The following is a 57,671-nucleotide window of genomic DNA, read 5'->3' as shown; positions in this document are numbered from 1 at the left end:
TCAAGTCGATTGCGCTGAACACCTTAAATCAAACCTCCAGTTGCCCCGGCATACCCGGAGCGTATACGCAGTTTGCCGGCCCGACTACGACACTGACGAAGGGCCAGTCCTATACCCTTGACTCGCGCACTTTTGCCGAATCAATTTCTGGCTCGACAAGCTTTCCGCAATATGGTGGTTGCAGCATTGGATACCTGGCGGCGTGGTTTGACTTTAACCACAATGGCAGCTTTGATGACGCCGGTGAGTTTTTTCCCCTGAGCCTGCAAACAACGGATAGTGACGAAGTGATGGGAGGAAATTGTGTCGGAAACCCACCATCGGTTTCGATCGCAATACCGGCCGGCGCCGTAACGGGCGCTACCCGTATGCGCGTGCGTGCGAGCTTTTACACGCCGTGGACTGCCGGCGATGCATGTACCGCAGTAGAGAAAGGGGAGACGGAAGACTATACCGTGACGATCCAACCGGCGGCGGCGTGTAGCAACCTTACCGCGTCGTTTACCAAACAAGACAATACGGCATCGTCGGGCGTTGCAAATGGCTCGATCATCGTGACGCCCACGGGGGGCACGGCACCCTATACTATCACCTGGGCCAGCAGCGCAAGTTCTGCCGTCGGTTTTCAACCCACTGGCCTGGAAGGGGGTGTTTATATACCGACGGTACGTGATCAGGCAGGATGTCTGTTCACCCTGGCGCCGATCTATGTACTGCAGGTGCCGCCGCTGGAAATAGCGGGTGTGGCATATACACATCCTGGATGTCAGGAGGGCGGTACTGTGCGCGTCGATGTACAGGGTGGGGTGGGGCCGTATTCCGTGCAGTGGAGTGGTAGCTTGCCGGGAAATTTATTTGTAGACAACCTAGCGGCCGGTACTTATCAGGCAACCATTACCGATAGCCGTGGTGCGACTGTTGTGTCGCCGGCCATGACGCTGGAGACGTTCAGCGTGACGCCGACGGTAACCGATGCCAGGTGTTCGCTCGGAGCCAGCGGCGAGATTTCACTCACCGTACACGGTGGACAAGCACCTTATGACTATGCCTGGAGAGACCTGAATACCGGATATCCCATCGAGTTCAACTATTGGATTATGCCGGCCGCACGGGGCGCATATGCGGTGACGGTAACGGATGCCGCAGGATGTAGCACAACGCTATCGAATATTCGCGTGAATGCGCCGTATATCTTTACCGCAACAGCTGCGGCGGTACCGCCGAATTGCAATGGCAACGGCAGCGATACCGGGGAGGTCTGGGTTACCGCACAGGGTAAATCACCCTACCGGTATGAGCTCTTTGTCGATAACAGTGGTGTTCCTGTTCCTGCCACCTTTGAAGAAGACGACCGCGGCTTTCGGTTTACGAACCTGGAACCCGGCTGGTATTCTGTCATTGCCTATGACGACGCGGGATGTCAAGCCGAATTCGTGTCTGTCGTGGTGGAACCGCTCCAGGAGTTAGACGCCGCGTGGGGCTATGAAGAACATTGTGGCGGTGCGCCGGTCGACGTACAGTATGGCGGCTACATACCCGGGATGAACTTCGTTTGGTATGCTGATGCCGTGGGGGAAGTGCCGTTGGATACCGCGGTTGTATTCCACACGCCCATACTGAACGAACCCACAACCTATTACCTGGCTAACTATAAGCAAGGATGCCGCAGTGCGCTGATACCGTATATCCTCAACATCACTCCCACGCCGCCGAAGCCCGTCATCGCCTATACCGGCAGTACCACATTTTGTGCTGATCAAAGTCTGGTACTGGAGGCTCCCACAGGGTATGCCGGGTATAAGTGGTCAGATGGCAGCACGACACGCATGCTGGCCGTACAGGGCAGTGGTGCCTTCACGGTGCAGGCATGGCACGCAGAGGGCTGTAAAAGCCCGGCGTCCGATGCCGTTGTTACGGCGGTCCGACCTAAACCTGCCCGCCCGGTCATTACTGTATCCGGGGAGACCTCCTTTTGTACAGGGCAGAGCATTACATTGACCGCGCCCGCGGGGTTTGATCATTACCGTTGGTCTGATGGCCCCACCCTGTCGCAACGAGTGGTAGGCACGTCAGGAGACTATCGGGTGCGGGTGCAGCGGGAGGGTGAGTGTGAGAGTGATGTTTCGGACGCGATACCGGTTCGTGTAGAGGCGTTGCCCGGGCGGCCGGTCGTTCAAGCCGATGGTGACCGTATGTTTTGTGAAGGCGGCGTCGTGCGTCTGTCGGCTCCCACGGGGTATAGCCGATATCAATGGTCGAATGGTGAAACAACCCAGTCGATCGATGTTATGGCAAGCGGTTCCTATACGGTGGTTGTCGGCGAGGCCTGCAAAAGCCCCGCGTCCATTCCGGTAGCGGTGGATGTATTGCCTGCACCGCCGTCGCCCGAAGCGATTGTCTGGATAGCACCTGACCGGTTGCAGGTGATCGGGGCATCGCCATATTATGCCTGGGAGCTGGACGGTGTGCCGCTGGAGATTCATGACGCTGAGATTCTGGTTACAACGGGTGGATTATACCGGGCGCGGGGTGTCACGGTGTATGGCTGTCTATCGCCGGAAGAGGTGTCGTACCAGCTCACTTTGAACGTGACGGGTATAGACGATCCGTCAGACCAGGCCTGGACGGTATACCCGGTTCCCAGCAACGGATTGGTTACGCTACAACGCGGTACAGCCGGCGTGGGTGCCGTGACGCTGCAGGTGACCGATGCCTGGGGTAGGAGGATACGGCAAGCGATTACAACTGTGGCAGGAGATCATCTGCTGGACCTGCGCGACATACCCGGTGGTGTATATTACGTGGCGCTGCAGCAAGGTACCCACAGCCTGGTACGCAAAATAATTATCACGAAAGGTACTCCCTGAAGCGATCGGATAAAAGACGGATCGCTTTCGACATGTGTTTCTCGATTGCCTTTTGCGACAGTTTCATCTCGGCAGCAATTTCTTTATATGTATATTCTTCCTGGCGGCTTAAGATAAAGATCGTGCGGGTCTTGACGTCAAGCACGTCGATGCTTTGTTGAATGATCCGTTCGAGGTCTTCGTTCAGCAAGGCCGTGTCGGCGGGCTCTGCGTGCGCGGAGGAGTAGGGTACATCAGGAAACTTATCGGTCGCCTGACGCCGTTGAAAGTTGATGGCATTGTTGCGTGCCGCGGTAGTGAGGTAACCTATGAGTGGTTTACGCAACGCAAGATGGTGACGCTTCTCCCAAAGGCTGAGAATGAGCTCGACCACAATATCGTTCGCGGTTTGCTCGTCGGCTACGCGGCGGCGGAGAACCTTTCGCAAGGGGGTATAGTAGGTGGCATACAGGAGTTGGATTACTTGCTGATCGTTCGCGCGGAGCATTTCCAAAATTCTGTCGTCAACGTGTTGTTGCATGATACATAACGGTTAAAACATGTGAAATCTAACGCTAAAGCCTGGTGGCTTGGCTTCTTAAAAATAAGCAGGGTTTTTTATTGGCGAAGTACTATTTGGAATAAAAACTTACGTCTTACCTTTACTGCTGTAAGTCATCAACGTGAGCATCCGTGGACGCAAGAGATAAGTTTACCCTGGGCCTGGAGCTACCCACAGACCCCCGCTGGGTAAATATTGCCGAGAAGAATATCCGGGCCATTCTGGTCGATCATGCCTATTGCGAGCAGAAGGCCGCCTCGTCGTGCATATCGTTGATCGTGGCATATCCCGAGAAGGATAAACTTGTCGAAGTATTAACGCCTGTGGTAGCCGAAGAATGGAGCCACTTCGAACGCGTGATGCAAGCGCTTCGAAAGCGTGGCTATAGCCTTGACCGTCCGCGCAAAGATGTCTATGTGGAGAGGCTCTTCCAGGTGTCGCGTAAGGGCGGCAGCCGTACGGAACAGCTGTTGGAAAAATTATTGATGAACGCCTTGATCGAAGCGCGGAGCTGCGAGCGGTTTAAGTTGTTGTGGAAGCATATACCAGACCCCGAGCTGTCCGAGTTTTATTACGAGCTGATGGTATCGGAAGCCGGACACTATCGAAACTTCCTGCAGCTTGCCAAAGAATATATACCAGCGGACGACGTGATGCAACGCTGGCGGGAATTGTTACAGGAAGAGGCCCTGATCATGCAACAGCTGGACGTGCGTGACGACCGCATGCACTGAAACAGTGTGAGTGTGAGCGCGGGTGCGAAATACTGCCACTGTTTTTATGTCTTTTGTTTTTTCTTCTTGGCTGCCGGGAAAAGTATGTTGTTCAGGATCAGGCGGTAGCCCGGTGAGTTGGGATGCTGGTTCAGGTCGGTAGGTTCTTCGCCCACCTGGTGTTGATAATCTTCTGGGTCGTGACCACCATAGAACGTCCAGAATCCCTTGCCCATGATACCGTGGATATACTTGGCCTCTTTAATCTCTTTGTTCTCGGCCATGACCACGACGTCGGGTTTGATCAGGTCGCGCTTAAAGCCCGTGGTCTGGCCAAAGAATCCCTGAATCACCTGCGTATGATTTTGTGTCAGCATGGTAGGGATGGGATCCCACTTGGCAGAGAATTCAAACAATGCGAAGTAGTCATTATCTTGCCGCAGTCCGCGCTCAGCCGGTTGGTTGTCAATGTCGGAGAACTCGTATTGATAGGGGTCGCGCACGAGTTTGAAGTCGGTAAAGGCCAGTGTGTTCTCGTAGTTCAGTTTGCTTTGCGCCTGCGGGTCGGCCGGGTCGCCGTCGTACATGCGTTCGCAGATGTCGATGCCGTCGGCGGCGAGAGCAATGTCATAGGTATCGGTAGCCGAGCACATAGCGAAGAGAAAGCCGCCGCCAGTGATAAACTCTTTGATCTTTTTTACGACAGCAAGCTTGAGCTGCGATACTTTGTGAAAGCCATGCTTGCGGGCGAGGTCTTCGGCTTCTTTTTGTTGCTCGATATACCAGGGGTAGTTGTTGAACTGCGCATAGAACTTACCGTACTGACCCGTAAAATCTTCGTGGTGCAGGTGGATCCAATCATACTTCGGTAGTGCGCCGTTCATGACCTCATCGTCGAAGATAACATCGTAGGGGATCTCGGCATAGGTCAGCACGAGCGTAACGGCATCGTCCCACGGCTGTTTGGACTTCGGTGAATACACCGCTATGCGCGGGTATTTTTCCAACTTCATGATGTCGTAATTGAGTGCCGGGCTGGCAATCTCCGTAATAAGCTGGTTGGCCTGTGCATCGGAAATGATCTCAAACGAGACACCGCGCACCACCAATTCGTTCTGGATGGCGGGGTGATACTGGCACATAAAGCTTCCGCCGCGGTAGTTCAACAACCAGTCAACTTCCCGTTCGCTTTTCAGCACCCAGTAGGCAATACCATAAGCCTTCAGGTGGTTGGCCTGTTTCCCGTCCATGGGAATAAAGATCGAGTTCGCGGCTGCCAGGGAGATGGTCAGCACAAAGAGGGCCAGCAACGTCGCACATTTCTTCATACACGGAGCCATTCATTAGAGTGCTCTAAAGTTACCAATACCGGCAGACTTTCGTGCTACCTTTGGTAGCATTTTGGCGCGCGGCAGGGCCGGGCGGATAAATTTTGTGGCGGACGGGTGTAACATTTTGGCCGCGGCATCAACATATCATTATCAGCAAACGTTGAAACAAGCATGAATCTCCTTGAAAACATACGGGAAGGGTTACGGTCGGTACGGGCCAACCTTTTGCGTTCCATTATCACCGCCATGATCGTGATGCTTGGCATTACCGCCCTGGTGGGGGTACTGACCGCCGTGGATGGCATCGAGCAGTCCATCCTGCAGAGCCTGTCGTCATTGGGCGCCAATACGTTTGATATCTCCTCGAAGACAAACCGCGGCAGCAGCGCCAATGGCCGGGCCGAAAAAGCCTATCCGGAAATACGTATGACAGAAGCGTTTGCGTTTATGGACGAATTCCGGGCATCATCGGCGATCAGTTTGTCGGCGTGGGCGACGCGCACTGCCGAGGTAAAGCGCCTGTCGAAGAAGACCAATCCGAACGTGACCGTCATGGGAACAAACGAGGAATATTATGCCGTCAAGAACCTGGAATTTGAGCAAGGGAGGTCCCTTTCCTCCCTGGAAGTGCGCACGGGTGCCCCCGTTGCCATCGTGGGACATAAGATCTACACGAGCCTGTACGATGCAAACGCCAACGAACAAGTAACGGGCACGTATGTGACTTTTAAGGGCACGCAGTTTCGTGTGATTGGCGCGCTGAAGGAAAAGGGTGGCTTTAGTGACCCGTCTTCCAATGTCGATAACATGGTGTTCATTTCCATCGTCAAAGCCAACCAGTTGGCCGGTGACCGGGTCCTCAACTACAACCTGACAGTGTCGGTACGCGACAAAAGCCAAATGGAATATGCCATGGGCGAGGCCACCGGCCTCATGCGCCAGATTCGCGGCGACCGGGTGGGGCGGGAGGATTCATTCGAACTGGAGCGCAGCGAAGCGCTGGATGAGCTCGGAGATCTAACGGCCATGGCGCAGGTGTTTGGGTTTATCGTCGGCACGGTAACGCTACTGGGGGCTTCCATTGCCCTGATGAATATCATGCTGGTGTCGGTGACTGAGCGCACACGCGAGATCGGAGTGCGGAAAGCGCTCGGCGCAACGCCGTTGCGCATTAAGCAACAGTTTGTAATCGAAGCCATTGTTGTTTGTATGTTGGGGGGTATAGCCGGGGTGATTCTGGGGATCGTTCTGGGAAACCTGGGCTCCAAGCTATTGGGTAATGATACATTCATCATTCCATGGCTTTGGATGATTGTGGGGTTTGTAGTCTGTGTGCTGGTGGGATTGGTATCGGGATACTATCCCGCCCGGAAAGCTTCGAGGCTGGATCCGATTGAGTCATTGAGATTTGAGTAGTTCTCCCTGTATGTTTAGACACCACAATATGGGGAATTGTGGTGCTGGAGCGGGCTTATCGCACAAAACAGGTCTGATATCAATCGTTTGTGGCCGAGGGCGTGATTTTTTACACGCGGGGTGGAATGTGGTTGAATGAGCGGAAACAAACCGAATCGAACGTGCACACTTTACCCCAAACACTAAAAAATCTGCCCGTTTCGCGTATATTTACCGCTTCTAAAAAAGCGACCTTTACGAATTATGCGGATATGGCTGTTATTGGGCGTGCTCCTGTTGACTTTTGGCGCCTGTGTTCCAAACAGAAAGATTGTTTATCTTCAAAAAGACGATTTAAAGCGGAGGAAAGAGATTCCTAAGGATACGGTCCTACGATCTCACCCGCTGAATATCCGGGAATACCATATCCAGCCCCTGGATGTGTTGAACATCAATTTTGAGACGCTGGAGAAAGATGATGATCATCAGAGCTTTATCTCGCGACTATCGACACGTAGCAGCGGTAGCGGTTCCTCCAGTGGATCCGGCACGATGTTGAACGGAGTGATAGTAGACGTCAACGGCGATATCGAATATGCGATACTCGGCAAGATTCATGTAGTGGGGATGACCCTTTTTCAGGCGCAGGACACCCTCCGCAAGATTACGTCTCAGTTCGTGCCCGACGTGGTCGTTCGCGTAAGAATGTTGAACTTCAGGTTTACTGTGTTGGGAGAAGTGAACGGTGAAGGCACGACCTCGTCGAGCAACACCCGGCTTACGATGATGGAGGCCATTGGCCTGGCGGGTGGTTTATCAGAACTGGCGGACCGTAGTCACGTAAAGATCGTGCGTCAGAACGGTGCTCAGGCGGATATTTTTTACGTCGACCTGTTAAAAGAGGAGTACATCGAGTCTCCTTACTATTACGTGCAACAAAACGACGTGATCATCGTACCTCCGCTGAAGCAACGTCCCTTCAGGAAGTACTTTGTGGGTAACCTGGGGGTTATTTCCGCAGCCCTCTCTTTTGTTTTGCTCATCGCTACCCTCAATAACCGCTAAACCTTGAATTCTCCAGTAATACCCGAATTTACGGAAGAACGTACCCCCCGGAACGCGGGCGGTGTGCAGATCAATTTTAAACGTGTCGCCGACCGTATTCTGCGATATTGGTACCTGGTGGTGATCTGCCTGGTGGCCGCGTTTACGGTGGCGTCGATTATTAACCGGTACAGCACCCGCATCTACCCGGTGAAGGCTGCCATCATCATCCGCGAAAGCGACGAGAATGCAGGCGCAAAATTCTTGTATAACAATGAGTTGCTATCGCCATACCGGAATTTCTTCAACGAGATCTATATCATGCGATCGTATCCACTACTGCAAGAAGTGGTGGAGAGCCTCGGATTTAATATTTCCTTTTATCGCGAGGGTGAGATCAAGACTTCAGAATATTACAGCCCTTCGTTACCGGTGGAGTTTAAGATCGCTCCCGAGTCAAAGAGCGCTTACGGCAGATCGGTATATTTCGAGGTGTTGGATAATAATACCTACTCGTTGCGTTATCCGGGCGAGAAGAGTGACGGCCCTACGACTTCGTCGCGCCTGTTGTTTAACGACACGGTAAAAGTATACGGTGCCAAGGTCGTGGTAAAACGCCGCGGCAATGTGGAGGATATTCGGAACAAGACGTTCGTGGTGCGTTTTAACGATCCGCTGCACCTGGCCAAGCAGTATTCAACCCGACTGAAAGTGAACTGGGCCACGCAGGGTGCATCGGTGGTGAACCTGGAGATAACCGGCCCGATTGTCCAGAAAGAGATAGATTTCCTGGCCAGGTTTATCGAGCGGTACCAGGATTACGACATTGAAAAGAAGAACAAGATGGCGTCACGGGCAATCAAATTCCTGGACGAACAACTGATTCGCATTGGCGACTCGCTGTCGCATTTTGAAGACCAGGTAGAAGACTTCAAACACCGTAACATCATTACAGGTCTGGACGAAGAGACCATGCGCCTGTATGAGAAAATGACAGGATTTGAAGATCAGAAATTTCAATACCGATTGCTGGAAAACTACTATGCCTACATAACGGAGAACTTAAAGAACGACCAATATGAAGGTATCTTTACTCCATCGAGTGTAGGCATCCAGGATCCGATCATTACGGAATTGGTGACCAAACTGATTGAGGAACGTACGGCGCTGAGTGTATTGGGCACGGCGGCTCAGCGTGGCGCTACGCGCTACCAGGAAACCCCTGATTATAAAGTAGCCGTTCGGAGGATCGATCAGATCAAGACGGACATTCTAAAGACGATCGAGAATACGCGGAAGACGCAGCAGATCAACATTCAATTTATCAACACGCAAATCAAAGTTGTGCAAGATCAACTCTCCAAGCTTCCCGGCTCCGAGCGTGAGCTGGTGGGTATTCAGCGTAACTATTCGCTGCGTGAAAACCTGTATGTGTTCCTGATGCAAAAGCGTACGGAAGCGGGGTTATCGATGGCGTCTACGACCTCTGACATCGTGGTAGTGAACCATCCCATGGCGGGTGGAGCGATCTCACCGAAGCCATCGGAAAATTTTATTTTCGCGATTGCCGGCGGCCTGATTATACCGCTGTTGATTTTCGTGTTGCTGGAACTGCTCAACAACCGCGTGCAATCAAAAGAAGATATTGAACGCATCACTACCGTGCCGGTTATTGGTGGCGTCGGGCATAACCCGCAGCAAGACCGTTTGATCGTGATCAATAAACCCCGGTCGGCCATGGCGGAGTCTTTCCGCGCGCTGCGTTCGAACTTGAATTACTTTACCGGCAACCGCGACCATCAGGTGTTTATGGTAACATCGTCTATACCTGGTGAGGGTAAGTCTTTTACGGCGCTGAACCTGGCGTCGGTCTATGCGCTGGCGGGAAAGAAAACCATTGTGATCGGCGCTGATTTACGCAAGCCTAAGCTATACGACGAGTTGGGAATGCACAACGCTATCGGCTTGAGCCAATACCTTTCGGGTATGGTGTCGATGGAAGAGGTGATTCAGAAGACCGCCATCGACCATCTGCACCTGATCTCAGGCGGCCCGATGCCACCCAACCCCAGTGAGCTGCTGTTACGGCCGCTGGTAGAAGACCTGATCCAAAAGCTTCGCCAGGAGTATGACTATATCATTGTCGACACACCGCCGCTGAGCTATGTCACGGATGCATTTGTACTGGCAAAGTACGCTGACCATACGATTTTCGTCGTACGCCAGAACTATACACCCAACGAGGCACTGCGTGCGCTGGATGAATTTTATGCTACTGGCAAGCTGGCCAACGTCAGTGTGCTGTTCAACGACTTACGCAAATCGGGTCTGGGTTACGGTTATGGTGGCTACGGGTATGGCTATGGCTACGGATACGGCTATGGGTACAGCTATGGCTACGGCTATGGAAACCGTAAGAAAAAGAACGGTGGCGGATATTATAGCGAAGACTAATTAAGCGACTACAACTAGAGGCACATGAATTTGGCGGGCGTAAAATCAGTCCTTAAACGTAACTTCAGTTCGTTTTTCTTCTTTTATCAATTCCTACGGTACAGGATATTTTTTGCGCTGCTCTTCAGCTTGCTGGTGGGGGTGCTTGATGGTTTTGGTCTGGCAATGTTTCTACCGCTGATGCAGAAGGTAGATGGAGGCGCTGCCGACGCAACATACGAGGCCGAGGGCATGGGGGGATTGTCCTTTATTGTCACCGGAATGGAAAAGATTGGCTTGCCGTTTACGCTCACCGGCGTATTGGTGATGATGCTGGTCTTCTTTATGTTAAAAGGTTTCTTTCGCTTTCTCGAGGGATACAACCGTGTGATGAACCAGCGGTATTTTATCAAGCGTTTGCGCTTTTCCAACATCGACCTCTTGTCAGGGTATAGTTACAAGGCTTTTGTGTTGGCGGACTCCGGTCGTATTCAGAATACCTTTAGCGCCGAGGTGGAACGGGTGGTGACGGCTTACCGGTCGTATTTTTCGTCCATACAATTTGGTGTGCTGGTGTTTGTATACATAGTCATGGCGTTTATGGCCAACCCGCAGTTTACCCTGATGGTAGCGGTCGGTGGAGGCCTGACAAACTTTATTTACAAACGCATTTACGCGACAACCAAAAAACTTTCGCGTGAGCTAACGAAAAAGAACCACGGCTTTCAGGGGCTGTTGATCCAGAAGGTGGCGTTCTTTAAATACCTGAAGGCGACCGGATACCTGCCGTTGTACGGCAAGAAACTGAAACTAACCATTCTGCAGATCGAGCAACACGCCCGCAAGATGGGAATGTTGTCATCAGCGCTCCAGTCACTGCGGGAACCCGTGGTCATCGCCGTCGTGATTTCCGTTATTATGCTGCAGGTAAATGTTATGCACCAACCTCTCGGTCAGATCGTGCTGAGCTTATTGTTCTTCTATCGCTCGCTTTCCTTCCTGATGGCCGTACAGAATCATTGGAATACATTCCTGGGTGTATCGGGATCGCTGGAAAATATGAACGAATTTGCTCGTGAGCTGAAACGGGACCAGGACAAACAAGGCAAAGATAAATTCGGCCGTTTTGCCAACAAGGTAAGCGTGCAGCATGTTGATTTCTACTATGGCAATACGCCGATTTTACGGGATGTGTCGTTCGAGATAAACCGAAACGAAACGGTGGCGCTCGTAGGAGAGAGCGGCTCGGGCAAAACCACGCTTATGAATTTGCTCGCAGGGCTGATGCTACCGGACGGCGGACAAATCAAGCTGGATGATCACATGATGGCATCGCTTGACCGGGGTACTTTTCAGCGGCGCATCGGCTATATTACGCAGGATCCTGTGATCTTTAACGACACTGTTTTCAATAACGTAACGTTGTGGGCTTCGCCCACGCCGGAGCATATCGCCCGTTTTTATGCCGTTCTCAAACAGGCCGCGATCTATGAGTTTGTGATGGAAATGCCGCAAAAGGAAGCGTCTTTGTTGGGCAACAACGGCATTATGGTAAGCGGTGGCCAGAAGCAACGCCTTTCGATCGCACGGGAACTATACAAACAGGTCGATTTTCTTTTCTTTGACGAGGCGACTTCAGCGCTCGACTCGGAAACGGAACGGGCCATTCAACAGAACATCGATCAGCTGAAAGGACAATATACCATGGTCATGATTGCGCACCGGTTGTCTACGGTGAAGAACGCCGACAAAGTAATTCTGCTGAGCAAAGGCCGTATCGAGGCTGTGGGCTCATTTGACGAATTGTCGGAGCGCTCGGGCACGTTCAAGCGTATGGTATCCCTGCAGGAATTTTAACAGAACAACATGTCTCAGCTCAGAAAGCACTTAACGTTTACCTGGCGACATCGCTGGCGGGCCTTCTGGCAGCGCCGCCGTCTGGGGCACCTTGGACGACGTGTGCATATCGACAAGTCCGTGGAGTTCATGCGGTATCCGCATAACATTTCCGTGGGCAACGATGTCGTGGTAAAGGAAGGCGCACGCATTTGCAGCTGCAATGCGAATGCCATCGTCAGCATTGGCGACCGGACGACGGTAGGATACCACACGTTTATATTTGCGTCAGCCAAAATTGTTATCGGCGATGACTGCCTCATCGCCCCATTTGTATACCTGGTTGACAGCAACCATCAGATGGCTCGTGGTAGCCGCATTAACGAGCAGCCCAACGAAACGGCTCCAATCACGATCGGACGGGATGTATGGATTGCCAGCAATGTGACGATTCTTAAGGGCGTGACTATCGGCGACGGTGCGGTGATTGCGGCAAATTCGGTAGTAAACGCGGACGTTGCACCATATGCAATTTACGGTGGAAGCCCTGCAAAAAAGATCGGCGAAAGAACCTGACAACACCAATCAATCATACGCACATAATGAGATTACACAACCTCGACTACCTGCGTGGCCTTGCCGCAATCGGAATCATGCTGTACCATTACATGTCCGGGGTGTTTGGTGACTATGAGTCGGAGTCCTTCACGGGTCGGCTGGGCGTTTACGGCGTCTCCATCTTCTATGTACTGAGCGGTCTGACGCTTTACTACGTCTATTTCAAGAAGATGCGACCCTCGCGGGATGACATTCAAGACTTTTATCTTAAACGTTTCTTCCGCATTTATCCCCTGCTATGGGTGGTGATCATTGCTACCATCGTGCTGAGCACGAAGGTTCCGGCGGTATCGAAAATCTTCCTGAATCTGACGGGCCTTTTCGGTTTCGTGAAATGGGACGCTGCTATCGGAAGAGGCGTATGGTCTATCGGCAACGAACTGGTGTTTTATGCGTTCTTTCCGTTTTTTATCTACTTCAGCAAACACCGGCCCGTGATCTTTTGGATCTTCTCCGCGGCGTTGCTGGCGGTGTATATATACTTTGCATTTTATACATTAACCCCAGATCAGTCGTTGACGAGCCAATGGTATGACTACACCAATCCGTTGAACCAGGTGTTTCTGTTCCTGGGAGGGTATCTGATTGGCTACCTGTTTTCCAACACCCCGGTGCCAAACATCGTCTGTGCACTGCTGGTTGTCGCGGGGCTGGCGCTCTTTTGTTTTTACCCCGTAGAGGGTGACCGTATCCAGCTGGTTACGGGATACAACCGGGTGGTGTTTACAGTGGCATGCTTCTTTATCTGTTTTGGCTTTTTTAAATTACAGGTAGAGGTTCCAGCCATCCTCGACAAGCCCCTCTCTGTCTTCGGAGAATCCAGCTATTCCATCTATCTGTTGCATCCGCTGGTATACAACGTTTGCGGAAAGGCATTGGGTAGGGTTATAGAACAGCCGAAAGGGATTGGGCTGATGGTGGGCTCGATCGTCATCACGCTGATCCTCAGTTATATTTCTTACGAGAAATTCGAGAAGTTTTTTATGAAGAAGGCACGTGCCTTCGCCAGACCTGCATAACCTATTTATACCATCGCTATACATATGCGTACAGGCATTGTTATTTTATCACGTTACAATTCCTCCCGCCTTCCGGGTAAGGCGCTGCGGCCCATGCTCGGAAAGGTGATCCTGACCTATATCCTGGAGCGCCTGCTGCAAGTAGTGCCGGCTGAAAATATTGTATTGGCGACGTCGGAAGAAGCATCTGATGATCCCATCGCGACCTTTGCAAAAGCGTCTGGCATGAAGTGTTATCGCGGCTCGCTTGAGAATGTGGCGCAGCGGTTTTACGAAGCCGCTGCCGCACTAGGGTGGGAGTATGCCACGCGCATAAACGGTGATAATATATTTGTTGACACGGAGGTGCTGCGCGAAATGATTGCGCTGGCGGAGACTGGTCAATACGACTTTGTCAGCAACGTCAAAGGAAGAACGTTTCCCAAGGGCATGAGTGTGGAGATCGTACGTGTGAAGCACTATGCATCGTTGTTGTCCACGATTTTTGCCTCGCCACAATACCGCGAGCACGTCACCCTGTATCTGTACGAGCACGATGTGGGCCGGACGTACTTTTATTACTTGAACGAGTCGCTGCCGGAGGCTTCCGGTATTCAGCTGGCGTTGGATACCCAGGAGGATTGGGACCGCACGCTACAGATCATGCAGCAGTTCACAGCGCCACACTGGACGTACAACATGAAAGATATCCTGACTATAATTAACGAGATCAAACATGCATAATCCATTCAAAGGAAAATACGGCCCGTTGCTGATTGCTGAAATCGGTGGCAATCATGAAGGTAACTTTGACTATGCCAAGCAACTGGCTCAGATGGCTATTGACTCGGGCGTAGACTACGTAAAGTTTCAGATCTATACCGGCGACACGCTGGTGTCGAGCCTGGAGAGCCCGGACCGCAACAAGCACTTTAAAAAATTCGAGCTGACCAAGGAGCAGCATATATACCTGGCCGAAATGGTGAAGGAGGCGGGTATACTCTACACGTCTTCGGTGTGGGATATCGATGCCATGGAATGGCTGGATAAATACATCACGCTGTACAAAATTGGCAGCGGCGACCTGACGGCATACCCCGTATTGGCGAAGACCGCGGAAAGGGGCAAGCCAATGATCGTATCGACCGGTCTTTCGACGGAACAAGAGGTCGTGGACACCGTTCGTTACATTCAGTCGATCAACCCTGTTTATACTTCAAAAGACATGCTGGCGGTATTGCAGTGTACCAGCATGTACCCCATTAACCCCAGCGATTCTAACCTGCACGTCATGAAGCGCCTGAAAGAGCTGACGGGCCTTACCGTAGGATATTCCGACCACACCGAGGGCAGCAAAGCCTTGTATTATGCTGTAGCCATGGGGGCGGAGGTGCTGGAATTTCACTTTACCGACAACCGGGAAGGCAAGGTGTTCCGCGACCATAAGGTCTCACTGACGCCCGCCGAGATCAAGGAATTGATTGCGGAGATCAAGCTGATCTACCAGTATCAAGGCGAAGCTGAAAAGCGTCCGGTACAAATTGAACTGGAACACAAACATGAAATCTCGTTCCGCAGGGCCGTGTATCCGCTACGCGATATTAAGGCAGGTGAGGTGATTACTCCGGACAATCTGACGGTATTAAGGCCCAACCACGGCATCGATGCCCGGGAATACGATCAGGTGATTGGCAAAAAGGCCAAGCACGACCTGAAAATGCATCAGAAGCTAAGCTGGAACGATTTTATACAGGAGTAATGCTTGTGTTTTCACAATATTATCTGCGCCATTTTGTTCCTAAATGGAACGCGCTGTTGACCCGCATCGTTTACGCGGGGGGACGTGTGTCTATTGGGAAAGGGTTTAGCACAGATTCTGTACCCCGCATCATTGTCGATAAAAATTGCCGTGTGCGAATTGGCGACAACGTCGAATTTCGCCGCAATGTCGAGATTCGCGCCCACGGTCAATCAGAGGTGCTGATTGGCGACAAGACCCGCATCGACCGGGGGGTACGCCTGCTGGCGGCCAACAAAGCCCGCATCGACATTCAGGCTGGTGCTCGCATCGGGTTGTACACCGTTCTGAACGGCGGTGACTCGATCACCGTCGGCAAAAAAGCCCTTATCTCGGGCTTTGTTTATCTCCAAACCAGCATGCATGGATATGCAGCCCGTGACCAGTCTGTACAAGATCAGGGCTATGAACATGCGCCCGTGCAGTTGGCCGACGATACCTGGCTGGGCACGCACGTGGTGGTGTTGCCCGGTGTGACGATTGCTCAGGGCGGTGTTGTGGGAAGCAACGCCGTGGTCACCAAAAATGTGGATGCCTACCAGGTAGTGGCAGGTATTCCTGCCAAACCGCTAAAAGAAAGACTATGAATACGCAACAGCCCCTGGTCAGTGTGTACATCACCAACTACAACTACGCGAAGTACATCCGTACGTCGATCGAAAGTGTGTTGAACCAGACCCTCCAAAATTTCGAGCTGCTGATTATCGACGATGGCTCGACCGACAACAGTAAAGATATCATTGAAGAGTACCGCGATCAGCCGGGGATCAGTATCATCTACCAGCAAAACAAAGGGCTGAACGTGACCAACAATATTGCCATGCGCGCCTCGCACGGTAAATATCTGATGCGGTTGGATGCAGACGACTTCCTGGAGCCGAACGCCCTGGAAACGATGAGCAACGTGCTGGAGAGCGACCCTGAGCTTGGCCTGGTTTTTCCCGACTATTACTATGTAGATGGCAACGGCGAAATTACCGGTGAGGAACGCCGTCACGACTTTGAAAAGGAAGTATCGTTGTACGATCAGCCGGCACACGGCGCCTGTACGATGATCAGACTGGAGTTCCTGCGCGACCTGGGTGGTTATAACGAAAGCTTTACCTGCCAGGATGGCTACGACCTGTGGATCAAGTTTATCATGCACCACAAGGTGACCAACGTCAAGCAACCGCTGTTCTCGTATCGTCGCCATGGACAAAACCTGACCACGAACGAGCTGCGCATCCTGACGACACGCAAACAGATCAAAGATCTATACGTCGAAACATACCAGTTGAAAACACCCCAGACAGTGGCGATCATTCCCGTGCGGAATACGATGATCGGCAAGACCAACTGGCCGCTGTTGGAGCACGACGGTAAGACCATGCTAGAGGCCACCATTGAGAAGGTAAGTGCTTCTGATCGCGTACAATGGGTGGTGGTGACTTCAGCCGACGACAACATATTGGAGTTTATCAAAACCCGTGCGAACCGGTACCCCAAGCTGCAGATCGTGCCGCGTCCGGAAGAGTTTGCGCGGGTAAACGAATCACTGACCAAAACATTTGGCCACGTACTGGACACGCTGGCAACGCAGGGTATAAAACCCGGCGCGGTCATGCAAGTGTCGGTGGAGTTTCCGTTCCTGACAAAGGATGTGATTGACGATGCCGTTAACACGCTGGCAATCTTCAAAGGCGACTCGCTGTTGAGTGTACGTCCAGACAACCGCATGTACTACCAGCACATCGGTCACGGTATGGTGCCGATCCTGGATCAGGAAAAGTTTACCAAGCTGGAGCGTGAAGCTCTCTACAAGGGCGCCGGTGGAGTGGTGATCGCCACGGTCGATAGCTTCCGCGCGCACGGCAAGATGGTGGCTGGCAAAGTGGGCCACATTGTAGTGGACCAGAAGACGGCGTTTTTTGTGCAGTCGGAGTTTGACTTGCTGCTGATAAGCAAGATCCTGGAACCCGCACCGAAGGCTGAAGTATGGTAACACAGAAATTTAATCCGGAAAGCATACTAGAGAAACTCAACGAGATCGAAGCGCTCTTTCCGGTAAACGCATGGCAGGTAAACGGCCTTAAGATATGGCCCGTGCTACGCACCTCGCTGGCGTATAGCCAAAATCAGAATCCGAACACCAGCAAAAAGAAAGACACAGCCCGGTCGCGCCGAAACAGGATCAAGAACTATCTGAAGATCGTGCTGAAGCTGCCGATGGAATATCTGTCACTGAAGAAGAAGCTGAAGAAGTCCAATCGTCTTTTCTTTGGTGCTTCCACGCACCGCGTAAAGCTGGACGGGATGTTCTTCAACAAGTTCTTCGACGTGGCCGTCGGTGACTTTGAGCAGCAACACGAGTCGTCGGTGATCTTTGATACCAGCACGAAGCTGGATAAGAAGAAGTATCCCCACAAAAACAGTGTATTCAGCTTGCCTTCCTTCTACATCTTGCAAGAGCTGAGCCGCAAGCTTAGACCCGGCAAAAAGAAGTACACGGTGGAGCTGCCCGGTTATGATGAGTTCTTCGACTATGCGTTGAAGACCTTTCAGCACACCGCGCCAATCAAGAAGACCTTCACTAAGAGAGATGTCACCAAACGGGGCATCACACTATATGAGCGGAAAGAGTTTGCGAAGCGATTCCTGAAGGGTTCGGGCATCAAGCAGGCCTATTTCATTTGTTATTACTCGTCGCTGATGTATCCCATGATTGCGGCCTGCAACGAGCTGGGCATCGGCACGGCCGATATTCAGCACGGCGGCCTGGGGCGTGGTCATTATTGCTACGACCGCTGGAGCAAAGCGCCGGCGGAGGGTTATTCCTTGCTACCGAAGTATTTCTGGAGCTGGGATGCCAACAGCGCCGCACTGGTAAACGAGTGGGGTGCGCAGACACGCTTTCACCGTGCGTTTGCCGTCGGCAACCCGTGGACGGATGCGAGCATACGACTGTATAAAACACCACCGGCGTATAAAGACTATTTGCTGGTGGGCATGACGGAAGTGTTGCTGGACGACTATCTCGTAGAGACCATTCAGTATTTCGGCAACCAGCGTAAATGGGTACTGCGCATGCACCCGCGCCAGTATCAGCACAAGGCAGGATTAGAGAAACAGCTTATCGAAAGAGGTATACAAGACTTTGCCATGATCGAAAATCCCAGCGAAGTGCCGCTGCCGGTATCGATGCGGTATTGCCGCGGCATGTTGTCTAAGCCGTCGGGTTCGGTGATCGAGGCTGTGGAGATGGGCATGAAGCCTGTGCTGCTGCGTGCGGCCAACCTGATGAGCTATTATGCGCACTATGTCGAAGAAGAAAAGGTGATTCTACCGGAGGAAGATACGAGTGAATGCCTGATCGCCATTCTGCACGATACATCCTGGCAGGATGGGGGGCAGGCCACGCGCGCCGGAAAGGATCAGGAAGATAAATTTCATACATTTGAACGCTTTACCGCAGGAAGTGTATAGCGGCCATTTCGTCGCACATACTTCCGCATTCCGAAATAGACTATGCTGCAACTGCTCCGAGAAAAATTTGCCGCCTTCCTTCAGAATACAAATTACCTGCACGCAGCGAAAGGGTCGCAGATACACAAATCCGTTAAATTCAAGGGCGTACGGCTCAAAGGGCCGGCGACCATCGGCGCGAACGCGCGGCTGACAGGTGTCACCATTGCCGGCACGATCAGCATTGGTCGCTATACGGTTATCAACGGCCCGGGTACGACCATGACGTCGAAAGTTCACGGCATCGAGATCGGCAGTTTCTGTTCTATTGCCAAAGACGTGTCGATCCAGGAATATAACCACGATGTAGGCCGCATGAGTACCTACTACATGCGCAGCAACATCTTTAAAACGGGCCGTTCGGGCGAGCATGTCAGTAAAGGTGCGGTGGTGATCGGCCACGACGTGTGGATCGGCACGAAAGCGACGATCTTGTCGGGGGTAAAGATCGGCAACGGCGCCATTATTGCGGCCAATGCCGTGGTGACCAAAGATGTGCCGCCATATGCCATTGTGGGCGGCGCCCCGGCCCGTGTCTTGAAGTACCGGTTTGATCAACCGACCATCGATAAGCTTGAAGCGTTGAAATGGTGGGAGTGGCCGGTAGAGAAAATTGTTCAGCATCGCGACCTGTTCTGGGATACGCTCGATGTAAACCAGTTACAAGCTATAGGATAGACGTGTATGAAGCTTTTTTTTGTTGTAGGATCTTTTAAGATGGGCGGTACGGAGCGGACAGCTTCCCGTATCGGTCTGGAACTGCTGAAACGCGGCCACGATGTCAAGTTTATTCTGATCAACCCGATCTTCGACTATAACGAGCCCGAGCTCGTGGCGAATTCCATTGTGCTGGTGCCCGATAAAAACAAGCGTAAGGCAGTGCGTCTGTTGCTGGCATTGTTTAAGCTTATGGGATTGCTGCGCCGTGAGAAACCAGATTTCCTGATCTCGTTTTCCATCGGCATCAACCTGTTTATCATCTTTACATTCTATCGCCGCATCATCTTCCGGATCGAGTCGAACATCTTTATCTATAAACGCAAGTTATACCGTCGATACCTCCAGAAGATTGCTTCGCTGGCGCCGAACGTCAAGAAGATTGTTATTCCGTCGAAAGGGTTGTACGACAAGTGTCGGGAATATTTCTATGCTCCAGAGAAGGTAGTGCTGGTTTCAAACCCTATCAATATCGGCGAAGTCAAAGCGCTGTCAGACGCAGACATCAGCGACGTGCCGGCGCTGCAGCCCGGGCGTTACATTGTAACGGCGGGGCGTCTGCATGCCAGCAAGGGTTTTGTACCGCTCATCAACGTCTTTGTGAAATCATCCTTGTACGGCACCTATAAGTTGGTGATCCTGGGAGAGGGACCGGAGCGTGGTGTGCTGGAAAAGCTCATTGCCGACAAGGGTTTGCAGCAGGATGTGCTGCTGCTGGGCTATCAGGCCAATCCATACCGCTTCTTTGCCAAATCGCGGTTCTTTATTCTGAACTCCAAGCACGAAAGCTTTGGCAACGTACTTATCGAAACGATGGCCTGCGATGTGCCCGTGGTCAGTAACGACTGCGATTTTGGTCCTCGGCACATCATCAAACAGAACGTCAACGGGGTGCTATACGATCGCAACAACGAGCCGGCATTCCTGGAGGTGTTGAATCGCGTGGCGTTCGACGAAGATTTTTACCGGCAGCTTCAGGCGGGCGTAGCCCGTGAGAAGGTGCTGTACGACATTTCGACGATTACACAATTCTGGACCGACTCGGTCATTACACGCTAGCGTATGGCCAAGACTCTCCATTTAACTAAATCTTCGCCGCTGCATATACCGTCCACACCGTTTCTGGACCTGGCGGGTGAGGCGGATGCGGCCCAACGACTGGCGCTGGGCGAGCACACCAAACAGGATTTTCTGGCGCTGGTTGAAAAAGCCGATCTGCTGTTGGATGAAATGATCCCGCGGCTGACAGCGTTTTACACGACAACGTTAGATCTGCACGTCACGGCGCGCGAAGCGGAGTTCCTCGTATACCGGTCGCTCACGTTCCTGGTGCGGCAGTTCCTGGGGAGCTATTACTTCCTGCAGCAGGCAGATCTGCAACAAGTAGAGTTTATCACACTGGCGGAGGAGGACTTCCTGGCGCCCAACAGCGATAACCAGATGACGGACGCGCTGAAGAACAGCGACTTCTTTTCACTGCAGATTTTTACCACGATTCTGGAAGCGCGCGGCATCGCGACCCGGCGCCTGCGGCATCAGGACTTTGTTGATGCCAGCAACCATTCGCGCCAGAAGATTCACAAAGACGAACGGACATCGCAGCTGCTCTATTCGTATGCAGCCTTGAAAGCGCGCTTTTCACGTGTACAAGAAGGTGCGTCTTCTCATGCTGTTCAATTCATCAAAGGAGGGCTGCACGGTTCGGTTGCACACGTGGAGATGGGCCGCATGGCGGTGCCGTTGTTCAACGGCATCTTTCTGTTCCGCACCGATACGGCATTACGTGGTACCCTCAGGCAGGCATTACAGCGGCCAGGTGACGACACCCTGGTGCAGGCCTTTGCCGCCACGCTGGCGGCCTGTTTGCCCCGCACGTATGTGGAGGGCATGCGGTATTACCTGCGCGTGGCCAACCAGCAGATGGCACGCTACAAACGCAGCGTTACGCTGCCGGCCTATGTCGTAGCGGATCGCTTTTTCTACACACACGAGCGCTTTTTTGTGCGCGAGATGATGCGGGAAGGCGTGAAGCTGTGCGTGGTGCAGCACGGCTCGGTGTACGGAGAATCTAAAATGGCCATTTGGGAGCGCAGCGAAGCGCGGGTGGCTGACCTCTTTCTGACGTGGGGCTGGCGCAAACAGGAAAACCAATTGCCATACCACGCCGTCAAGCTGGGCTCCTTGCAAAAGCGGCCAGCGCCGACAGAGGGCCAGTTCAAGGACCTGTTGTGGCTTACCCGCGGTTCCATTGGCAACTCGGGGTGGGAATACTTGTTATTCTTCGATTATGATCGGGTGCAAGAGCAGTTTTACCTGCGCCTGAACGAGCCGCTGCGGCAACACATTGTGCTGCGGTTGCTTACGACCCGGTTTACGAAGAAAGACAATGTATCGGTCTGGCGCTACCGCTACCCCGGCATTCGGGTGGATTACATGGAAGGAAAGCTGGTTGACAAGCTCAAAACGGCTCGTATGGCGGTGATTGACTACTTCTTTTCAACGGCTTTTCCGGAATGTATCCTGACGGACACGCCGGTTATCGTGTTTGAGGAGAACAAAACACCCGCATTTTCTGATATTGCCCGGCCGGTTTATGATCAGCTGGCTGCTGTCGGGGTGGTGCACTTTTCTTACCTTAGCGCCGCCGATTTTATCAATACCAACCTGGACCGGATCGACGCGTGGTGGCAATCGGCCCCCGTGCGGGAAGCCATCAATGCTTATAAGCTCTTATTCGCCCGGGAGGCCTCGGCCGCCGGCGACATTAACATATATTTTAAGACGAATACAGGGAAGACGCTATGAAAATACTCGATTGCACACTCCGCGACGGAGGCTATTATACCGAATGGGACTTCAGCCCGGAGCTTGTGAAGACCTATTTCCAATCCTTCAACAACCTGCCGGTAGATTACCTGGAGATCGGCTACCGCAGTAACCCCATGAAGGAATACCTGGGCGAGTACTTCTACTGCCCGCAATATGTACTGGAGAACGCCAGGGAGACGTCGAAGACCAAGCTGGTCATTATCCTGAACGAAAAAGATGTACGCCCTGAGCACGTACCGGCGTTGCTGAAGCCTTGCGTGGGCATCATCACCATGGTGCGTATTGCGCTCGACCCCGAGCAACTGCCGCGCGCGCTGAAGCTGGCGGAGGCCATCAAGAAACTGGGCTTTGAAGTAGGTTTCAATATCATGTATATGTCGAAATGGAAACAATACAAATCGTTCCTCGACGAGATTAAATATGTGGATGCCGTGGCCGATTATTTCTATATGGTGGATTCGTACGGTGGTGTATATCCGCAAGACGTAAAAGAAACCATCGACATCGTCAAGCAACGCACCTCGGTGAAGCTGGGCTTCCACGGTCACAACAACCTGGAGCTGGCGCTGATCAACTCGCTGACGGCGGTGGAGAACGGTGTGTCGATGATCGACGCTACCGTAACCGGTATGGGCCGTGGCGCAGGCAACCTCAAGACCGAATTGTTGTTGACGGCGCTGAACGCGCGAGACAACCTGAAGGTAGACTTCAATGCGTTGAGCACGGTGGTGGATGCTTTTGAGAAACTACAGCAACACCATGGCTGGGGCACAAACCTGCCCTATATGGTATCGGGCGCAAACTCGCTGCCGCAGAAGGATGTGATGGAGTGGGTGACCCGCCGGTTCTATTCCTTCAACAGCATTATCCGTGCGTTGAATAATCAGAAAGAAAAGGTACAGGACAACCAGAAACTGCCCGTATTTCAACCTGCTAAAAAGTATAAACGCGCCATCATCATCGGTGGCGGACCGAATGCACGCCTACACCGTCAGGCCATTCGCGAATACATCCAGGGCAAGGAAGCCGACACGTGTCTGATCCACGCCAGTTCGAAAAACGCAGCGGACTACGACCACCTGGCCATCGATCAATACTTCTGTCTGGTGGGCAACGAAGGCCACCGGCTGGAAAACGTATTCCTGAGCCTGAGCAACTTCAAAGGCCAGTGTGTGCTGCCGCCGTTCCCGCGCAAGATGGGAACGTATATACCAGACGCCATCCAGGACAAGAGCTTTGAGCTGCCCCATATTGATTTCACGACCACGCTGACCGATTCGCACACCGCGCTGGCGCTGCAAACGGCGCATCAGCTTGGCGCGATACAGCTATTGCTGGTGGGCTACGACGGCTACCAGGAGAAGACTATTTCACAACTGGAGAAAACCCTGGCGGATGAGAACGAATACCTGTTCCGGGCGTTCCGCGAATTTACCGGTAATGAGCTGAGCTCGCTCACACCGACCAACTATAAAAGTCTTCCGGTCACTTCTGTCTACGCATCGCTGGTATGAGTCAGGATATTTGTTTTTTTCTTCCTACGCGGAAGGGAAGTCAACGGGTCAAGTCGAAGAACACCCGCGTGTTTGCCGGTGTAGAAGGCGGCATTCTGGAAGTAAAGCTGCGTCAGCTCCAGCGCTCGCGCGCCATCAGCCGCGTGGTACTTTCCACCAACGACGAGCTGTCGATGGAAATAGCACGCAAACTGGATCCGCAAGGGGAGAAGATTCAAGTGATTCAGCGCCCGGATCACCTTTGCCTGGATACCACGGTGCTGACAGACCTGATCAAATACGTGCCGGAGATCATCTCCGAGTCACACATCATCTGGGGCCATACCACAACGCCGTTCGTAGACGCCGCCGAATACGACCGCGGCATCGGGCTATATTTCGAGAAGCTGAAGGCGGGCTATGACTCGCTCATCAGCGTCATGCCGTTGCAGAACTTTCTGCTCGATGCGCAGGGAAACGTCTCGAACTACGACGCGGGGGCCAACCGTTGGCCGCGCACGCAAGACCTGCCGGTGCTGTACGAGGTGAACCACGCCATGTTTATCACATCGCGGGAAATCTACCGCAACGAGAGTAACCGCGTAGGCGCGAAGCCCTACCTGTACGAACAGGACAAGATCAAATCTTTTGACATTGATTGGGAAGATGATTTTCTGATAGCTGAAGCGATCTATGATAAACTTTTCAACGTATAAGTGCCTGTTGTGGGACTTCGACGGTGTGCTGATGGACTCCATGCCGGTGCGCGACGAAGGCTTCAAACATGTGCTGGCGCAGTATCCCAAAGAGCAGGTTGACCAGCTGATGGTTTACCACCGCATCAACGGCGGTTTGTCGCGGTATGTCAAGTTCCGCTACTTTTTCGAAGTGATTCGCAAAGAATCGATTACCGAAGAACAGGTGCAAGCCATGGCTGCCGAGTTTTCGACGGTGATGAAACGGTTGCTGCTGAACGAGCAACTATTGATTCGGGACTCGTTGGACTTTGTTCGCCGCAAGTACCAGGACGTGCCGATGCACATCGTGTCGGGATCGGATGGTGTCGAGCTTAACATGATTTGCCGGAGCCTAAAGCTCGATCATTATTTTGTATCGATTCACGGCTCACCGACACCCAAAAACCAGCTGGTGGCAGAAGTGCTGGCCAAACACCAATACGACCCCGCGAAAACGGTGCTGATAGGAGATTCTATCAACGATCACCAGGCGGCGGTGGCCAACGGGATCGACTTTATTGGTTATAACAACCCCGAATTTGATCATAACGGTTTTCACTATGTCCAGTCGTTCTCTACAGTCTCCTAACAACCTCTGCGCTGATGCTTTTTAATTCCGTTATTTTTCTCATCTTCTTTGTCACGTTTTTCTTCGCCTACTGGTTTGTGGTAGGACGCAGCATGCGCTTACAAAATGTCCTTATCCTGCTGGCCAGCTATCTGTTCTATGGTTGGTGGGATTGGCGGTTTGTGTTTTTGCTGATGCTGTCTACACTCATCGACTATTTCTTTGGTCTGATCATTCACCAATCCACCACACAGGCAAAGAAGAAGCTTTACCTCTGGCTCAGCATCGTTAACAACCTCGGCATTCTCGCATTCTTCAAGTACTATAATTTCTTTGCCGAAACGTTTCAGGAATTCCTGGCGGGCTTCGGACTGGAAACACATCCGTATGTGCTCAACATCCTGCTGCCCGTCGGCATTTCATTCTATACGTTCCATGGCATGTCATACGTGCTGGACATCTATAACGGCAAGGTGACGCCGTTTAAGAACTTTGTCGACTATGCGGTATTTGTGTGTTTCTTCCCGTTGCTGGTGGCCGGTCCGATCGAACGGGCGAATCACTTATTACCACAGGTGGCGAAGCCCCGCGTGTTTCGCTATGAGCAGGCCATGGACGGCTTGCGTCTGATTGTATGGGGCCTCTTTAAGAAAGTTGTGATTGCCGATAACCTGGCGGTGATCGTCAATGACATTTTCAGCAACTACTCCCATGAGTCTGGCTCTACGTTGGTGTTGGGGGCTGTTTTTTTTGCCTTCCAGATTTACGGCGACTTCAGTGGCTATACCGACATCGCCTTGGGTACTGCCAAACTGCTGGGCTTCGAGCTGCTGACCAACTTCAAATTCCCGTACTTCTCGCGCGACATTGCCGAGTTCTGGCGTCGGTGGCACATTTCGCTATCGTCGTGGTTCCGCGACTATGTATACATTCCGTTAGGCGGTTCTGCCGGCGGCAAAGCGCAAGCGCTACGCAACATCTTTGTGATCTTTCTGCTGAGTGGGTTCTGGCATGGCGCCAAGTGGACTTACATCCTGTGGGGCGGATACCATGCGTTGCTGTACGTGCCTTTGTTTATGGTCAACACCAACCGCAAGCATACGGGGGAGATTGTGGCAGCCAATAGCTGGTTCCCTTCTGTGCGCGAAACGTTCCAGATGGTGCTCACCTTTGTGCTGGTCACCATCGGTTGGATCTTCTTCCGAGCCGACACCGTGCGGGATGCTTTTCACTACATACAGGGCATTGGCCACCATTTGCTGACCATGCCGAAGTATGCGGACTCCTTGCTGCTGGTGGCCTTGCTGCTGGTCCTGGACTGGCTGTCGCGGCGTGATGAGCGGAGACCTCATGCGTTCATACCGGCCTTGCCGTATGTGCTGGTGCTGACGATCATCCTGTTGCTCTTTGGCAAGGGACAAGAAAATAATATTGAATTCATCTATTTCCAGTTCTAGGATATGAACAAATTCCTGCGCCACATTCTTTTGGGCCTCGGGGTGCTGCTGGTGGTTAACCTGCTATATGTCGGGGTGATCGGGGGCAACCTGCGTTCGTATGAAAAGAAATACCTGGACTGCCCCGAGCGGTTCCGGTTGTTAGTCCTGGGCGATTCACATGCCAACCGGTCATGGGCCGGCAACACCGATTCCCTCCGCTATAACTTCGCGCAGGGTTCCGACAACGTGACCGACATGATGATGAAATTGGAGTATGCCATTCAACATAACCGGTTTGAAGGTAAGAAAGCGGTAGTGCTTCCGTTCGAGCCGCATCTGGTGTCGGTATACCGGGAGGAAAAGCAGAACAACACCGTCAACAAAACGATCAATAATCCATACCTGAACAAACACGTGGTATATTGGCTGCCGTTGTTCTTCGATGCGAATACGGGTTTTGATACCAAGCGCTATGTGCTACAGATTGGCAAAAAGCCGGCGGATCCGGAAAAAAATACATTCAGCAAGGGGCGCGCTCGCTCGCGGGCGGCGGCACAGTTTCCCGACAGCACGGTCAGCCGCAAGCTGCTGCGCGAATATCAGGCATTGATTACCCGGGCCCGGCAGGGTGGGTATGATATTATACCGGTGCGTTACCCGGTGCATCCCTATTACGATTCGCTCGTGCGCAACCGCCCGGAGAGTGCGTACCTGACAATGGTTGTCGACTCGCTGGCAAAAGTCAACGGGCTAACGGTACGCGACTTTACACCGGAGCTGCAAAACGAAAGCTGGTACGTGGACCAGGATCACCTGAATAAAAAGGGAGCGGCGGTATTTATGGAAAAATTTGCCGAGGTGTTTCATGATTAACCCACGAAAAAGCGTTATGAAAAAACTGATTCATGCTTGCCGTGGCCTGTTGCTGGCGACGACCAACATTCATGTATTTCCGATGGAGAAATTCAAAGGGAAACGTATTGCCGTGGTCGGACCCGCTACGTCAGCCTTTAATACCGGCAAGGGGGCCTATATCGATGGCTTCGACCTGGTCGTACGCGTGAATAAATCGGCGTTGACGATCGAGGCGGGCAAGAGTAGCGCAGACATCGGTACCCGCACCGATATTCTATTTCACTGTTTTCTTGAGAACATGCACAGTGGCGGTGGTCCGCTGGACTTTGATATGTACCGCCGGCAGGGCGTGCAGTATGTTATCAACCCGCGCAACGAATGGTCGGGTCTTCGCAATACCTTTAACTTTTACAAGAAGTATTTAACCGCGCAGCCCACGTATGTGTTGTCGCGCAAGCTATACAACGACATTAACCAATCGCTAGGAAGCTACCGTCCGACGACGGGCTACTCGGCGCTGTGTACGCTGCTGGAGTCCGATTTTTCGGAGCTATACATCACGGGCTTTACGTTCTTTAAGACGGCGTATGGTGACGGCTACCGCGACGACATGAAGCAAGCCACGCAGGCGCGTGACTTTATGCAAGGAGTGGGACTGCACAATCCGGATTTGGAGTATGAGGCCTTTAAGAAGCGCCTGGCACGGCACGCCGGCAAGAATGTGCAGATGGATACGACATTGCGAGGGATTTTAGATACTCAATAAGCCACTTATGAAGATTGTCTATATCTCCGACTCGGCTATTCCGTCCTCCAGTCCGAACAGTGTGCACGTCATGAAGATGTGCCAGGCCTTTGCCGTGGCCGGCCACCAGGTGACGTTAATCGGCAAGAATACAACCGCTTGTTTTCAGAATGTGCAGGATATACATGCGTTCTACGCGGTGCAGCGCAATTTTGATTTGACGATCCAGCCGCGCAAACCTTTTAAGGGTTCGGGCGCCTGGTATAACCTCAGCATGGCGTGGCGCGTGCTCGGACTGAACGCAGACCTTGTCTACACGCGGTCTATCACGGCGGCGTTCTTCCGGTTATTGTACAACCTGCCCGTGGTATTTGAGGTGCATGAGCCCTTCGAAGGCAAAGGCACACGGCTGCGCCGGATGTTTGCTTTTATTGTACGTCACCGGAAGCTGCAAAAGCTGGTGGTGATCTCGGCCGCGCTCAAGCGTTATTACCAGGATAACTTCGGGTTGCCGGCATCGGCCATACACGTGGCGCATGACGGCGCAGACCCGTTTCCGGCGGGGGCGCCGGCGTTACAAGATGCAGGCTTCAGCGTGGGCTATGTGGGCAGTTTATATCCCGGCAAAGGCATGGAGATTCTCGTGCCCCTGGCACAGGCATCGACGGCAGTACATTTCCACGTGGTCGGCGGCAGCAAACAACAGATCCAGGCGATTCACGATCGCGTGGGGGCGTTGCCGAACCTTACGTTTCACGGCTTTCAGACGCAACAGGCTTTGCCTGGTTTTATCCGCTCGTTTGATGTGCTGATTGCACCGTATACCGATCAGGTTATTGTCAGTGAGAAGCGCGGTGCCAACAACCTGGCGTTGTGGATGTCGCCGCTCAAGCTGTTTGAATATATGTCTGCGGGCAAACCCATCATTACCTCGTCGCTGGCGGTGATCCGCGAAGTAGTACAACACGAAGAGACGGCGCTGCTGTGTGATCCGGCGTCGCTGGCCGAATGGCAGGCGGCCATTGCGCGCCTGCAGCACGACGCGGGGCTGCGGCAGAAGCTCGGGGCACAGGCGCTCCGCGAGTTTACCGATCATTACACATGGGAACAACGTGCTGTTGAAATTTTAAACGCCATACAGAAGGCATGAAAATCCTGCAACTGATACAAAAGCCTCAACTGCGCGGCGCGGAGATTTTTGCGAGCCAACTGTCCGCGCACCTGGCCGAAGCCGGTCACGAGGTGCGGATGGTGTGCCTGCTGCCAGGCGAGGCCAAACTGCCCTTTCCCGGCACGGTCGTACGGTTTGACCGCCCGCTGAGCAAACGCTTTTTTGACATTGCCGGCTGGCGACAGCTGGCTGACTACATTCGTGAATTCCAACCCGACATTGTACAAGCCAATGCGGGTGACACGCTGAAGTTCGCGGTGTTCTCGCGCCTTTTGTTTGGCTGGAAGAGCCGGCTGGTGTTCCGCAATGCCAACAAGGTGAGTGACTTTATCGACACGAAACCCAAGTTGTGGCTGAACCGATTTTTTGCACGCCGCGTGGACCACGTCATTTCTGTCAGCGAACTGTGCCGCCAGGATTTTGTGCGCACGTATGGTGTGGATGCTGCCCGTACGACGACGGTGCCGATCGGTATTGAAGAGACCGCACACGACTTGCCGTTACCGCCTGACTGTGCTGCCTATTTTAATACACCGGTGCTCTTGAACGTCGGCAGCCTGGTGCCGGAAAAGAACCAGGCCGCCCTGGTACGCATAACCAAAACCCTGGTGGATACGGGCATACCGGTGTGTACGCTGATTGTGGGCGACGGCCGTCTGCGGTCGGACCTGGAGCAGCAGATTCGTGCACTGGGACTGCAGCAGCATGTATATCTGTTGGGGTATCGCAAGGATGTGCTGGCGCTGATGCGGCATGCCCGTGCGTTTGCCATGCCGAGTAAGATCGAGGGACTGCCCGGGGTGATCCTGGAAGCCTTTTATTACGACCTGCCGGTCGTGGCGTCCGACGTAGGTGGAATCAGCGAAGTGGTGATGCCTGGAAAGACCGGTTGGCTGATTGCCAAAGACGACGAAGCGGCCTTTACCACAGCGGCGCGCGAAGCACTGACTATTTCCGAAGCTTCGCTGCAGATACGGCGTGATGCGCGCGCGGAAGTAGAGCGTGCGTACCTCAACCGTCAGATCGCACAGCGGTTTGCCGATGCTTATCAACGCGTCGTGACCCGGAACTAAAGAACGTTATGGAACCGAAGATCAAGATACTGCACATCATTAAATCCCTGGGACGCGGTGGCGCCGAGATGCTCTTGCCCGAGACATTGCGGCTGCACGACCACGCCCGGTATGAATTTCATTATATATATTTCCTGCCCTGGAAGGACCAGATGGTGGGAGCGATCCGCGAGCATGGCGGTATTGTCACGTGCTTTGACGCGGGCAATAACATCAAGCTCTTGCTGCGGGCGAAAGCCGTGGCAAACTATGTGCGGAAGCATGATATTCAATTGATTCACGCGCACTTACCGTGGGCGGGCGTACTGGCGCGCATCGTAGGCAAGATGACGGGTGTGCCCGTGATCTACACCGAACACAACAAACAGGAACGGTATCACTTCGCGACGCGCTTGCTGAACCTGGCCACCATGAATTGGCTCACGGCAGTCGTGGCCGTGTCGGAAGACGTAGAACAATCCATTCGTAAGTATAAGCCCACATTGAAGGCTCCGTTGCAGACGATTCTGAACGGTGTCAACACCGAGCGTTTTGCCCCAGGCTATGGCGGCAGTGATGCCGTGCGCAAGGCCTTTGGTATTCCCGCCGATGCTCCGGTGATCGGCACCGTGGCAGTGTTTCGTTTTCAAAAGCGCCTCGATCTGTGGATGGAGACCGCGAAAGAAATATTGAAGCAGGTACCGGCGGCTCATTTCATCATCGTGGGGGACGGTCCACTGCGCGAGCCGCTATACACCCGCCATGCCGAGCTTGGTTTAAAAGAACGTGTACACTTTGCCGGCTTACAAACCGAAGTGCGGCCGTACTTTGCCACGTTCAGTTTGTATATGATGAGCTCGATCTTTGAAGGCTTGCCCATTGCGCTGTTGGAGGCTATGTCTTCAGGCTGTCCGGTGGTGACTACCGACGCCGGCGGCATCAAGGAGGTTGTTCGTCCGGACATTGACGGGCTGCTCTGCAGCGTGGACGAGCCAGAGAAACTGGTGGCGTTGGCGGCAGGCGTGTTGCAAGACGAGCCAAGACGCAAGGCATTGGGAGCACAGGCACGCGTACGGGTGCAAGAGCGCTTCAGCATGGAAACGATGGTGCAGGGATTGGAGCAGATTTACGAACAACGGCGGCAAAAAAGCTCGCGCATGAAATAAGAAATGGCGAATTTTACAGGTCAATCAATACTATGGACATCCGGATCGCACAGGAACGAGACATTCCCGGCATTGTAGAATTGCTCAAGAAAAGCCTGGGCGAAAGCTTGTTACCCAAGTCAGAACTATACTGGCGCTGGAAGCACGTGGAAAATCCCTTTGGCGTGTCGCCTGTGCTGGTGACGTTTGACGGTGATGAGTTGGTAGGCGTACGCGCCTTTATGCCTTGGAGATGGCAACGCGCCGACGGCCAGGTGTTACAGGCTGTGCGCGCGGTCGACACCGCCACGCATCCGGATTACCAGGGCAAAGGAATCTTTAAAAAGCTCACACTGTCACTGTTGGAGTATTGCCTGCAGCACGGCACACACGTCGTTTTTAACACACCCAACCAGAACAGCAAACCTGGTTATTTGAAGATGGGCTGGCGCGAAGCTGGCAAATTGCCGATACACATTGAACTGCTGCGGCCGGTGTCGATGGTCCTGGCCAGATTGAAACGGCGCCGCGCGGCCGAGTATGTAAACGACGACCGTGTACCGGGCATTGCGGCGCGGCGGGCACCCGACAGCGCAGGTGTGGCAAATTGGCTGGAGCATCCAGGCGTGGCGGCGGTGTTGGAAAGTAGCCGTCAGCAACGCGGGCAGACCTGGTATACCCCGCATACGCGCGAATCGCTTTTGTGGCGGTACTACCACGTGCCGGTGGTACAGTACGGTGCGCATGGCATGATGCGTGGCGAGCAATTAGCGGCGCTGATGTTTTACCGCCTCAAACCTTCGGGCATGGGCGTGGAGTTTCGTGTGGCTGACATGTTTGTACACGCCGATGTTTCCAAACGTGCGCTGGCCGCATGGGTGAGGGCAGAAGCGCGGCGTCAGAAGGCTGACTATATTACGGTGTCGGGTTGCAATCCGTGGTATAAAGGCAGTGGATTGCTTAACTTCCGGGGCCTGCGCATCGGTCCTGGTGTCACCATTCGCGCCGTGGCATCGGAAGAAAAATTAGCGGACTTGGCAGCGTTTCGCGCCTGGAGTCCGTCATTGGGAGACCTTGAATTATTCTAAAGCATGTTAGGAGGATTATTAGTACTGGTTCTGACGGGATTGATCTCGTTCGCAGTCATCGGCCGCCTGAAGCGTCGGCATCCTGTGATGGATGCGCCGCTTATGCGCAATATGTACTGGTGGCACATCCTCCTTTCGTTTGCGTACCTGGGCTATGTAGCCTTTAACCCGTCGGACTCCCGTGCGTATTATCACAAGGTAGAGAGCGGATTCCGCGGCGATACGTGGGGCGCGTTTTATGGCACCAGCACAACCTTTATTGAGTTCGTTGGCTATCCCTTTATTCGGTACCTGGGATTTTCGTACGAGGCCATGATGGCGTTGTTCTCCTTCCTGGGGTTTCTGGGCTTCCTGTATTTTTATATCTTCTTCCGGGAGAACATCCGGTTTAAGCACCAGTTCATGGGCTATGACCTGCTCACGCTCACATTCTTTTTACCTAACCTGCACTTCTGGTCGTCGTCTTTTGGAAAAGGCTCGATCATTTTCCTGGGCCTTGGATTATACTTTTTTGGTATCAGCAATGTGCGCAAGCGTCTTTTGGCAGTAGCCATTGGCGGGTTGATCATTTACCACGTACGCCCGCACATCATGCTGGTACTGCTGGTGTCGTCGGCGGCCGGATTTATATTCTCTTCCCGCGGGGTGAGCGTTGCCTGGCGCGTGTTGTTTTTGCTGGGCGCCTCGGTGGCATTCTTTTTTATCTATCGCGATGTTCTCTCCATGGTCGGCATTGACGAGGAACAGTTTATATCACAGGGGCTTGATATGTCCCGGCGGGCAAAGGAGCTTACCAAGGCTTCGTCCGGAGTGGATATTACACAGTATAGTTTACCGATGCAGGTGTTTACATTCTTATACCGCCCGTTGTTTGTTGATGCGCCCGGTGTGCTCGGTATCATTGTATCGTTCGAAAATGTTTTTTATGTAGCCGTCACGCTGAAGATTCTGACAAGCCTGCGCGGTATCAAGTTCTTATTTACCGGTGACTTTCTGGCTAAGAGCGCCTTCTTTAGCTTCCTGACCGTTTCGGTCGCCCTGGCGCAGATTGCCGGTAACCTGGGATTAGCCATGCGGCAAAAAAGCCAGGTTATGATTCTGTTGCTATTTGTCGTGCTGTCATACATGGAAGCGGAGAAACGAAAGGTATTTGCCGCCGTACGACGGCGTACCCCCGTGCGAAGGCCCCAACCTCCATCCCCATCAACAACCCCTGCTGCATGAACGGAATTTTTACGATATCCCTGGACTTTGAGCTTCACTGGGGCGGCTTTGAGAAGTGGCCGCTGCAACAATACCGTCAGTATTTCCTGAATACCCGCAAAACCATTCCCAACATGTTGCGGGCATTTAAGCAACACGATGTACATGTAACCTGGGCTACTGTCGGAATCCTGATGCATAACACCCGGCGCGAGGCGGAACGCCTTTACCCGACGGAGCGGCCAGGATATGCGCAACAAGCGTTGTCGGCGTATCAATACATGGAGAATACCGGCATCGGTGAAGATGAGCCGACCGACCCATTTCACTTCGCGGCGTCGCTGGTGAAAGAAATACTGCATACGCCGAACCAGGAACTCGGGTCGCATACCTTTTCGCATTACTATTGTAACGAACCCGGGCAAACCGTGGACCAGTTCCGCGGCGATCTGCGGGCAGCCCAGCAAACTGCGGCCCTGCACGGCAAGCGCCTGACGTCGCTGGTGTTTCCGCGCAACCAGTTTAACGAAGACTACCTGCGGGTGTGTTACGAGGAGGGCTTTACGTCGGTGCGCGACAACCCGCGCGACTGGTTCTGGAACATTCGCAGCACCCGAAACGAGTCTCGCTGGAAACGGCTCAACCGCGGTGCCGATGCCTATATACCGCTCGGGAAAAAGAATACCTATACGCTCGATAGCATCGTTATTCAACCCGGTATGCCACTTTGCCTGCCGGCCAGTCGACTATTGCGGCCATACAGCCCGGGAGAATATTTTCTGAACGATATGAAGATCAATCGTATCTGCCAGGAGATGGAACGCGCGGCCAGAAACCAGGAAGTATACCACCTGTGGTGGCATCCGCACAATTTCGGCAGCTATCCCGAGCAGAGCATGAAAGGATTGGAAAAGATTCTGCAACACTTCGACTATTGCCGTAAGCTTTATCAGATGAGCAGTCTGACGATGGGGGAGACGGCAGACTATATTTACCAGATGCATGGAAAAGACCAGGTTGCTTAGAATTACTACCGTTCCCTTATCGTTACATGTATTGCTGCGAGGCCAGTTCCGGTATATGCTGGCACAGGGCTTTGAAGTGCACACCATGAGCGCGCCGGGCAAAGAAACGGACGACGTGCTGGCGGAGGGTGCTCAACACCACGTGGTGCCGATGACACGCAAGATCACTCCCCTGCAAGACCTGGTGTGTCTCTGGAAAATCATTCGCATTATACAGCAGGTGCGTCCGCATATTGTCCATACCCACACACCCAAGGCGGGCCTGCTGGGTATGTTGGCCGCCTGGTATTGCCGCGTGCCAGTGCGCATGCATACCGTGGCGGGTTTACCCCTGATGGAAACCCGCGGCGCAACACGCCGGCTGCTGGAAGCCGTAGAGAAGATTACGTACCTGTGTGCCCACCGGGTATATCCCAATGCCGAAGGGTTGAAAGAATTTATAGTGCAGACGCTGCGCGTGTCGCCGCGCAAGCTCACGATCATTGGCCGCGGTAGCACTAACGGTATCGATACTTCTCTTTTTAAACGTACACCGGTGTTAGAAGAAGAGGCCGCCGCCATCCGGCAACGGTATGGTATTCAACCGGGCGACGTGGTATTTTCCTTTGTAGGACGGATTGTAAAGGATAAAGGTATTGGTGAACTGATCCGGGCTTTCCGGCGGTTGTCGGAGGCGTCTTCGGGGAGGCTATTTTTACTGCTGATCGGCGCGTTTGAACAGGATCTCGACCCGCTGACACCCGAAGACTATGCTTTTCTGCAACAAGACCCCCGCGTTATTCTGGCCGGCTTTCAGCGCGATGTAAAGCCCTGGATTATGGCTTCCGATGTGTTTGTGTTCCCCAGTTACCGTGAAGGTTTTCCCAACGTGGTAATGCAGGCGTGCTGCCTGGAGGTGCCATGTGTTGTTTCGGATATCAACGGCTGTAACGAGATCATCCACCGGGGGGTAACAGGCCTGATTGTAAAGCCCAAGGATGCCGACGCACTGCATGCGGCCATGAACACGCTGATGCAGGATGTTGCGCTGCGACAGTCCTTTGCGGCCGCGGCCCGAAGTTATGTGGTTGCCAATTTTGATCAGCAGTATGTCTGGACGTCGTTGCGGGAGGAATATTATCGCCAGGTTGCGGACCGAAAGGTTCCGCAGTTGGGTGCATCCGCTTAACTTCACGCTGTAAAATCCGAGTTACGTGTATCGATCTGTCTGTAAGCCCCTGTTTGATTTTTGTGTTGCCTTTGTCGCCCTGATCCTGGCTTCGCCTCTTATCCTGGGATCGATGCTGGCCCTGGCGATTGTAAACCGGGGCAAAATCTGGTTTCTGCAACCGCGCCCTGGCAAGAACGGTAAGATTTTTACGGTCATCAAGTTTAAGACGATGACTGACGCCCGCGACGCACAGGGTGTATTATTGCCTGATGCCGATCGCCTTACCGCAGCCGGGAAGTTTATTCGCAAGACCTCGTTGGATGAGTTACCTCAGTTGATCAACGTGCTGAAGGGCGATATGTCGCTGGTGGGACCGCGGCCGTTACTGGTAGAGTACTTGCCGCGCTATAACCCCGAACAGGCGCGTCGCCACGCTGTACGACCTGGCATTACCGGGTGGGCGCAGGTGAACGGTCGTAACGCTATATCCTGGCAACAGAAGTTTACCTACGATATTTGGTATGTCGACAACCTCTCGGCGGCATTAGATATAAAAATCTTATTTTTAACGGTCATGAAGGTGTTTAAGGCCGACGGCATCACCAGTGACACGTCCGTGACCATGGAAAAATTTATGGGCAATGAATAAAGTGATCATACAAGGCGGTGGTGAGCATGCACGGGTCGTGCTGGATTGCCTGCAGGCGCAGGGTGTGCAAGTCATGGCATTGTTTGATCCCCAATATACCGGCGACCTGTGGGGCGTGCCGCAACGCGGGGCCTATGATCCTGCTTTTATGCCCGAAGCCCGGGCCGTTGTGGCCATCGGTAACAATGCCGTACGCAAGCATGTGGCCTCGATCACGCGCCACGAATATACGAATGCCATACACCCGTCGGTGATCGCCTCGTCGCGTGCCTCTTGGGGTATTGGTAACATGGTGATGCACGGCGTCATCATTCAGGCGCAAGCCCGCATCGGCAATCACTGCATTCTCAATACGGGCGTGCGTGTAGACCACGACTGTATCATCGACGACTTTGTACACATCGCGCCGGGTACTGTCCTCTGTGGCACGGTATCGGTTGGAGAGGGTACGTTTATCGGCGCCGGGGCGGTAGTGATTCCTGGAAGGAAAATAGGTGTGTGGGCGACGATCGGCGCGGGCGCTGTCGTAACCAGCGATATACCAGATTATGCTGTCGCGGTTGGAAACCCTGCGCGGGTCATTAAGTATACAAACGTATCATGAAAAAGCGACTGCTCATCTACGGGGCCGGCGGCCTGGGCCGCGAGGTAATGTCACTGCTGCTGGCGTTGCCGGAGTGGTCGGTCGAAGGCTTTGTCGACGATGGCGTGGCGCCCGGGCAGGTGGTAGTGCCCGGGCTGGTCGTGAAAGGTGGGTTGGAATTTCTGAATGCCTATCCGGAACCGATCGATGTCGTGCTCGGCATTGGCGATCCGCGTAGTAAAGCGGCACTCGTGCGCAGGATTGTTAATCAGCATGTGCGGTACCCGGTCATTATACACCCCGCAGCCATTTTACAAAACCGGCCGGCGATTCAGTGCGGCGCCGGCTGTATCATCACCGCCGGCTGTATACTGACGACGGACATCATCCTGGGGGATCATGTACTGCTGAATTTAAATGTTACCGTCGGGCACGACACCGCGCTCGGCCATTACACTTCGGTCATGCCCGGAGTAAATATCTCTGGAAGAGTAACGATCGGAACGTCGGCCTATATAGGTTCGGGCGCCAACCTGCGTAACAGTGTTGTCATTGGCGAGGGCAGTGTGGTGGGCATGGGAGCTGTGGTCCTACGCGATGTACCTGCCGGCATAACGGTGGCCGGTGTACCTGCTAAACCCCTGGTGCGATGAAAAACTTTTCGTTTGCTGAGTTCCGTCCTACGGTCTTTTTTCTGTTGCGTTTTGTCGGGCTATATATGCTGACGAACATGCTGTACGGCATTTATATTACGGCATATCATCCGAAGCCCGATCCCATCACCCACATCGTCACCGTGCAAACGGCAGCGACGCTGCGTGCGACGGGGTGGGCGGTGATCACAGAAGACCATTACAGCCGGCCGGTCACCAACCTGGTGTTTGAAGACCAGGAGATACTGGCGGTGTATGAAGGGTGTAACGGCGTCAACACCATGCTGATGTTCCTGGCCTTTATCGTGGCCTTTGGACCCTGGCGCAAACCGATGCTGTGGTTTATACCGATGGGCATTGTAGTGGTTCACCTCATAAATCTGCTGCGCATCAGTCTGCTATTCTTTGTATCGCGCACGATGCCCGATGCGATGTACTTCGTACACAAATATCTGTTCACCGCGTCTCTGTACGCCGTGATCTTTGTGCTGTGGATCATCTGGATCCGGAAATTTACCCGTAAGCCGGCGCATGCATAAGGGGCTTACCCTGCGATGGACGTTGGGCGTGGCGTGCGTCACCGGTCTGGTGCTGGTCTTCCTTTTTCAACGGCTGGATGTGGCGGGTGCGTGGCACCTGGCATCCGCACCCCTGCACAAATTTCTGATCAACCGCACGGTTCGGTTCTTGCTTAACGACCTGCTGGCCATCGGCCTGATCCATGCCCTGTTTTATGAACGCAAATACCTGTTGTTCGCCATATGGGTGCAAGTGGCCGGTACCGTCCTGTTTCTACTGCCGTATTTTGTGCTGAAATTGTACTTTCCGCTGTACAATGGCCCGCTCATTTCGTATCTGCACCGGCTCATATTGAACCCCACCTTACTCATGCTCCTGATCCCGGCCTTCTACTACCAGCGCACCCGGACGGGTTAATTGCTTTTTCTCGTAGGATTACCTCCACATTTGGCCTGCGAATCGTATATATTTGCGCCGCCGTCAGGCAGCCTGTGGTTCAGGATGGCCGTCAAGGCGAGTAGATTATCATTCAGTAAGACATGAAGGAAAAGATTTGGTTATCATCCCCGCACATGGGCGGCGCGGAGGTTAAATATGTGCAGGAAGCGTTTGAAACCAATTGGATTTCGCCAGTAGGCCCGCACATTGGCGCGTTTGAAACCTCGCTTGCGACGTATAACGATATTCCGTATTGCGCGGCGCTAAGTTCGGGAACGGCCGCTATTCACCTGGCGCTGATCCTCCTGGGGGTTAAGCAAGGTGATGAGGTTATCTGCTCAACCTTTACTTTTTCGGGCTCCTGCAACCCGATTGCCTACCAGGGCGCCGTGCCGGTGTTTGTAGATTCAGAGCGGTTGACATGGAACATGGACCCTGTGTTACTGGAGGAGGCCATTGTAGACCGTCAGAAAAAGACGGGGCGTAAGCCCAAGGCCATTATCGCCGTACACCTGTATGGTATGCCGGCCCAAATTGAGGCGATCATGAACGTTGCGCGACGCTATGAGATCCCCGTGATCGAGGACGCCGCCGAGGCGCTAGGGTCGACTTACCAGGGTAAGAAACTCGGTACTTTTGGCGATATGGGCATCTATTCCTTCAATGGTAATAAAATTATTACCACATCGGGCGGGGGGGCGCTGGTAGCCCGCAACGAAGGGTGGATACAGCATGCGAAGTTCCTGGCCACCCAGGCACGCGACCCCGCGCCGCACTACGAACACAGTCATATAGGATTTAACTACCGCCTGAGTAACGTTTGCGCGGGTATCGGCAGGGGCCAAATGGAAATTCTGCCCACGAGGATCGAACAAAAGCGGAAGATATATGCGTACTATAATAACGAGCTGAAAAATTTTCCCGGAATTGAATTCCTGCCCGAGCCGGAAGGAGCATTTTCGAATCGCTGGCTGACGACGGTCCTGCTGGATGAAAAAATTACCGGCTTCGCACCGGAGACCTTACGTCTGGCGCTGGATGCCGAAAACGCGGAAAGCAGGCCACTGTGGAAACCTATGCATTTGCAGCCCATCTTTAAAGACTGCCCCGCTTATAGCAATGGCGTCTCGGAAGAGCTTTTTCGGCAGGGACTTTGCCTGCCGTCGGGGACAAACACAACAGAGGAGCAGTTTTTGCATGTTATCGATACTATAAAACGGCAATGGGTTACTAACGTGTCCGTTCGCTGATAAACTTTCTGTAACTGGATTTTTCGAGTACATTTGTACATTAAACGGCTTTAAATATTACATCCATGAGACTTTGGTTCCTTATAGCCATTCTGGCCCTGTCTTACCAGAATGCGGCAGGGCAATCCACCGGGGATTACCGCACAGCAGGTACGGGTGACTGGAACAGCGCCGCAACCTGGCAACGATTTGACGGAGCGGCCTGGGTCGCAGCCGCGACCTACCCGACCTATACGGCGGGGGCCATTGCCATTCGGAACAACCATACTATTACAATTCCGGTCGGGGTCTCAATCACGGCCGACCAGCTGACGTTGAACTACCGGCTGATAGTAGACGGCATCATTACCGTGGCCGATGGCGCGGGTACTGACCTGATCCAGCCTGTCACCGCCTCGTTGGTGGTGGTAAACGGGATCTTTGTCCGGACCAACGGCTCGACCATCGACAATCAGGACGTCGCCAGCCGCCTGCGCTTCAATGCCGGGTCTGAATATCGCCATCAGCACTCCACTTCTGTAGGTACGCTGCCCACCGCACAGTGGAATGCTACCTCTACGGTCACGCTTACGTTTGCCAACATCGTGGCGATTACCGCAACCGACAACAGCTGGTCGCAGACGCTGGGCCATGTGACCTATAACTCTCCGAACCAGGCCGCCCTGGTTGACTTTGCGGGTATGCTCACAACAATAACGGGCGATCTGCGGATTGTCAACACCGGGACGAATGTTGTACAGTTCAGCGACAGTCAGAATCTGACACTGGACGTGGCAGGTGAATTTACAACAACCGGCTTGGCGCGTTTCAATCTGTCAGTGTCAGGCGTCGCCACGATGAATGTGCAAGGGAACTTTACGTACCTGTCATCTATCCCGGCGGGTTCGTACCTGACTCATACCGGTACCAGTACATTGAACATTGCCGGAGACTTTACCATGAATGCTACGGCCAACGGCCGGATCCGGCTGGGCAACGCGGGCACCACCGGTAACAGTACCATTAACTTCCAGGGTAACTTCCTGCTCGTGACCGGCCGCATCGAAGAGGTCGGCTCCAATCCCACACAAGGAAGTCTGCGATTCCTGGGCAATGGCACACGCACCTATGTCAACAACGGTTATATAGTGGGGTATATCAATACCTATATCAGCCCTCAGACAACGCTGAACGTCGGTACTTCGCCGATCACCGGCGCAAGCCCCGCAGCCTTCGTGCTGGAAGGGACGCTGATCGTGGGTTCGCTTGATGCGTTGGGCGCCATTCAAAACTCGTCTACTCGCGGTAACATTCGCACGGTAGGCACTTATCGGACGTATGCGGCCGGTTCTACGATCGTATATGGTGGTGCGGGCGCGCAGTTCATCGGCGCCGGGCATCCCACTACAGCTGACATTACCACGGCCATCGACAACTCGGCCGGTGTAACGCTGGCGTCGGCTGTTACGATTAATGGGGCGCTAAGCCTGCGCAGCGGCAGCCTGAACCTGGGCGATACGTATTTATTGACGCTTAATGGTACAGTGAGCCGAACCAACGGCTCATTCGGCGGCACCAGCCTGTCGAAAATGACGATTGCCGGCACTACCGGCGGTAGCGTTGGCACGCTGGTCTTCAACCCGTCCGCCAATCACATAGGCACGCTGACACTTAACCGCACCGGCGCGAACGCCGGCGTGACGCTCAATAGCACACTTCACGTCGGTACGTTGCTGAGTCTGAATAACGGCGTGTTTACCAATACCTCGGGCCTGACAATGGACAACCATGCAACGATCACCCGTTACAATACCGGCTCGCTAACAGGTGAAGCGCCGGTAGCGACAGGCACTTATAATGTAACCTACCGCACGGCGACCGTAGCCGGCGGACCGTATGCGTCCATCAACGCAGGGCCGGAGCTCCCCTCCAGCGCAACTGCGTTGGGCGACTTGACGATCTATACCAACCAGATACAGGAAAGTGTCAACCTGACTCAGGCAACCAGCGTCAACGGAACGGTAACGCTGACGCGCGGCACACTCAACGCTGGCGCACAGACACTGACCATGCAAGGCCCTTCCTGGGTGGACAACACCGGCAACTTTGCCGCAGGTACCGGCACTGTAATCTTTAACGGTACTACTTCGGTAGGGGGGGCCAGCAGCACAACCTTTAATGACATCGAGCTGGCATCCGGCAAGTCGTTGACGTTGACCGTGAATACCACGATCAACGGCGATATCACCTTCGCGCCCGACGCCACATTTAGTATGGGAACCACCATTGTCACCTTCGGGGGCGCGGCCGCACAGACCGTCTCTGCCGGAGGAGCGACATTCTCTAATATTAACGTAACGAAATCGGGTGGAGCTGGCGTACAGCTCACATCGACGCTGAACCTGACGGGACTTCTGCAATTTGTCAGCCCTTCCAGCAATGTTACCGTTGCCTCTAATGGTAACCTGGTAGTACGATCGACAACAGATGCGCCAGGCGGCACAAATGGTTCTATCTATAGACTGCTGAGTGGCAATACGATCTCAGGTGACGTAACAGTGGAGCGCTACATGAGTCCGGAAGGCCGGATCTATCGCTATTTGTCGAGTCCTGTGACCAATGCCATGGTAGCGCAATGGAAGGATGATTTCCCTATTACCGGCAAGTTCCAGGACCCGAGCCCCACACAGACCATCTGTGGCGACAACATTCGCTCGAATGCATATTCGATGTACCGCTACGACGAGACCGCGACAGGCAATGTTGATGCCGGCTACGTCGGCTATCCGCTGGTGGGTACGTCGACAACTAACAGTCCCCTGGAAACAGGCAAAGGCTATGCGGCATACATTCGTGAATGTACGGTCCCTACTGTCGTAGACGTTACCGGACCGATCAATCAGGGCACCATCACATTTCCTGTTACCTACACAGCGACCCCTGACGTCGATGCAAACGGCTGGAACCTCATAGGCAACCCGTACCCGGCGACCATCGACTGGGATGTGTCGGGTTGGACCCGCACCCGCATGTCGGTTGTAATCGCGATTGTCGACAATGGCACGGGTATGATGCGTTACTACGAAGCAGGTGTAACGAATGACATTCCGAACGGACAGATTGCTCCGAGTCAGGCCTTTTTTGTGCGGGCTACAGGAGCAAGCCCGGTATTGCGACTAACAGAATCGGTAAAGGTAACGCCGGTAGCTGAATTCTTCCGTGAGCGCGCACCGATTGAAATTCCTTCGTTCGCAGTGGTACTTTCCGATGGTCAGCGATCCGATGCTGCTTATGTAAAAGTACAAGACGCCGCACAGCCCGGACTCGATAGCCTGGATGCGCCCAAGCTTTACAATCTCGGAGGGTTCAGCTTCTCGACTCTTGCCGCAGACGATCGGGCCATGGCGATCAACGCCGTAAGCGCGCTGACCTGTAACACCGTCTTTCCCCTGGAAATGACGCGCGTCGAGGCCGGATCATACAACATCGCGCTGACAACCAAAGTAATAACCGGGTATCACTTTATGCTGACCGACAAGTACCTCGGTAAAACCGTGGAGCTGAAGTCAGGCACGTATGCCTTCACCATAGATGAAAACGAGGCTTCAAAAGACCCTCACCGCTTTAGCGTGAGTGTTGCAGATGATGCCCTTGCAGGGATAACGATCGAGAGCCCAGCTGTCGTGGATGCTGCTTCTGCTGAGCATACCGTGCAGGTTTCTGGCACGACTTCGGGTGTAAGTTATACTTTGGTAAATGCTGCAGGAACACTTATTGCAGGTCCTGTACAGGGCACGGGCGCTGCGATCTCTTTCCAGTTGCCCGTCGAGGCACTACAAGATGGTGCCAATGAATTGAGCATCAATTCATTGGGAGGATGTTCACCTGAGGTTTTCAAAACGTCGTTTGAAGTATTGAAGGCAGCTCGCGAGGGGATAAATGGGGAACAAGGCGCCGTTTTGGTGAGCGCTTACCCGAACCCCGTAGCCGACCAACTTACGCTGCACATCGTCGACAGCGACGTACGCAGTATTCAGGTGACAACAACCATGGGGCAGGTGATATCGTCCGTACCGGTGGTAGCAGGCCAATCGAACTATACCATAGATGCGAGCGCATGGGGCAGCGGACTATACCTCATGGTTGTCGACAAAAACAGTATTAAAAAGAGCTATCGGTTGATCAAGAAATAATCACGTAAATGAATTTTGTTAAAAAGGCCCTCTTCGTCGTAGTTTTTATGCTGATAGCTAACCGCGCCATAGTTTATGCTCAACCCACGAATCCTCCGGGTGGTGACCCCGATAAGGTGCCCATTACAGGTATCGAGTACCTGTTGATTTCTGGTGGACTGCTCGGAGGGTACAAGCTCTTAAAAAGAAAAAAGGCGAAAGAAGAGTAGTCACTTAAATACTAGTTTTTTGATTAGAATCATTAACAGGCTCACGGTATTACCGCGATACATCGTTATCCTGATTGATCAGTTCCTGATCCTTTTTTCAGTCTCGCTAGCCTTTCTGTTGCGGTTTAATTTCGATACGACAATCGTATTGGAGTATAATCCTTTCCCTGGAATTCTCGTCTTTTTGCTGGCCTCCCTGTTCTCTACGTTTATGACGAAGAGCTACGCCGGCATAGTCCGGTATACCGGCATCCAGGACGGTCTGCGCATCGTACGCACCGAGCTCCTGAGCATGGTCCTGATTGTACTGATCAATTTGATTTATCACTACAATGCCGGACGGAATATCATTCCCTTCTCCGTCGTTTTTATCTCCTTCTTTATATCCTCGCTGCTGTTGTACCAATACCGCCTGATGGTAAAGAACGTATTTACTTTCTATAAGGGCGGGCATCGATCCAAGGTGCCGGTCATTGTGTTCGGCGCCGGTGTAGCAGGGTTTCTGACCAAGCAGGCGCTCGAGTCTGATATGACGTCGCAGTACAAGTTGGTGGCTTTCATCGACGACGACCCGAAGAAGAATGGTAAGGACATCAATGGCATCAAGATCTACAGCGTCGACAAACTCGGCGAACTGGCCAAGAAGTTCAAGGCCAAGAAGCTGATCATCGCCATCAAGCGAATCTCGATCGACCGTAAGAACGAGATTGTGGACGAAGCGCTCAACCACCAGTTACGGGTGAGCTACGTAACGTCGTTCGAGAAGTGGATACGCAATAACTTCGACGTAAAGGAGATCCGCGATGTCAATATTGAAGATCTGCTGGGCCGCGAGGTGATCCGGTTGAACAATGGTGCAATCGAAGCCGATCTGACAGGCAAAGTCATTTGTATTACCGGCGCGGCAGGCTCGATCGGGTCGGAACTGGCCCGTCAGGCACTGAGCTTCAAGCCGCAGAAACTGATCCTGATCGACCAGGCCGAGTCGCCGCTATATGAAATTGAGCGCGAGCTGACAGGCAAGAGCCTACAGACGACTATTGTCGTGTTTGTAGCTGACGTCTGCAACAAGGTGCGCATGCATCGCATCTTTAACGACTACCGCCCACAAATACTCTTCCACGCTGCAGCCTATAAGCACGTGCCCCTGATGGAAAGCAACCCTTCGGAGGCAGTATCGGTTAATATTTTTGGTACACGCCAACTGGCAGACCTGGCGGTGGAGTTCAAGCTGCAGAAGTTTGTCATGATCTCAACCGACAAGGCGGTGAACCCCACCAATGTGATGGGCTGCACCAAGCGCATTGCCGAGATTTACGTGCAGTCGCTGGACCGCCACCTCGAACTGTTGGGTAAAGCGAGCAAGACCTCTTTTGTTACTACACGCTTTGGCAACGTGCTGGGCTCGAATGGCTCCGTGATTCCAATCTTTAAAGAACAGATCCAGAAGGGTGGACCGCTGACGGTGACACATCCCGACATTACACGGTACTTCATGACTATACCCGAAGCCTGCGAGCTGGTAATCGAAGCCGGCGTAATGGGGCAGGGGGGTGAGATCTTTATTTTCGACATGGGCAAGCCCATGAAGATCTATGATCTGGCCAAGAAGATGGTGATGCTGTCGGGCAAAGAGCTCAATAAAGACATCGAAATTGTCTTTACCGGTCTACGTGACGGCGAGAAGCTTTATGAAGAGCTGCTGAACGACAAAGAAAATACTATTCCAACGCACCATGAGAAAATCATGAAGGCGAAGGTATCAGAATATCAATACGACGAGATTTGTCGTAACCTCGACCTGCTCGAGGACTTCATCCACGACCGCAATGAACACAAGATGGTGACATTGATGAAAGAGATCGTGCCGGAGTATAAGAGTAATTACTCGCGCTTCCAGGTATTGGACGTAGCGCCATAACAAATCCTTTTAGCACAAGCACACAATAGCGCAGAGTACGTTCGCGGTACTGCCGTCCCCTGGACTGCCATAAACAACCACGGTTATGCCGACCACCTTCGCCTAACACACCGTGCCCGGCGCGAGCACTCGTGCCAGATGCCCCTGTGGTAAAAAACAAAAAGACACCGAGTTTGCAGCGCGGTGTCTTTTTGTTTTTTACCAGATCCAGATAGCCTTATACTATCGACGCTTATAATACGCTTTGCGTTTCCTGTTATACAGCTTTCTGTTGGAACCATTGAATATTTCCTGAGGCAGGTAGTATTGCAATGTAACGGAGCCGATAAAATAACTGTCGTTCTTCTCCGGGTTGCCACGGACGCCGACTTCTGTGGGACGACTCGGCTGTGTGCCGATCTCGACGCGGCGGTCGGAGAGGGCCCGGGCAATGTCGCTCTTCAAGGTAGCGCCATCCGGGTAGCGCCGGATGCTGATGTCGTCGAGGTGATCGGTAAAAGTGGCACGATAACCTCCTTCGAGCAGAATATTAAAGAACGGGTCGAGCTTGATCCGTGCGCCGAAACCCATCGGTATTACCGGTACGAAGCGGCTATAACTGGAACCTTCTGTCTGCAGGGGTTGCAGTGCATACTTCTTGCCCTGATATTCAGCCTTGGGATTAAAGTAGAGCGCACCGACGCCGATGAAGCCATAGAGGTTCAGCTTGGAGCGCTGATAGAACCGGGCGCCTATAGGCATCAGGTTTACGACGCCCATCACGGACAGTTCGAAGTTGCTGGATGTGAATGACAGGTTGCGTTCCTGGCGATCGTCGTTGGCCTTGGCGTCGGAGCCTGAGGTTCGGAACCAGGTCAGGGAGGCACGTGTACTGATACGATCGGTCAGGTAATATTCACCACTCACAGCGATATTTGGTCTTAACCGGCCAGTTTCACCGGGGTTCACCAATTCACCAAAGTAGTTTGCAGTACCGGAACCTAATCCAACGAGAAGGTTCCGGTTCTTTCGGATGGCGTAGAAACTCTGAGCCTCTGCGACTACAGGCAGTAGGATAGCAATAAACGAAATTGTGAAAAACCTTTTCATCAACAAGGGCCGGTCAAATTTTCCTCAATATAGGCAATTATCAAATAACTCGCCGGAGTAAATAATCTGCTAGGCCAGAACTTCTTTTACGCGCTGTGCGGCATCTTTCAGTACGATCGCGGAGAACACTTTCAAACCTGATTGTTCAATGATCTTCGCGCCTTCCTCAGCGTTTGTTCCCTGCAGGCGGACAATAATCGGTACTTTGATGTCACCGATCTTTTTGTACGCTTCCACCACACCATTAGCAACACGATCGCAGCGTACAATACCACCGAAGATATTGATCAAAATAGCTTTTACGTTCGGGTCTTTCAGGATGATCCGGAAACCAGCTTCTACTGTTTCTGCGTTTGCTCCACCACCCACGTCGAGGAAGTTTGCAGGCTCACCACCTGAAATTTTAATGATGTCCATGGTGGCCATGGCCAGACCGGCACCGTTTACCATGCAGCCTACGTTACCGTCCAGCTTTACATAGTTGAGGCCAGCTTTACCAGCTTCTACTTCCAGTGGATCTTCCTCGGTGATGTCGCGCAGCTCAGCCAGGTCTTTGTGACGATAAAGGGCGTTGTCGTCCAAATTTACTTTAGCGTCCACAGCCAGAATCTTGCCGTCAGAAGTTCGCAGCACCGGGTTGATCTCGAACATGGCAGCGTCGAGACCTAGGTATGCATTATACAAGGAGTGTATGAATTTTACGCCCTCTTTGAAAGCGTTGCCTTCCCAACCCAAAGCGAACGCTACTTTGCGTGCCTGGAAGGGTTGGAGACCCAGCAGGGGATCGATCCACTCTTTGATGATTTTTTCCGGATGGGTTTCGGCCACCTCTTCGATGTTCATACCCCCTTCGGTAGAGGCCATGATCACCGGGCATCCTTTCGAACGGTCGAGCAGGATGCTCATATAATATTCTTTCGGCTCCAGATCACCGGGATAGTATACATCTTCGGCAATGAGCACTTTGTTTACTTTCTTTCCTTCGGGACCGGTCTGGATCGTTACCAGTGTACCACCCAAAATGGCTTTTACTTTCTCGGCTACTTCGCCCAGGCCTTTGGCCAGGACAACGCCTCTTGAGCCTGTTTCTTTCACGGTACCTTTACCCCGTCCGCCGGCATGGATCTGCGACTTTACGACAAACCATTTTGTGCCCGTTTCTGCCTGTAATTCTTTGGCAGCCTGGGTGGCACTATCCGGCGTGTCGGCAACAATGCCTCGCTGAACGGCTACACCATATTTCTTGAGAATCTCTTTGCCCTGGTACTCGTGTATGTTCATGAATTTTTTGTTTTGGGCGAAACTAGTTTATTTACTGCTTTATTTCAAGGAAACACAGGAAATCACACATGCTGAGAGCGACACAACTCGAAAAATCGTATGGGCGGTTAAAAGTATTGAAGGGCGTCGATCTCGAGGTTAGCCGCGGGGAAGTGGTGGCCATTGTTGGGGCTTCTGGCGCGGGAAAAAGCACCTTGCTGCACATCCTAGGCACGCTCGACACTCCCGACAAAGGGCAGCTGACCATTCACGACCAAAACATCTTTTCGATGTCCGCCCGCCCGCTGGCGGCATTCCGCAACAAGTCGATTGGCTTTGTTTTCCAGTTCCATAATCTGCTACCCGAGTTTTCGGCATTGGAGAACGTGTCCATTCCGGCGCTGATCCGCAATCCGGCCGATGAGGCGGGCATTAAAACCCGCGCAACGGAATTGCTGACGATGCTGGGGGTAGGCGATCGGGCGCACCACAAGCCCTCGGAGCTGTCGGGTGGGGAGCAGCAGCGCACGGCCGTGGCCCGGGCGTTGATCAATGCACCGGATATTATCCTGGCGGATGAGCCCAGCGGTAATTTGGATTCGAAGAATGCCCTGGAGCTTCACAAGCTGTTCTTTCAGCTACGCGACCAGATGCGTCAAACCTTTATCATCGTTACCCACAATGAAGAACTTTCAAAGATGGCAGATCGACGGATTGAGCTAAAGGATGGGGTTGTTGTAGGGCACTAAGCGGAGATGTCTCAGTGTTGAGTCAGTGTATAGCCAGAGTTTAGTCAGAGATGTCTCAGTGCTTAAAGCACTGGAAAAAGACCGGGATACTCACGCGAAGTATCGGTGAGAGGAGGGGAGTTCTTACTGGTGCGAGAGGGTTTCTTCCACGGAGTCGTCCACTTCCATGAGGAGGCTTTCGTCGGTGATGCGGCAGAGATTTACGCGACGGAGCTCGTTGACGAGCACGGGGTCGTATTTGGCCACTACACGGACATAGTTTTCGGTGAAGCCGTGCATCATGCCGTTTTCGATGTCGTGTTCAAACAAAACGGTGGCTTCGCGACCGATGTTTTCTTCGTAGAACTTGCGCCGTTTTTTGTCGGAGAGGATGTGGAGCATCTTCGAGCGGTCAGCGCGTTGGCTGCCGGGCACGGAATTGGGCATTTTAGCCGCAGGGGTGTTCTCGCGCTCGGAGTAAGTGAAGACGTGCAGGTAGGAGATATCCAGGTCGTTCAGGAAACGATAGGTCTCCAGGAAGTCGTCTTGCGTCTCGCCGGGGAAGCCAACGATCACATCCACGCCGATACAGGCATGCGGCATCAGCTCACGGATCTTGGCCACGCGCTCTACATAGAGCTCGCGTTGATAGCGGCGGCGCATGAGGCGTAAGATCTTGTTAGAACCCGACTGCAGGGGAATGTGAAAGTGCGGAACAAACCGCTGCGACCCGGCTACGAAGGAGATGATCTCGTCGGTGAGCAGGTTGGGCTCGATCGAAGAGATGCGGAAACGGTCAATACCTTCCACCTGGTCGAGTGCATGAGCCAGGTCGATAAAGCGCTCTACGCGTATGCCGTTCTGTAAGCCAAAGTCTCCGGTATTAACGCCCGTCAGTACGACTTCGCGTACGTCGGTGGCGGCGATCTCACGGGCGGTTTTCAGAATGTTTTCAATACTGTCGCTGCGGCTGTTGCCGCGGGCAAGGGGAATGGTGCAAAAGGTGCACGAGTAGTCGCAGCCGTCTTGTACTTTCAGGAACGTGCGGGTGCGGTCGTGCATGGAATACGACGTGTTGAACGTGTCGGCCCGAGCGATGTCGGACGCATAGACGGTGGCTTGCGGCGGACGCACAAAGCCATCCAGCAGCTCCACCAGGCGGAACTTCTCCGCAGCGCCCAGCACGGCGTCCACACCGGGGATTTCCGAGATTTCCTTCGGCTTCAGTTGGGCGTAGCAGCCAATGATCGCTACGTACGCATCAGGCGAAATGCCACGGGCTTCGCGTACGATCTTGTGGCATTTCTTGTCGGCGTTCTCTGTTACCGAACAGGTATTGATAATGAAGATGTCGGGGGAATCCGTAAAATCTACCTTCTGATAGCCCTTCTGTTCGAACATGCGCGAGATCGTAGACGTCTCCGAGTAGTTGAGCTTGCAGCCGAGCGTATAAAAAGCGACTTTTTTCATGATCAGACCGCAAAGATAAAAAACAGCGTGAGTGTGAGAGCGAGAGCGAAGAAAAAACAGAGCACTTGTATTCGCTTACGCCCTCACGCTGTTTTTTAGATGGTTTTCAGGTAAGCTTCAATCGCGGCGATACGCTCATCCAGCGCTTTGTTGACCGTGGGGAAATCGGCGGTTGACGCCAGCGGTGCGTTTACCGCCATATAGAATTTGATCTTGGGCTCTGTGCCCGAAGGGCGTACCGATACTTTGGTGCCGTTCTCCAGGTAGAATTGCAATACATCCGATTGCGGGAAATCAAGTGTTGTTTCTTTGCCTGTCAATAGATCTTTCTCTTTCAGGATCTTATAGTCCAGCAGGCGAACCACACGGCTTCCCGTAATCTCGGCGGGTGGGTTGCTGCGGAATTTCTCCATCATGGCCTTGATCTCTTGCTCGCCCTGCTGACCTTTTTTGGTCACGTTGAGCAGTGCCTCTTTGTAGAAGCCAAACTCTACGTACATGTCGATCAGCCAATCGTACAGCGACTTGCCCTGGTCGGTGGCGCTGGCGGCCATCGCGGCAAAGAAGGCACAGGCGGAGACGGCGTCTTTATCACGCACAAAGTCGCCGGCCATGTAGCCGTAGCTTTCTTCGCCGGCGGCGACGAACGTCTTTTTACCCTCCAGTTTGCCCATCAGCTCGGCAATGTATTTAAAGCCGGTCAGGGTGTTATAACATTCCACACCCAGCTTGGCGGCCATAGCGTCGACCAGCTCGGAGGTTACGATGGTCTTGGCGATGTAGGTGTTCCTGGTTTCCTTGAGGTTCTTCAGGATGAAGTACATCATCAGGCTGAAGGCCTGGTTGCCATTCAATAAAGTGAACTCGCCATCGGCTTTACGTACCCCGATGCCTACGCGGTCGGTGTCGGGGTCGGTGGCCATCACCATAGTAGCGCCTACGGCCTTGCCTTTTTGGATGACCATTTCCATGGCCGATTGTTCTTCCGGGTTCGGTGATTTAACGGTCGGGAAGTCACCATCGGGCTCTTCTTGCTCGGCGACCACGTGCAGGTTCGTAAAGCCGATCTCCCGAAGCGTGGCGGGTACCATGGTGATGCCGGCACCGTGCAGGCTGGAATACACCAGGGGGATATTCTTGTGTTTGGCGATGATGTCGTGGTTGGGGATAATCTTCTTAACTTCCTCAAAGTAAGCTTTTTCAACCTCTTCACCGATCGTGTGAATATTGGCCAGCACGGGCTTGAACTTTACCTGTTCGAACGACGTGATCGAGGTTACTTCTTTGATAATGTTTACATCGTGCGGAGGCACTACCTGGGCACCACCGGTCCAGTAGGCTTTGTATCCGTTGTATTCTTTGGGATTGTGTGAAGCGGTGATGACCACGCCCGAGTCGCACTGCAGGTAGCGCATGGCAAAGGAAAGCAGGGGAGTGGGGCGGAGGTTTTCGAACATGTACACCTGGATGCCGTTGGCGGAGAATACACCGGCCACGACGTCGGCAAAGTATTCGCTGTTGTTACGGCTGTCGTAGGCAATGGCCACCTTGGTGGCTTTGCCGGGAAAGGTCTTGTTGAGGTAGTTGGCCAGTCCCTGGGTGGCAACACCCACGGTATATTTGTTCATGCAGTTGGACCCGGCGCCCATGACGCCCCGCAGTCCACCGGTACCGAATTCAAGGTCCTTGTAAAAGTTGTCGATGAGCTCTTTAGAGTCTGATTTTGCCAGAAGTGCTTTAACCTCTGCTTTGGTATCCTGATCAATAGCCGGGCTATCGAGCCAGGCTTGCGCTTTTGACTTTACGTCGTCGAGGAGTTGTGACATAGGGATTTTTACCGGGCGTTTAAAATAAACCGGGCAAATGTATTACAAGTTTGCAGGGTGATCCTAGCGTGCCTGGTATTTTTTGCGTGCGGTTTATCGGTTGGCAAGTGTTAAAAAATGGTGCCAGTGCCCGCAACGCTACGGTCGCGAAAGGATTACCATTGTGGTCAGATAGCGAGGATATTTCGGATATAGAATGCCATTGACATAGTATTGATAGACCATTGAAATAGAATTGTAATTGGCCTTTAGGACTATAAAACATCTATTTCAGAATACTCCCATATTAAAACCAATTCGCCTTCGTGCCGGATTTTAGCGGGATATAGATACTAGTTTATCTTTCTTTTTAACTTTATTTAAACTATTATAATTAATTATTAACCAATTTGTTATGTTTTTTATGTAAAGTAATAATGGATATTGTTCCACCGGCACCCCTTCCTTTTTCATTCTCTTCCCAAATCCTTGAAGTTTGGGCAAAACTCTTACTTTTGCAGCCTAATTTTCGAATTATGGCTTTGAAGTTGTTTCGTGCGGTTTGGTTTCTCTCGGCGCTTGTGGTATTGACGGACCTGTTATATGTCTATGCCAGCTTGCCCGAGACAGTGGCCATTCAGGAGGCTGAAGGGGCACAAGTGCTGCTGGACCGCGAAACAATGTTTTATGTGATGTTGGTGCTGATTGCCGTTTGTAACGTGCTGGTGTACCTCATCAGCCGGCTGTACCCCACACAGGAGACGCTCCGGGCATGGTTTCACGGCCTGGTGATTACGTTGAATATCTTCTTTATTATCGCATTAAGCCTGGTGAGCCTGTTCAACAGCCAGGAACGATTCGATTACAGCCGTATTGGGTTCGTTATTTATGGTAGTGTGGGCTTAGTGGTTCTGTGGGCCCTAAGTTGGCCTGTAATCAGGATTTTTGGTCTTTCACGACCAAAATGATCAATTTATTTAAAGAGTATTAATGTATTGTTAATCAATTATTTGAGCCAATGTAGTTTGTTTAATGATGTAATTGAAAATTAAGTGTGGCCCTTGAAGTAAAGATGAAATTCACTTTATTGTCCGCCAATATTTATTGCATGATTTTTTAAACTGTAGGGGTTCGATGATTTTTTAATCTGTTCCTTACAACATAATCCTTTTGGGTATATGAGCAAGACGGAGAAAGATTCTTCTGGTTTATCGTATGACGAGTCCAGTATTAAGTCGCTGGACTGGCGCGAGCACATACGGTTACGGCCGGGCATGTATATTGGTAAGCTGGGTGACGGCTCTGCCAAGGACGACGGTATTTACGTGTTGGTAAAAGAGGTTGTCGACAACTCGATCGATGAGCACATGATGGGCCACGGTAAGGTCATTGATGTGGCCATTAACGAGTCGCGCGTAACCGTACGCGACTATGGCCGGGGTATTCCGCTGGGCAAGGTCGTAGACGTCGTGTCAAAGATCAACACTGGTGCCAAGTACGATTCGGGAGCTTTCCAGAAATCGGTAGGGTTGAACGGCGTGGGTACCAAGGCGGTGAACGCGTTGTCAAACTACTTTAAAGTACAGGCCTTCCGCGACGGGCAAACCAAATACGCCGAGTTCAAAAAAGGCGTGTTGGTAACCGACGGCAAGCTGACCAAGACGGACGACAAGAACGGCACCTATGTGGAGTTCGAGCCGGACAACGCCATGTTCAAAAACTATCACTTCATTCCGGAATACCTGGATGACCTGATGTGGAACTATGCGTTCCTAAACGCGGGCCTGACCATTAACTATAACGGACAGAAATTCTTTTCCAAGGATGGCCTGCTCGATCTGCTCAAGCAGAAGTCCGACGCAGAAGATCTGCGCTATCCCATCATTCACTTCAAGGGCAACGACATCGAGGTGGCGCTGACCCACGGCAACCAATACGGCGAAGAGTACTACTCGTTCGTCAACGGTCAGAATACCACGCAGGGGGGAACCCACCTGGCGGCCTTTCGCGAAGGAGTAATCCGCGGGGTGCGCGATTTCTTTAAAAAGGACTTTGACGCATCCGATATCCGGTCGTCGATCATTGCTGCAATCGCGATACGGGTGCAGGAGCCGGTGTTCGAGTCACAGACAAAAACCAAGCTTGGTTCGACCAACATGGCGCCGGACGGGGCGACGGTGAAGAGCTTCGTGGGCGATTTTGTGGCCAAGGAGCTGGAAATCTACCTGCATAAAAATGCGATTGTGGCGGATGCATTGCAGAAACGCATTTTGCAATCGGAGCGTGAGCGTAAAGACATTGCCGGTATCAAGAAACTGGCCAACGAGCGGGCGAAGAAAGCCAACCTGCACAACCGGAAGCTGCGTGACTGTCGTTTCCACCTGGGCGATAAGAATCCCCGCAACGCCGAGAGCATGATCTTCATCACGGAGGGGGATTCGGCCAGCGGGTCGATTACCAAGTCGCGCGATGTGGAAACACAAGCCGTGTTTAGCTTGCGCGGTAAGCCCCTCAACTCGTACGGCCTGACCAAGAAGGTGGTGTACGAGAACGAAGAGTTCAACCTGTTGCAGCACGCGCTGAACATTGAAGACGGCCTGGACGGCCTGCGTTACAGCCGGGTGATCATCGCGACGGATGCCGACGTAGACGGCATGCACATCCGCCTGCTGTTGATGACCTTCTTTCTGCAGTTCTTCCCCGACCTGGTAAAGGCGGGGCACGTATTTGTGCTGGAGACGCCGCTGTTCCGCGTCCGTAATAAGAAAGAAACGATCTACTGCTACAGCGACGAAGAGCGCGCGGCGGCCATCAATAAATTGGGTTCGAAGCCCGAGATTACCCGCTTCAAGGGATTGGGTGAGATTTCGCCGGACGAGTTTGGAGCTTTTATCGGTGACAATATCCGGCTGCAGCCCGTGTTGCTGCACAAGGACAGCCACCTGCAAAAGATCCTCGAGTTCTACATGGGTAAGAACACCATGACCCGCCAGGAGTTCATCATTGAAAACCTGCGCATTGAGCTGGACAGAGTAGAAGCAAAAGATGTAGTAACGGAAGAGGTAGCGGAAGAAATCTAATACCCTAATCGAAAGACGAACGACCTTATGAGTAAAAAGCAACATCCGGAGGACGACAAATCAAAACTGGTGCCGTACATACCGGGTAATGGTGAAGGAGGGGGCGACGATGTCGTACACTCGGTCGCCATTGACGGGCTGTATCAAAGCTGGTTTCTGGATTATGCCTCGTATGTTATTCTGGAGCGCGCAGTGCCGCGGATTGAAGACGGCTTCAAGCCCGTACAGCGCCGTATCATGCACTCCCTGAAAGAAATGGACGATGGCCGCTTCAACAAAGTGGCGAACGTGATCGGTAACACGATGCAGTTTCACCCGCACGGGGATGCGTCCATCGGGGAGGCTATTGTTAACATCGGCCAGAAAGACCTGCTGATCGAAACGCAGGGTAACTGGGGAGATGTACGCACCGGCGACAGCGCCGCGGCACCTCGCTATATCGAAGCACGGCTGTCCAAGTTTGCGCTGGACGTCGTCTATAACCCGCAGACCACCACGTGGCAGCAGTCGTACGATGGCCGTAAGAAAGAGCCCGTAACGCTGCCGGTGAAATTCCCGTTGTTGCTGGCACAGGGGGTAGAAGGTATTGCCGTGGGGCTGTCGACCAAAATCTTGCCGCATAACTTTGGGGAGCTTATCAAGGCGTCCATCGATATACTGAAAGGCCGGAACCCCAAGATCTTCCCCGACTTTCCGACAGGGGGCATTGCCGATTTTGCGGAATACAACCAGGGCTTGCGCGGTGGCAAGATCAAGGTGCGTGCGCGCATCGAGATCCTCGACAAGAAGTCGCTGGTCATTCGCGATATACCGTTTGGCACAACCACCACGTCACTGATGGAATCCATCGTGAAGGCGAGTGAGAAGGGCCAGATCAAGATCAAGCAAGTGATCGACAACACTGCCGCGACGGTGGAGATCCAGCTGCACCTGCAGCCGACGCAGTCACCCGAGGTGGCGCTCGACGCACTGTATGCGTTCACGGATTGCGAGATTTCGATCTCGCCGAACGCCTGCGTGATCATCGAAGACAAGCCCCACTTCATGGGCGTGAACGAGATCCTGAAGTACAACACCCAGCAGACGTTGGAACTGTTGCGTCAGGAGCTGGAGATTCGCAGGGCCGAGCTGATGGAGAAGATTCTCTTCTCGTCACTGGAAAAGATATTCATTGAAAACCGCATCTACCGCAACATAGAAGAGGCGGAGAGCTGGGAAGAAGTATTGTCGACGATCGACAAAGGACTGAAGCCTCATAAGAAGAAATTCTATCGCGAGATTACGACAGAAGATATCGTGAAGCTGACAGAGATCCGCATCAAACGGATCTCACGCTTCGACGCGTTCAAAGCCGACGAGTTGCTGCGCGGTCTGGAAAAGGAGTTAAAAGAAACGGAGCATCATCTCAAGAATCTGACAGAATACGCCATTGCGTATTTCCAACGCCTGTTGGAGAAGTATGGCAAAGGTCGCGAGCGCCGTACGGAGATCAAGAGTTTCCAATCGGTTACGGCTGTGGAGGTTATCGCCAACAACCAGAAGCTGTATGT

General features: G+C 52.9%; 46 protein-coding genes and 2 pseudogenes (2 of these 48 running past the window's edge). 42 read left to right on the top strand and 6 right to left on the bottom strand.

The features are described from left to right. A protein-coding gene (locus K7P01_RS30000) for a GEVED domain-containing protein (RefSeq protein WP_267298292.1) crosses the window boundary here: on the top strand, positions 1–2,867 show its 3' portion. It extends 964 nt beyond the left edge of the window; 2,867 of the gene's 3,831 nt are visible here — the last part of the coding sequence; the start codon falls outside the window, past its left edge; the stop codon is at positions 2,865–2,867. On the opposite strand, the gene K7P01_RS29995 is transcribed toward K7P01_RS30000, so the two are convergent. After that, positions 2,848–3,387, bottom strand: a complete 540-nt coding sequence (locus K7P01_RS29995) for an RNA polymerase sigma factor (RefSeq protein ID WP_267298291.1) — start codon at positions 3,385–3,387, stop codon at positions 2,848–2,850. The genes K7P01_RS30000 and K7P01_RS29995 overlap by 20 nt on opposite strands. Positions 3,388–3,539: 152 nt before the next feature. Here K7P01_RS29995 and miaE point away from each other — a divergent pair, with 152 nt between their 5' ends. Next, positions 3,540–4,142, top strand: a complete 603-nt coding sequence (gene miaE / locus K7P01_RS29990) for a tRNA-(ms[2]io[6]A)-hydroxylase (RefSeq protein WP_267298290.1) — start codon at positions 3,540–3,542, stop codon at positions 4,140–4,142. Positions 4,143–4,186: 44 nt separating this feature from the next. Here miaE and K7P01_RS29985 read toward each other — a convergent pair whose 3' ends face one another. Beyond that, positions 4,187–5,449, bottom strand: coding sequence for an asparagine synthetase B (locus K7P01_RS29985; RefSeq protein WP_267298289.1), 1,263 nt, complete (start codon positions 5,447–5,449; stop codon positions 4,187–4,189). Positions 5,450–5,623: 174 nt separating this feature from the next. On the opposite strand from K7P01_RS29985, the gene K7P01_RS29980 reads away from it, so the two are divergent. From K7P01_RS29980 to K7P01_RS29805, 36 genes and pseudogenes are all read left to right on the top strand, one after another. Then, entirely contained in the window at positions 5,624–6,868 is a 1,245-nt protein-coding gene (locus tag K7P01_RS29980) for an ABC transporter permease (RefSeq protein WP_267298288.1), read from the top strand. A gap of 243 nt (positions 6,869–7,111) precedes the next feature. Further along, entirely contained in the window at positions 7,112–7,912 is an 801-nt protein-coding gene (locus K7P01_RS29975; protein WP_267298287.1) for a polysaccharide biosynthesis/export family protein, read from the top strand. Between the two features lie 3 nt (positions 7,913–7,915). Further along, positions 7,916–10,345: a polysaccharide biosynthesis tyrosine autokinase gene (locus tag K7P01_RS29970; protein WP_267298286.1), complete on the top strand. Its 2,430-nt coding sequence runs from the start codon at positions 7,916–7,918 to the stop codon at positions 10,343–10,345. Positions 10,346–10,369: 24 nt separating this feature from the next. Next, complete coding sequence (locus K7P01_RS29965) at positions 10,370–12,181, top strand: ABC transporter ATP-binding protein (protein WP_267298285.1); 1,812 nt, start codon at positions 10,370–10,372, stop codon at positions 12,179–12,181. 396 nt (positions 12,182–12,577) lie between these two features. Beyond that, positions 12,578–12,730, top strand: a pseudogene (locus tag K7P01_RS32235) (hypothetical protein); the annotation flags it as partial. Positions 12,731–12,762: 32 nt separating this feature from the next. Beyond that, the gene (locus tag K7P01_RS29955) at positions 12,763–13,797 is read left to right on the top strand and encodes an acyltransferase family protein (RefSeq protein ID WP_267298283.1); all 1,035 of its coding nucleotides are present in this window, start codon (positions 12,763–12,765) and stop codon (positions 13,795–13,797) included. Between the two features lie 24 nt (positions 13,798–13,821). Then, on the top strand, positions 13,822–14,520 hold the full coding sequence (locus tag K7P01_RS29950) for a cytidylyltransferase domain-containing protein (RefSeq protein ID WP_267298282.1): 699 nt from the start codon (positions 13,822–13,824) through the stop codon (positions 14,518–14,520). Beyond that, complete coding sequence (locus tag K7P01_RS29945) at positions 14,513–15,535, top strand: N-acetylneuraminate synthase family protein (protein WP_267298281.1); 1,023 nt, start codon at positions 14,513–14,515, stop codon at positions 15,533–15,535. Before K7P01_RS29950 ends, K7P01_RS29945 begins: the two co-directional genes overlap by 8 nt. Further along, complete coding sequence (locus K7P01_RS29940) at positions 15,535–16,161, top strand: acyltransferase (RefSeq protein WP_267298280.1); 627 nt, start codon at positions 15,535–15,537, stop codon at positions 16,159–16,161. Before K7P01_RS29945 ends, K7P01_RS29940 begins: the two co-directional genes overlap by 1 nt. Beyond that, positions 16,158–17,558, top strand: coding sequence for a glycosyltransferase (locus K7P01_RS29935; protein ID WP_267298279.1), 1,401 nt, complete (start codon positions 16,158–16,160; stop codon positions 17,556–17,558). Before K7P01_RS29940 ends, K7P01_RS29935 begins: the two co-directional genes overlap by 4 nt. Further along, complete coding sequence (locus K7P01_RS29930; protein ID WP_267298278.1) at positions 17,552–19,039, top strand: hypothetical protein; 1,488 nt, start codon at positions 17,552–17,554, stop codon at positions 19,037–19,039. The genes K7P01_RS29935 and K7P01_RS29930 overlap by 7 nt, the downstream gene beginning before the upstream one ends. Positions 19,040–19,456: 417 nt before the next feature. Beyond that, positions 19,457–19,607: pseudogene (locus K7P01_RS32230) on the top strand (DapH/DapD/GlmU-related protein); the annotation flags it as partial. Between the two features lie 155 nt (positions 19,608–19,762). Next, on the top strand, positions 19,763–20,854 hold the full coding sequence (locus K7P01_RS29920; RefSeq protein WP_267298277.1) for a glycosyltransferase: 1,092 nt from the start codon (positions 19,763–19,765) through the stop codon (positions 20,852–20,854). Positions 20,855–20,857: 3 nt separating this feature from the next. After that, positions 20,858–22,600, top strand: a complete 1,743-nt coding sequence (locus tag K7P01_RS29915; RefSeq protein WP_267298276.1) for a hypothetical protein — start codon at positions 20,858–20,860, stop codon at positions 22,598–22,600. Beyond that, positions 22,597–24,138, top strand: coding sequence for an aldolase catalytic domain-containing protein (locus tag K7P01_RS29910; RefSeq protein ID WP_267298275.1), 1,542 nt, complete (start codon positions 22,597–22,599; stop codon positions 24,136–24,138). The genes K7P01_RS29915 and K7P01_RS29910 overlap by 4 nt, the downstream gene beginning before the upstream one ends. Further along, the gene (locus K7P01_RS29905) at positions 24,135–24,833 is read left to right on the top strand and encodes an acylneuraminate cytidylyltransferase family protein (protein WP_267298274.1); all 699 of its coding nucleotides are present in this window, start codon (positions 24,135–24,137) and stop codon (positions 24,831–24,833) included. The genes K7P01_RS29910 and K7P01_RS29905 overlap by 4 nt, the downstream gene beginning before the upstream one ends. Further along, positions 24,811–25,443, top strand: a complete 633-nt coding sequence (locus K7P01_RS29900) for an HAD family hydrolase (protein WP_267298273.1) — start codon at positions 24,811–24,813, stop codon at positions 25,441–25,443. The genes K7P01_RS29905 and K7P01_RS29900 overlap by 23 nt, the downstream gene beginning before the upstream one ends. A 14-nt stretch (positions 25,444–25,457) precedes the next feature. Further along, positions 25,458–26,879: an MBOAT family O-acyltransferase gene (locus tag K7P01_RS29895; RefSeq protein WP_267298272.1), complete on the top strand. Its 1,422-nt coding sequence runs from the start codon at positions 25,458–25,460 to the stop codon at positions 26,877–26,879. A gap of 3 nt (positions 26,880–26,882) precedes the next feature. Beyond that, positions 26,883–27,734 (top strand): hypothetical protein, encoded by an 852-nt coding sequence (locus tag K7P01_RS29890; protein WP_267298271.1) that lies wholly within the window; start codon positions 26,883–26,885, stop codon positions 27,732–27,734. A gap of 16 nt (positions 27,735–27,750) precedes the next feature. After that, positions 27,751–28,482, top strand: a complete 732-nt coding sequence (locus K7P01_RS29885; protein WP_267298270.1) for a glycosyltransferase family 29 protein — start codon at positions 27,751–27,753, stop codon at positions 28,480–28,482. 7 nt (positions 28,483–28,489) lie between these two features. Further along, positions 28,490–29,611 carry a glycosyltransferase family 4 protein gene (locus K7P01_RS29880; RefSeq protein WP_267298269.1) on the top strand — a complete coding sequence of 374 codons (1,122 nt, stop codon included), beginning with the start codon at positions 28,490–28,492 and terminating at the stop codon, positions 29,609–29,611. After that, a complete protein-coding gene (locus K7P01_RS29875) occupies positions 29,608–30,705 on the top strand; it encodes a glycosyltransferase (protein WP_267298268.1) in 1,098 nt (365 codons plus the stop codon). The genes K7P01_RS29880 and K7P01_RS29875 overlap by 4 nt, the downstream gene beginning before the upstream one ends. Positions 30,706–30,713: 8 nt before the next feature. Continuing rightward, the gene (locus K7P01_RS29870; RefSeq protein ID WP_267298267.1) at positions 30,714–31,850 is read left to right on the top strand and encodes a glycosyltransferase; all 1,137 of its coding nucleotides are present in this window, start codon (positions 30,714–30,716) and stop codon (positions 31,848–31,850) included. 32 nt (positions 31,851–31,882) lie between these two features. Further along, positions 31,883–32,917, top strand: a complete 1,035-nt coding sequence (locus K7P01_RS29865; RefSeq protein WP_267298266.1) for a GNAT family N-acetyltransferase — start codon at positions 31,883–31,885, stop codon at positions 32,915–32,917. Positions 32,918–32,920: 3 nt separating this feature from the next. Beyond that, the gene (locus tag K7P01_RS29860; protein ID WP_267298265.1) at positions 32,921–34,141 is read left to right on the top strand and encodes a hypothetical protein; all 1,221 of its coding nucleotides are present in this window, start codon (positions 32,921–32,923) and stop codon (positions 34,139–34,141) included. Beyond that, positions 34,138–35,145, top strand: a complete 1,008-nt coding sequence (locus K7P01_RS29855; RefSeq protein WP_267298264.1) for a polysaccharide deacetylase family protein — start codon at positions 34,138–34,140, stop codon at positions 35,143–35,145. The genes K7P01_RS29860 and K7P01_RS29855 overlap by 4 nt, the downstream gene beginning before the upstream one ends. After that, a complete protein-coding gene (locus K7P01_RS29850; protein ID WP_267298263.1) occupies positions 35,123–36,313 on the top strand; it encodes a glycosyltransferase family 4 protein in 1,191 nt (396 codons plus the stop codon). Before K7P01_RS29855 ends, K7P01_RS29850 begins: the two co-directional genes overlap by 23 nt. 25 nt (positions 36,314–36,338) lie before the next feature. Then, positions 36,339–36,944: a sugar transferase gene (locus tag K7P01_RS29845; RefSeq protein ID WP_267298262.1), complete on the top strand. Its 606-nt coding sequence runs from the start codon at positions 36,339–36,341 to the stop codon at positions 36,942–36,944. Further along, the gene (locus K7P01_RS29840) at positions 36,937–37,548 is read left to right on the top strand and encodes an acetyltransferase (RefSeq protein ID WP_267298261.1); all 612 of its coding nucleotides are present in this window, start codon (positions 36,937–36,939) and stop codon (positions 37,546–37,548) included. The genes K7P01_RS29845 and K7P01_RS29840 overlap by 8 nt, the downstream gene beginning before the upstream one ends. Then, positions 37,545–38,180 carry an acetyltransferase gene (locus tag K7P01_RS29835; RefSeq protein ID WP_267298260.1) on the top strand — a complete coding sequence of 212 codons (636 nt, stop codon included), beginning with the start codon at positions 37,545–37,547 and terminating at the stop codon, positions 38,178–38,180. Before K7P01_RS29840 ends, K7P01_RS29835 begins: the two co-directional genes overlap by 4 nt. Continuing rightward, entirely contained in the window at positions 38,177–38,719 is a 543-nt protein-coding gene (gene xrtF / locus K7P01_RS29830; RefSeq protein ID WP_267298259.1) for an exosortase family protein XrtF, read from the top strand. Before K7P01_RS29835 ends, xrtF begins: the two co-directional genes overlap by 4 nt. Beyond that, on the top strand, positions 38,712–39,116 hold the full coding sequence (locus K7P01_RS29825; RefSeq protein ID WP_267298258.1) for an exosortase F system-associated membrane protein: 405 nt from the start codon (positions 38,712–38,714) through the stop codon (positions 39,114–39,116). The genes xrtF and K7P01_RS29825 overlap by 8 nt, the downstream gene beginning before the upstream one ends. A 122-nt stretch (positions 39,117–39,238) precedes the next feature. Then, positions 39,239–40,387 carry a DegT/DnrJ/EryC1/StrS family aminotransferase gene (locus K7P01_RS29820; RefSeq protein ID WP_267298257.1) on the top strand — a complete coding sequence of 383 codons (1,149 nt, stop codon included), beginning with the start codon at positions 39,239–39,241 and terminating at the stop codon, positions 40,385–40,387. A 65-nt stretch (positions 40,388–40,452) separates the two neighbouring features. Further along, positions 40,453–44,559 carry a T9SS type A sorting domain-containing protein gene (locus tag K7P01_RS29815; RefSeq protein WP_267298256.1) on the top strand — a complete coding sequence of 1,369 codons (4,107 nt, stop codon included), beginning with the start codon at positions 40,453–40,455 and terminating at the stop codon, positions 44,557–44,559. 8 nt (positions 44,560–44,567) lie between these two features. Further along, positions 44,568–44,768 carry a hypothetical protein gene (locus K7P01_RS29810; RefSeq protein ID WP_267298255.1) on the top strand — a complete coding sequence of 67 codons (201 nt, stop codon included), beginning with the start codon at positions 44,568–44,570 and terminating at the stop codon, positions 44,766–44,768. Positions 44,769–44,787: 19 nt separating this feature from the next. Beyond that, positions 44,788–46,689 (top strand): polysaccharide biosynthesis protein, encoded by a 1,902-nt coding sequence (locus tag K7P01_RS29805; protein WP_267298254.1) that lies wholly within the window; start codon positions 44,788–44,790, stop codon positions 46,687–46,689. Positions 46,690–46,911: 222 nt separating this feature from the next. Here K7P01_RS29805 and K7P01_RS29800 read toward each other — a convergent pair whose 3' ends face one another. Continuing rightward, on the bottom strand, positions 46,912–47,778 hold the full coding sequence (locus K7P01_RS29800) for a DUF6089 family protein (protein ID WP_267298253.1): 867 nt from the start codon (positions 47,776–47,778) through the stop codon (positions 46,912–46,914). Positions 47,779–47,847: 69 nt separating this feature from the next. Next, the gene (sucC, locus tag K7P01_RS29795; protein WP_267298252.1) at positions 47,848–49,059 is read right to left on the bottom strand and encodes an ADP-forming succinate--CoA ligase subunit beta; all 1,212 of its coding nucleotides are present in this window, start codon (positions 49,057–49,059) and stop codon (positions 47,848–47,850) included. A gap of 68 nt (positions 49,060–49,127) precedes the next feature. Between sucC and K7P01_RS29790 the strand changes: the two genes are divergently transcribed. After that, positions 49,128–49,787 (top strand): ABC transporter ATP-binding protein, encoded by a 660-nt coding sequence (locus K7P01_RS29790; RefSeq protein ID WP_267298251.1) that lies wholly within the window; start codon positions 49,128–49,130, stop codon positions 49,785–49,787. Between the two features lie 123 nt (positions 49,788–49,910). Here K7P01_RS29790 and mtaB read toward each other — a convergent pair whose 3' ends face one another. Together mtaB and K7P01_RS29780 are read right to left on the bottom strand one after the other, a co-directional pair. Continuing rightward, entirely contained in the window at positions 49,911–51,236 is a 1,326-nt protein-coding gene (gene mtaB / locus K7P01_RS29785; protein WP_267298250.1) for a tRNA (N(6)-L-threonylcarbamoyladenosine(37)-C(2))-methylthiotransferase MtaB, read from the bottom strand. 95 nt (positions 51,237–51,331) lie between these two features. Further along, complete coding sequence (locus tag K7P01_RS29780; RefSeq protein WP_267298249.1) at positions 51,332–53,062, bottom strand: phospho-sugar mutase; 1,731 nt, start codon at positions 53,060–53,062, stop codon at positions 51,332–51,334. Between the two features lie 515 nt (positions 53,063–53,577). On the opposite strand from K7P01_RS29780, the gene K7P01_RS29775 reads away from it, so the two are divergent. The 3 genes from K7P01_RS29775 to K7P01_RS29765 all read left to right on the top strand — a co-directional run. Beyond that, positions 53,578–54,009, top strand: coding sequence for a hypothetical protein (locus K7P01_RS29775; RefSeq protein ID WP_267298248.1), 432 nt, complete (start codon positions 53,578–53,580; stop codon positions 54,007–54,009). A gap of 210 nt (positions 54,010–54,219) precedes the next feature. Then, positions 54,220–56,121, top strand: coding sequence for a DNA topoisomerase IV subunit B (locus tag K7P01_RS29770; protein WP_267298247.1), 1,902 nt, complete (start codon positions 54,220–54,222; stop codon positions 56,119–56,121). 27 nt (positions 56,122–56,148) lie between these two features. Further along, positions 56,149–57,671 carry the 5' portion of a DNA gyrase/topoisomerase IV subunit A gene (locus tag K7P01_RS29765; protein ID WP_267298246.1) on the top strand. Its footprint extends 1,426 nt past the window's final position, so the window shows 1,523 of its 2,949 coding nt (coding positions 1–1,523); its start codon is at positions 56,149–56,151; its stop codon lies off the right edge, out of view.

The sequence above is a fragment of the Parachryseolinea silvisoli genome (assembly GCF_021190955.1).
Taxonomy (GTDB): Bacteria; Bacteroidota; Bacteroidia; order Cytophagales; family Cyclobacteriaceae; genus Ohtaekwangia; species Ohtaekwangia silvisoli.
Note: the sequence above shows the minus strand (reverse complement) of the source record. Positions and strands in the feature narration are given on the sequence as shown.

Coding starts and splice junctions, on each gene's coding strand:
- K7P01_RS29820 (WP_267298257.1), top strand. CDS start 39,239: ATGAAGGAAAAGATTTGGTTATCATCCCCGCACATGGGCGGCGCGGAG.
- mtaB (WP_267298250.1), bottom strand. CDS start 51,236: ATGAAAAAAGTCGCTTTTTATACGCTCGGCTGCAAGCTCAACTACTCG.
- K7P01_RS29775 (WP_267298248.1), top strand. CDS start 53,578: ATGGCTTTGAAGTTGTTTCGTGCGGTTTGGTTTCTCTCGGCGCTTGTG.
- K7P01_RS29835 (WP_267298260.1), top strand. CDS start 37,545: ATGAAAAAGCGACTGCTCATCTACGGGGCCGGCGGCCTGGGCCGCGAG.
- sucC (WP_267298252.1), bottom strand. CDS start 49,059: ATGAACATACACGAGTACCAGGGCAAAGAGATTCTCAAGAAATATGGT.
- K7P01_RS29780 (WP_267298249.1), bottom strand. CDS start 53,062: ATGTCACAACTCCTCGACGACGTAAAGTCAAAAGCGCAAGCCTGGCTC.
- K7P01_RS29910 (WP_267298275.1), top strand. CDS start 22,597: ATGAAAATACTCGATTGCACACTCCGCGACGGAGGCTATTATACCGAA.
- K7P01_RS29860 (WP_267298265.1), top strand. CDS start 32,921: ATGTTAGGAGGATTATTAGTACTGGTTCTGACGGGATTGATCTCGTTC.
- K7P01_RS29825 (WP_267298258.1), top strand. CDS start 38,712: ATGCATAAGGGGCTTACCCTGCGATGGACGTTGGGCGTGGCGTGCGTC.
- K7P01_RS29935 (WP_267298279.1), top strand. CDS start 16,158: ATGAATACGCAACAGCCCCTGGTCAGTGTGTACATCACCAACTACAAC.
- K7P01_RS29905 (WP_267298274.1), top strand. CDS start 24,135: ATGAGTCAGGATATTTGTTTTTTTCTTCCTACGCGGAAGGGAAGTCAA.
- K7P01_RS29875 (WP_267298268.1), top strand. CDS start 29,608: ATGAAAATCCTGCAACTGATACAAAAGCCTCAACTGCGCGGCGCGGAG.
- K7P01_RS29895 (WP_267298272.1), top strand. CDS start 25,458: ATGCTTTTTAATTCCGTTATTTTTCTCATCTTCTTTGTCACGTTTTTC.
- K7P01_RS29915 (WP_267298276.1), top strand. CDS start 20,858: ATGGCCAAGACTCTCCATTTAACTAAATCTTCGCCGCTGCATATACCG.
- K7P01_RS29980 (WP_267298288.1), top strand. CDS start 5,624: ATGAATCTCCTTGAAAACATACGGGAAGGGTTACGGTCGGTACGGGCC.
- K7P01_RS29885 (WP_267298270.1), top strand. CDS start 27,751: ATGAAAAAACTGATTCATGCTTGCCGTGGCCTGTTGCTGGCGACGACC.
- K7P01_RS29995 (WP_267298291.1), bottom strand. CDS start 3,387: ATGCAACAACACGTTGACGACAGAATTTTGGAAATGCTCCGCGCGAAC.
- K7P01_RS29965 (WP_267298285.1), top strand. CDS start 10,370: ATGAATTTGGCGGGCGTAAAATCAGTCCTTAAACGTAACTTCAGTTCG.
- K7P01_RS29770 (WP_267298247.1), top strand. CDS start 54,220: ATGAGCAAGACGGAGAAAGATTCTTCTGGTTTATCGTATGACGAGTCC.
- K7P01_RS29870 (WP_267298267.1), top strand. CDS start 30,714: ATGGAACCGAAGATCAAGATACTGCACATCATTAAATCCCTGGGACGC.
- K7P01_RS29950 (WP_267298282.1), top strand. CDS start 13,822: ATGCGTACAGGCATTGTTATTTTATCACGTTACAATTCCTCCCGCCTT.
- K7P01_RS29880 (WP_267298269.1), top strand. CDS start 28,490: ATGAAGATTGTCTATATCTCCGACTCGGCTATTCCGTCCTCCAGTCCG.
- K7P01_RS29955 (WP_267298283.1), top strand. CDS start 12,763: ATGAGATTACACAACCTCGACTACCTGCGTGGCCTTGCCGCAATCGGA.
- K7P01_RS29865 (WP_267298266.1), top strand. CDS start 31,883: ATGGACATCCGGATCGCACAGGAACGAGACATTCCCGGCATTGTAGAA.
- K7P01_RS29930 (WP_267298278.1), top strand. CDS start 17,552: ATGGTAACACAGAAATTTAATCCGGAAAGCATACTAGAGAAACTCAAC.
- xrtF (WP_267298259.1), top strand. CDS start 38,177: ATGAAAAACTTTTCGTTTGCTGAGTTCCGTCCTACGGTCTTTTTTCTG.
- K7P01_RS29790 (WP_267298251.1), top strand. CDS start 49,128: ATGCTGAGAGCGACACAACTCGAAAAATCGTATGGGCGGTTAAAAGTA.
- K7P01_RS29985 (WP_267298289.1), bottom strand. CDS start 5,449: ATGAAGAAATGTGCGACGTTGCTGGCCCTCTTTGTGCTGACCATCTCC.
- K7P01_RS29850 (WP_267298263.1), top strand. CDS start 35,123: ATGGAAAAGACCAGGTTGCTTAGAATTACTACCGTTCCCTTATCGTTA.
- K7P01_RS29840 (WP_267298261.1), top strand. CDS start 36,937: ATGAATAAAGTGATCATACAAGGCGGTGGTGAGCATGCACGGGTCGTG.
- K7P01_RS29900 (WP_267298273.1), top strand. CDS start 24,811: ATGATAAACTTTTCAACGTATAAGTGCCTGTTGTGGGACTTCGACGGT.
- K7P01_RS29890 (WP_267298271.1), top strand. CDS start 26,883: ATGAACAAATTCCTGCGCCACATTCTTTTGGGCCTCGGGGTGCTGCTG.
- K7P01_RS29855 (WP_267298264.1), top strand. CDS start 34,138: ATGAACGGAATTTTTACGATATCCCTGGACTTTGAGCTTCACTGGGGC.
- K7P01_RS29975 (WP_267298287.1), top strand. CDS start 7,112: ATGCGGATATGGCTGTTATTGGGCGTGCTCCTGTTGACTTTTGGCGCC.
- K7P01_RS29920 (WP_267298277.1), top strand. CDS start 19,763: ATGAAGCTTTTTTTTGTTGTAGGATCTTTTAAGATGGGCGGTACGGAG.
- K7P01_RS29815 (WP_267298256.1), top strand. CDS start 40,453: ATGAGACTTTGGTTCCTTATAGCCATTCTGGCCCTGTCTTACCAGAAT.
- K7P01_RS29940 (WP_267298280.1), top strand. CDS start 15,535: ATGCTTGTGTTTTCACAATATTATCTGCGCCATTTTGTTCCTAAATGG.
- K7P01_RS29945 (WP_267298281.1), top strand. CDS start 14,513: ATGCATAATCCATTCAAAGGAAAATACGGCCCGTTGCTGATTGCTGAA.
- K7P01_RS29800 (WP_267298253.1), bottom strand. CDS start 47,778: ATGAAAAGGTTTTTCACAATTTCGTTTATTGCTATCCTACTGCCTGTA.
- K7P01_RS29810 (WP_267298255.1), top strand. CDS start 44,568: ATGAATTTTGTTAAAAAGGCCCTCTTCGTCGTAGTTTTTATGCTGATA.